The organism is Wenjunlia vitaminophila DSM 41686 (assembly GCF_000380165.1).
In the GTDB taxonomy this organism is placed as follows: domain Bacteria; phylum Actinomycetota; class Actinomycetes; order Streptomycetales; family Streptomycetaceae; genus Wenjunlia; species Wenjunlia vitaminophila.
Genome location: NZ_KB904680.1, coordinates 172,814 through 230,484, shown reverse-complemented (window position 1 = coordinate 230,484; position 57,671 = coordinate 172,814). Strand labels below are relative to the sequence as shown.

The following is a 57,671-nucleotide window of genomic DNA, read 5'->3' as shown; positions in this document are numbered from 1 at the left end:
GCCCCTGCCCGATCGGCGAACCGCGGCCCGCACCGGTGCCCGGGACCAGTGACCCGGACCTCGAGCCCCGCAACAGCGCCTACACGGCGTACGCCAGCGTGGACACCGTGCTGTCCCTCCAGCACCCGCGGACCAACGCGCCCACGGAACACGGCTTCCTCATCCTGACCCAGGTCAAGGAACTGCTGTTCAAGCTGTTGCACACCGAGCTCAACACGGCCCGCGACTACCTCATGGCGGACCGGCTCGACGACGTGTTGTGGACCCTGCGGCGCGCCAACCGGGTCCAGCAGATGCTGCTGTCCTGCTGGGAGTGGTTCAGCGCGCTCGCACCGGGGGAGTTCGCCTCGTTCCGGGACGTCCTCGGACCCGCGTCCGGTTTCCAGTCCTTCAGTTACCGCCGCCTGGAGTTCCTGCTCGGGAACAAGAACCCACAACTGGCGAAGCTCCACCAGAGGACGCCGCAGTACGCGGAGGTCCTCGCGGCGCTCAACGAGCCGAGTCTCTACGACGAGGTGCTCCGCTACATGGCACGGCGCGGCCACGCCGTTCCGCCGACGCTCCTGGAGCGTGACTTCTCGGTGCCGTACGAGCCGGACGCCAAGGTGGCGGAGGCCTGGCGCCTGGTGTACGAGCAGCCCGGTGAGGACCACGGCATGTTCCTGCTTGGTGAGGCGCTGGTGGACACGGCCAGTCTGTTCGCGCGCTGGCGGTACACCCACCTGCTGACGGTGCAACGGGTACTGGGGGACAAGCGGGGCACCGGTGGAACCGACGGCGCGCCCTGGCTCAGCAGGATCGCGGAGCACCGGTTCTTCCCCGAGCTGTGGTCGATGCGTTCGACCATGTGAGCCGCACGACCACGGGGGCGTGAACGTGACGACACCTCCGGCTCGGGGCCCGGGCGCTGCCGCCGCTGCGTGCCCGCCGTGCCACCGGTGTCCGGGAGGGCGCCGCACACGCTCCCCGACAACGGCTGCTCCACCACGCGCGGAACGCCCGGCGGCACGCCGGGCGCACCACGAGGAGTGGCTGACCGACGCCGGGTTCCCCGAGTGGATCGGGGCCCGGGACAACACAGGGACGTCACACGTCCCGATTGGGGGCAACGAAATGAACTCCTACCTTCCTCACGTGGGGGGCTGACATGGTCAACGTGGGCATGGCCTTCTTCCCAGACGTCGACGAGAGGGACGGGCCCGCCGCGGACTACTTCGCGCAGTGCCTGGACTTCGTCGAGCTCGGTGACCACCTCGGTTTCCACCACGTCCGGATCGTCGAGCACTACTTCCGCAGGTACGGCGGGTACTCACCCAACCCGATCGTCTTCCTCGCCGCCGCCGCCCAGCGCAGCCGCCAGTTGAGGCTGGTCACCGGGGCCGTCCTGCCCGCCTTCAACCACCCGCTGAAGCTCGCCGGTGAGATCGGGATGCTCGATGCCATCTCGGGTGGGCGCGCCGAGATCGGGTTCGCCCGGGCCTTCCTCCCGCACGAGTTCCAGCGCTTCGGCGTGGACATGAACGAGAGCCGGGCGCGTTTCGTCGAGGGCACACAGGTCGTCCGGGACCTGCTGGCCGAGGAGGAGGTGACCCACGAGGGGAGGTTCCACAGCTTCCCGGCGACCACGTCCCTCCCCCGTCCCACCCAACGTCCACACCCGCCGTTCTGGATCGCCGCGCTGTCCACGGAGGAGAGCTTCCGGCGGGCCGGCCAGCTCGGTTACGGGATCATGGCCCAGCCGGTGGTCCCGGAGTCGCTCCGCAACAACCTCGAGGTCTACCGCAGGGCGTGGAAGGAGGCGGGGCACCCCGGCAGCGGTCGGGTGATGCTCGCCTTCCACATGCTCTGCATGCCCGACGGGGAGGAGGCGCGGTCCCTGGGCCGCGAACCGATCAACCGTTACCTGCGGCTCCTCGCCGAGGGCGCCAGCGAGTGGACCACCGGCGCCCGGAGTGCCGACTACGTCGGCTACGAGAAGATGATCGAGAAGCTGCGCCAGGACAACTTCGACCGCCTCTACGAGCGTGGCTCCGCCCTCGTCGGCTCACCCGACGAGATCACCAACATGCTGCTCGAGTACCACGCGGCGTGCGGCGGGTTCGAAGTGGCCAGTGTCCAGTTCTACTTCTCGAACATCGCGCCCGAACTCGCGCGGAGCTCCCTGGAACTGTTCGCGGCGCAGGTCATGCCGAGGCTCAAGAACCTCTAGCGCGCACGGTGAAACCACGCCCTGGTGAATGGTGGTCATGTCAACGATCCGAAGCGACTTCATCTCAGACTACGACGGTCTTGCCGGCCAGTGGTGGGACCCCAGGGGACCGCTCGCCCCGCTGGGCTGGATCGCGCGTGCCCGCGCCGGTTTCGTCCCGCCCCCCAGGAGCGAGGACGCCGTCCTGCTCGACGTCGCCTGCGGGGGCGGTCTCTTCGGGCCGCACCTGGACGGCAGGGGATACCGGGTGTTCGGCGTGGACCTGTCGGTGATGGCGCTGCGCGAGGCCCGTCAGCACGGCTTCGACGCGGTGGCCAAGGCCGACATCTCCAGGTTGCCGTTCGCCAGCGGGTCCGTCGACGTGGCCACGGCGGGGCAGTGCCTGGAGCACGTGCCGGACCCCTTCGGCGTCGTCGAGGAACTGTGCCGGGTCCTGCGCCCCGGCGGCACGTTGATCCTCGACACCATCGCCGACACCCGGCGGGCCCGGTTGCTCGCCATCACGCTGGCCGAGAACGTCCCCCTGCCGGGCCGCCCGCCCCGCGGCACCCACGACCACCGCCTCTTCGTCAACCGGGAGCGGCTGGTCAACGTCGCGGGGGCGAACGGCGTGGAGCTCAGGCTGCTCGGCCTGCGACCGCGGTTCCGCGACGGAGTCCGCTACCTGACCCGACGGTGCGAGGAGGTCCAGATGATCCCCACCAAGTCCACGGACGTGCTCTACCTCGCCGTGGGAACCAAGTCATGACCGCCTCGCGGGGACGGGCCCGACGACGGCCGTCCGGCGGTGCGGGAACCGGGCCGTCCCACCCGTGGGACGGCCCGTGTGCCACGGGGCCGGCCGGGTGGGGGGACCGATGGTGAGCACCGCCGCACCGTCCCGGCTCCCGGACAACGTGCGCAACTGGCTGGTCGGCGCCCGGCTCAAGACGCTGCCGGTGACCCTCGCGCCGGTCGCGGTGGGAACCGGCGTCGCCCAGGCGCTGGGCCACGTGAGCTGGTGGCGCGCCACCCTGACCCTGGTGTTCGCGTTGGGCTTCGTCCTGGGCACCAACTTCTTCAACGACTACAGCGACGGCATCCGGGGGACCGACGCCAAGCGGGTGGGACCCGCCCGGTTGGTCGGCTCCGGGCAGGCGTCACCGCAGCAGGTGCTGCGCAGCGGCATCCACCTCTACGTCCTCGGGTGCCTCGCCGGCGTGGTCATGGCCGTGACCGTGTCGTGGTGGCTGCTCGCGCTGACGGTGACCTGCGGGCTCGGGGGGTGGTTCTACACCGGAGGCGCCAAGCCCTACGGTTACAAGACGCTGGGCGAGGTGAGCATCTTCCTGTTCCACGGGGTCATCGCGGTGTGCGCCACGGCCTTCATCCAGCTCGAGCGGGTACCGCTGCTCGCGCTCGCGGCGTCGGTCCCCATGGGGGCGCTCGCCACCGCGCTGCTGGTGACGAACAACCTCCGGGACATACCCACCGACGCCGAGGCGGGGAAGATCACGCTGGCCGTCGTGCTGGGCGAACGGCGGACCCGCCTGCTGTACCTGCTGTGCATCGTCGGCGCCTTCGCCTCAGGGCTCGCCCTGGCCGCGTCCCGGCCCTGGGCGCTGCTCCTGCTTGCCGCCGTCCCGTTCGCCGTCTTCCCGGTACACCGGGTGCTGAGCGGGGCACGGGGTCGTGACCTGATAGCGGCCCTCGAGCACACCTGCGTCCTGCTGCTCGCCTTCGGGACCCTGCAGACGATCGGTCTCGCCCTGTGACCGCTCAGGAGGGGACACCGGTGGCACCCGAACACGAGGTGCTGGTCATCGGCGCCGGGTTCTCCGGGATCGGCACGGCGATCGGGTTGCGCCGCGCCGGCATCGAGAACTTCCTCGTCGTGGACGAACTGGACGACATCGGCGGCACCTGGCACGCCAACAGGTACCCCGGCATCGCCGTGGACATCACCGCCTTCTCGTACTCCTACGCCTTCGAGCCGTACCCGTCGTGGTCGCGTGCCTTCCCGCCCGGCTCGGAACTGAAGGCCTACGCGGACCACTGCGCGGACAAGTACGGCATCCGGGACCGTTTCCGGCTGAGCTCCAGGGTGGTGCGCGCCGAGTACGACGAGGCGGCCCACCTGTGGCGGGTCTTCCTCCAGGACGGCACCGTGCTGACGGCCCGGTTCGTCGTCTGCGCCACCGGCTGGCTCACCCAGCCGAAACAGCCGGACATCGAGGGGCTCGACCGGTTCAAGGGAACCGTGGTCCACACCGCGCGGTGGGACCAGTCGCTGGAGCTCGCCGGTCAACGGGTGGGAGTGGTCGGCACGGGAGCGTCGGCCGTGCAGGTGGTTCCGGAGATCGCTCCGTCGGTGGAGCGGCTGCACGTCTTCCAGCGCACCCCGATCTGGCTGTTCCCCAAACCGGACTTCGTGGTGCCCGCCGCCGTCCGCCGCCTGTTCCGGACCGTTCCGCTGACCCAGCGGGCGATCCGGACGTTCACGGACGGCGTGACGGAGATCAGCTTCGTGATCGCCATGATCCACAACCGTCAGTTCCCCTTCCTGGTGAAGCTCGGCGAAGCGGTGTCCCGGCTCTACCTGCGCAGCCAGGTCAGGGGCGACCGGGAGCTGATCCGCAAGCTCACCCCCGGGTACGCGTTGGGTTGCAAGCGCCCCTCGTTCTCCAAGGGGTACTGGCGGACCTTCACCCGCGACGACGTCGAGCTCGTCACCGAGCCGATCGACCAGGTGACGGAGACCGGCATCCGCACGGCCGACGGCACCGAGCGGGACCTCGACGTGCTGGTGCTGGCCACCGGTTTCCACGTCCTGGAGAACCTGCCGCCGTTCCCGATGCACGGGATCGGCGGCCGTGACATCAAGGAGTTCTGGAGGACCGAGCGGTTCCAGGCCTACGAGGGGAGTTCGGTCAAGGGCTACCCGAACCTGTGGTTCATCGTCGGGCCGTACTCCTTCACCGGCGGGTCCTGGTTCGGGGGCATCGACTACCAGGTCACGCACGCGCTCCGGGTGATCAAGGAGGCTCGGCGGCGGCGTGCCACCCAGGCGGCCGTCCGACCGGAGAAGCACGACAGGTCGTTCCGGAAGATGCTGCGCCGCCAGCGGAACACGATCTTCGCCAACGAGAGGTGCCGGGGGTCGAACAGTTACTACTTCGACGGCCGCGGGGACGCACCGGCGGTCCGCCCGGCCACGACCTACGAGGCCGCCTGGCGGGCCAGGCACTTCGACCTCGACGACTACCGCTATGACTGACCCGGGTCCGACCGACCGGCCCAACGACCGCTCTGGAGTCCGATGTGGTGCGATTCAGTGAGATGCGCGGCAACGACCGTGCCATGTGCGTGTGCTACGGGCTGCTCGCCGTCGCCGGCTTCGTCTTCATGTCGTCGCTGGCCATCGCCTACGTGCTGGAGAACAGCGACCGTGGGCTCGGCATCGTCACGGGCTTCGTCGAGGAGGCGCTGTCGAACCTGGCGGGCAAGTTCATCTACGCGGACCTCACGCTCGTCTGGGCCATGCTGGCGGTGTTCATGGTCGTCGAGGGGCGACGACTCGGCATCCGGCACGTGTGGGCGTACATCGTCGGCGCCCCACTGCTGGCGCTGGCGGTGAGCTTTCCGCTGTTCATGCTCGTCCGTCAGTTCAAGATCGCGGCCACGGCGACGAGCACCGAACCGGCACACATGAGGACCTGCGGAATGGCGAGAGGAACGCAGCGATGACCAAGGACGCCACCGGGCCCGCCCCCGGCGTCGATCAGGCCCTGGCCCTGGCGCTCGGCGCGCTCCGGCGGTGCCAGGACCCGGCGGGCTACTGGAAGGGCGAGTTCGTCACCAGCGTGCTCGGTGAGGCCGCCGAAGTCATGTTCCTGCACCACCTGGGGACACCGGACGACGAGGTGTCGGCCGCGGCGGCGGAGACGATCCTCAGCGAGCAGACGGCCACCGGCGGGTGGGCGGCCTACCACAAGGGCCCCGACGCCCTGTTGCTGTCCGTCTTCTGCTACGTGGCGCTGCGACTCGCCGGCCACGAGCCCGAGGAGCCGGCGATGCGCGCGGCAGCCGCGTCGATCCGGCGCAACGGCGGCATCGAGGCCGTCGACAACCCGACGATGCTCGCGTGGCTGTCCCTGATCGGGCTGTGGCCGTGGCGCGACATCCCGATCATCCCACCGGAGATCGTGCTGCTGCCGAACTGGTTCCCCGTCAACATCTTCCACGTGGGCGCGGCGGCCCGCGGCGTCCTCGTCGGCAACAGCCTGTTCATGGCCGAACGCCCCGTCACCCCCGCCGGATTCGGGATCGGGGAGCTGTACGCCCGGAGCGGAGGGGACCGGCAGCGGCTGCCGAGATCGGCCGGCGCCCGGATCGTGACCGGGCTCAGCCACTGGTACGCCGACCACCCGATCCGCTTCCTGCGCCGCCGTGCGGTCAAGAAGGCGGCGAAGTGGCTGTTCAGCACCCAGGAGCGGGACGGGAGCTGGGGCGGCAACTGGCCGCAGACAGCCAACGTCCTGTTGGGTCTGAAGGCGGTCGGCTGCCCACAGGACCACTCAGTCTTCAGGAGGGGGTTGGCGTCACTCGACGACTACGTCGTCACCAAGGACGGACAACACCGGGTGGAGATGTGGACGTCGGTGGTGATGGACACCGCCCTCGCGGTGTCCGCGGCCGGCATGTCCGGCGACCCCGACACCAGGGCCGCCGCGGAGAAGGCGGTGCGCTGGCTGCTCGACAACCAGGTCACCGAGCTGGGCGACTGGGCGGTGCTCACCAAGGACCCGGTGATCGGCGGGTGGCCGTACGAGTTCACCAACAACGCCAACCCGGACGCGGACGACACCTCCTGGGCGGTGGCGGCGCTGCGTCGGCTCCACCCCCGCGGCGCCGACGCCGAGGTGGACGACGCCTGCGAGCGGGCCTGCCAGTGGATGATCTCCCAGCAGTGCGACGACGGCGGCTGGGCGGCCTTCGAGCCCCTGCGCTGGAAGCTGCCCGGACGCGACGCGCTGGCCCGCATCGGCTTCCTGGAGGCCCCCTCGGCCGACGTCACCGGGCACGTGCTGGAAGCCCTGGGCGCCAACGGCCAGGCGGACACCCCCGCCGCCCGGCGGGGAGTCGAATGGCTGCGCCGCAACCAGCACCAGGACGGGTCGTGGCCCGGTTGGTGGGCCTGCTACCACCTCCACGGCACCAGCGCGGCGGTCACCGGGCTCACCGCGTGCGGGGTGCCGGGCACCGACCCCGCGGTGACCCGGGCGTGCGACTGGATCGTCGCGCACCAGCAGGCCGACGGCGGGTGGGGCGAGGACATCCGCGCCCTGCACGACCCGGAGTGGCACGGCAGGGGAGAGAGCACCCCGTCGCAGACGGGCTGGGCGCTGATCGCCCTGATCGCCGCCGGGCGCGCCGACAGCGAGCCGGTCCGCACCGGCCTCGACTTCCTCGTCCGCACCCAGCGGGCCGACGGCGACTGGGACGAACCGTGGCACACCTGGGTGGTGCACCACGACAGCTTCTACTGGCGGGACAGCATGCTGCGCCTCATCTACCCCATCATGGCCCTGTCCGGCTACACGGCCGCCGTCAGTGGATCGGAGCAGCGATGACCGGGGTCACGGTGGTGGGAGGCGGCCTCGCCGGGATGGCCGCGGCGTGGGAGATCCGCAAGTCCGGCGTTCCGGTCCGGCTCCTCGAAGCCTCTGCCGAGCTCGGTGGGATGTCCGGGTCGAAGGTGATCGAGGGCCGGGTCGAGGACCACGGGGTGCACATCTTCCCCGCCTGGTACCGCAACACGCTCCACCTGGTGGAGGAGCTCGGTATCACCGGGAACCTGCGCGAGTGCGACAACTTCTACCAGTTGATGCCCGGTGAGTTCCCGACCTTCCGCACCTTCCAGACGATCTCCTCGATGGGTGACCTGATCAGGGACATCCGCTCGGGGGTCACCCCGGCCGCCGACCGGATGCTCTTCTACTACGGGATCATCGACCTGCTCGCCCAGCGGTACCACGGGCGTGACGAGTCCCTCGCCAGCTTCCTGCGCAGCCGCTGGTACCTGACCGAAGCGGTGATCGCCGACCTGGAGCACCTGTTCGTCGCGTCCAGCGCCGCGGAGGGCGACCTGGCGTCGGCGGCGAGCTTCCGCGGCAGCGTCGCGGCGTTCTCGCAGCACCCCGGCAAGGTGCGGATGCCCAGGGGCAGCCTCCAGGAGTCGTTCATCGGCCCGTTCCGCAAGCGGCTGGAGGACAGCGGGGTCGAGGTCCGCACCGGGGTGGAGCTGCTCGAGGTCTCCGTGGACGGTGACCGCCTGGACTCCCTCACGGTGCGCGCCGGCGACACCGTGACCGAGCCCGTCACCGGGCACGTCGTCCTGGCCGTCCCCCACGGGTGCCTGTCCCGGCTCGGCCGTCCCGTCACCAGCGCCCTACGACCGCCGTTCGGGGTGGACGAGCTGCGCTCCCGCCCGCTGGGGGCGCTCCACCTGTACCTGCGCCGGCGCCTGCCGGGACTGCCGAACGAGCACGTCCGCCTGGTCGGGTCGCCGCACGCGATCACCCTCCTCGACGTCGGCCAGGTGTGGGACGGGCACACCACCAGCGTCCTCAACTGCGTGGTCGGCCGTGTCTCGCGACTGGCGGAGCTGTCCGAGTCCGAGGCGGTCAAGGTCCTCGTCGACGAGCTGATGAGCTACATGCCGGTGCTCACCTGGGACGACATCGAGCACGTCTGCTACCAACCGCACTTCGCGGTGCCGTTCTACGCCCCGGGTCCTGGCAGTGACCGCTTCCGGCCGAACAGCTCCACGGCACTGACGAACCTGCACGTCGCCGGTGACTTCTGCGCCGGTCCGCCCGGGATGGCGGGCATGGAGGGTGCGGTGCGGTCGGGGTTGGAGGCTGCCGAGTCGGTGCGCCGGGTGCTGCGGCCGGACGCCCCGCGGGTGCCGATCCGCGACACCGACCCGGTCAACCCGTCGGCCGCCCGCGTCGGCAAGGTGGCGCTCGCTCCGGTCGCCGCGGCCCTCAGGCTCCTCGCCGGTCGCCGACGCGCGCCGAGGAAGGGGAGCCGCTGACGGGCCCCACGGACCCCGGTGGCCTCCCGCCCGGCACGGGACCCCGGCGGACCACGGGCGGGCCCCGCCGGGGACCGGCTGGGTGCGCGGGCCGGCCCGGGGTGCGGGGCCCGTCCGGCGGATCTCGCCGGACAGGCCCCGGCCCCGAGAGGGCTCAGCGCTTGAGCGTGAAGGTGAAGTCGGCGGCGAGCTTGCCGTCCAGCCGGACAGCCGACACGAGTTTCCCCTCGGTGAGCAGCCTCTCGACCTCGGACCGTGACAGACCGCAACCTTCGGCGATCAGTCGCACCGGCCGGACAGGAATCCGCGCCGCGAAGCGGACCGAGACGTCGATCACCTCGCGGTCCAGGTGGTCCGATCCGCCGGTGTCGAGGCGCCAGGCGTTGTCCCAGTCGAGAGCAACACGATTACGGCGCCGCACGACCGGGTCCTGGAGCAGCTCGGCTGTCAGGCCAGGGTCGTTGCCGTGCAGCCGGTCCAGCAGCTCGGGTCGTACGGAGCGCACGTTCACCCGCTCCAGGACCGTGAGCTTCGCGGTTTCCCCGCACGCGGTACAGAGCACGAGGAGCCAGGCGTCGATGAGCTTGTGGTTGGCGTTGACGCGGAACTTGCCGCTCGTCCGGAAGCGCGCGGACGCGCAGGCGTGGCAAGGGCGGAGAACGAGGGGCAGGCAGGTGGGCGTGACCACCCAGCTATTGAGCACAGGAGTACACCGGTTCCAGGTGAGAAGTCCGCAGCAAGAAGGAGCGCGGCGCACAGGCGCGACGCGCGACGAATCAGCGCTCGGGAGGTCTCACACGGTGTACAACGGCATGTCCCTGACTGGACGACGTGGTGTGGGAGCACGGTAACGGCGCACCGCGGGGCTGTGCCACTGGTATTCGAGCGCCTCACCGACAGGTGCTGTCCGGCGGATCACGGACGGGGCCGGAGCCGGATCGCGGCCACGGTGGCGGTGCCGTGGGGCCGTGACGTCGTGGTGCCGGTGCGGCGTTCCGACTGTTCGCAACAGCCTTGCGCTGCGCCCGGCGAAGGCCGTTGGGAAGGCTACGGCAGGGTGATCGTGTAGTACGTGTCGGTGGTGCGCTCGCTTGTGAGACCCTTCGCGATCATCCTGATCTGGCCTTCTTCCAGCGGGGTGCCGTAGAACGCGTTCTTGCTGGGGATGGTCACCTCGGCGCTGAACGCGCCCGACTCGTCGGCCCTCACGTCTCGGATGGCGTCTCCGTCGCTCCCGTTCCCAGGGAGCGCGAACGAGATGCGTACGCCCTCGCCGGGACGGAAACCTCCGCCCGCAACGGTTGCTGTGCTTCCCCTCTCGCCACTGTCGGGCTCGATGAAGAAAGCAAGCTCGGCTCGTTTCGTGGGCGAGGCGGCTTCGGAGGGCTTCTCATCCGCCGACTCGGTTGGCTCCGCCGTGGGCGTGCTCATGCTGCTCCCGCCAGCTCCAGGGGGTGGTCCAGCGTCGCCGTCGCCCCCGCCGCTCGCGGCGAAGCTGGCCACTGCCGCAATGACCGCCGTCGCAACGACACCCGCAGCCGTGATCCATGCGACTTTGATCGCGGTGCTGTGCGCCTCCCGGTCGCTTGCCCCCGTCACGCCCTCTCCTCCCACCTCCGCTGGAGAGATGATATTGCCTCAGCTCGTCGGCTCGCTCAAGCGACCCTGCCCGTGGGGTCTCCGGGCGACGCTGATGAGGGCGAGGACCCGGCCCAAACCGGTCGTACGGTCCGCCGGCGCGCGGTGCTAAGGGATTGGCGTCCGGGGGTAACGACGACCCCGCCCGGGAACGGCAGACTCTTGGGCGAGCACGTCGAACCGCCCCCACAGACCAGGTAGGGGAAGCAACGCCATGGGGCTGGGCCGTGGAGGGGAAGGCACGAAGGCCCAGGGGAGGAAGAACATGAACAAGCAGGCACTGCTGCGAACCGGTATCACCCTGTGCGCGGTAGGCATCGCGTCGGTGATGGCGGTGGGGCCGGCCTCGGCCACCGGCAAGGCCTCGGTGTACACCGGGCAGCGGGAGGCCGGCCGGGTGAACTACTGGACCAACACCGACGACTTCCGCGTCTCGGACACCAAGTGTGACGGCAAGAGCGTCTACGCCCAGTACCAGCGGGCCGGAGCCAGTCGGGTCACCCTGAAGAACAACCGGGGCTGTGGCACCTACAAGGACTTCTACCGCAGCTTCACCCGCGGGCAGTCCATCAAGTACCGGGTGTGCGTCGACATCCCCGCGGCCAGGGACATCTGCGGCAACTGGCGGTGGGACACCACCGGCTGATCCGGCCGCCCGGGCCGTGGCCACCCGCCCGGTCCCGGGGCGGCGGCCCAACCCCTGTTCCCGGTGCTGGCGGAGCGGCCAGCACCGGGAACGTCCACGTCCGGGACGACGCCCGTCAGCGGTGGCTACGCGCGCTCCGTCACGGGATGACCCTCAGGAGCCGGTTCGGGGAGCCGGCCCCGGGGTCCTTGACGACGCCCTTGGAGGAGCCGTCGATGAGCGCCTGCTGGACCTGCGCGGGGGTGACACCCTGGTGGGTGCCCAGGTAGATCGCCGCGGCGCCGGCGACGTGGGGGGCCGCCATGGAGGTGCCGGAGATGGTGTTGCTGGCGGTGTCACTGGTGTTCCAGCCGGCGGTGATGCTCACGCCGGGGGCGAACAGGTCCACGACGCTGCCGTAGTTGGAGAAGTACGCCCGGGTGTCGGTCTTGTCGGTGGCGCCGACGGTGATGGCCTCCGTCACGTGGGCGGGCGAGGTGTTCTTGGCGTCAGTGTTGCTGTTCCCCGCGGCGATGGCGTAGGTGACGCCGGACGCGATGGAGTTGCGCACGGCGTCGTCGATGGCGGTGATGGTGCTGGGGGCGCCGAGGGACATGTTGGCGACGGACGGACCGGTGTGGTTCCGGGTGACCCAGTCGATGCCCGCGGCGACCTGCGCGGTGGTGCCGGAGCCCGAGTTGTTCAGGACCCGGACGGCGACGATCTTGGCCTTCTTGGCGACGCCGTACTGGGTTCCCGCGATGGTGGTGGCGACGTGGGTGCCGTGGCCGTTGCCGTCCTGGGCGACGTTGTCCCCGTCCACCGCGTCGTAGCCGTTCGAGGCACGGCCGGCGATGTCCTGGTGGGTGATGCGGACGCCGGTGTCGATGACGTAGGCGGTCACACCCGACCCGGCGGTGTCCGGGTAGTTGTAGGTCTGGTTCAGCGGAAGGGAGGGCTGGTCGANGCGNTCCAGGCCCCAGTTNNCCGGGTTGNNCTGGGTGCCCATCNNCGNNACNNTCTGGTCGGCGTAGACCTTGTCCACGGCCGGGTCGGCGGCGAGCTGCCGGGCCTCGTCGGCGGACATCGTGACCGCGTACCCGTTCAGGGCGTGGGTGTAGACCCGCTCGATGTCGGCGCCGTACTTGGTGACGACGCTCTTGCCCGCGAAGGTGCTCGACCGGTGCTCGGCCTTCTTCAGGGTGACGATGTAGCTGTCCGGGATGGCGTTGGACGCGTCCGCGCCGATGACCACGCCCTCCTTGGGGGCGGCGTTGGCCGGGAGGGTAAGGCCGGTGCCTACGGCGGCGAGGGCGATGGCCGTGGCCACACCGACGGTGATGTTCCTGCGCTTCGTCATGAGGGTGGGCTCCGTCTCGTGGAGGTGCTCTGAGGTGCAGGGACACGTGCACGAGCAGGGAAGCCCAGGGCGAGAAGGACTGACAAGGCAGGGACAACTCGGAAGTACGGGGCGAACAGCGGTGTTGGGCTGCATACCGGACAGCGGTCCGGGGGATGGGTGTGAGTCGGCTGCCACCTCCGTCCGCGCTCGGGGGACGTCGCTGTCGGGGCCCCTGGTGGCCCCGATGCGGAAGTCGAGGGTCCGCTGAGTACACCTCGAGGTTATGTCGCGTTCACGTCAATGACTGGTATGTGACACACCGACTACTTCTCGCCACGTCGCGCTCGGGCCGACAGCCGGGGGCCGGGAGGTGTCCCCGGCCCCGCCCCCGGAGCTGGCTCCTCGCCGGCACCGGGGGCCGGGACCGTCCGCTCCCGAGGAGCCGGGCGTCACCCCGTGGTCATTGCGCGTACCGTCACGGAACGATGTTCAGGAGCCGGTTCGGGGTCCTCCTGCCCGGGTCGGTCACGACGTTCTTGGACGTGCCGTCGATGAGCGCCTGCTGGACCTGCGCGGGCGTGGCGTCAGGGTGGGTGCCCAGGTAGATCGCCGCGGCGCCCGCGGTGTGCGGGGTCGCCATCGAGGTGCCGGAGATGGTGTTGGTGGCGGTGTCGCCCGTGTTCCAGCCGGCGGTGATGCTCACGCCGGGCGCGAACAGGTCAACGACGTTGCCGTAGTTGGAGAAGTAGGCCCTGGTGTCGGAGGAGTCGGTCGCGCCGACGGTGATGGCCTCCGTCACGTGGGCGGGCGAGGTGTTCTTGGCGTCGACGTTGCTGTTCCCCGCGGCGATGGCGTAGGTGACGCCCGACGCGATCGAGTTGCGCACGGCGTCGTCGATCGCGGTGATGGTGCTGGGCGCGCCGAGCGACATGTTGGCCACCGAGGGGCCGGAGTGGTTGGCGGTCACCCAGTCGACGCCGGCGACCACCTGCGCGGTGGTGCCGGAGCCCGAGTTGTTCAGGACGCGGACGGCGACGATGTTGGCCTTCTTGGCGACGCCGTACTGGCCGCCGGCGATGGTGGTGGCGACGTGGGTGCCGTGGCCGTTGCCGTCCTGGGCGACGTTGTCCCCGTCGATCGCGTCATAGCCGTTCGAGGCGCGCCCTTCGAGGTCCTGGTGGGTGATGCGGACGCCGGTGTCGATGACGTAGGCGGTCACACCCGACCCGGCGGTGTCCGGGTAGTTGTAGGTCTGGTTCAGCGGAAGGGAGGGCTGGTCGACGCGATCCAGGCCCCAGTTCGCCGGGTTGGTCTGGGTGCCCATCAGCGACACCTTCTGGTCGGCGTAGACCTTGTCCACGGCCGGGTCGGCGGCGAGCTGCCGGGCCTCGTCGGCGGACATCGTGACCGCGTACCCGTTCAGGGCGTGGGTGTAGACGCGCTGGATGTCGGCACCGTGGTCGGTGACGACGCTCTTGCCCGCGAAGGTGGCCGCTCTGTGTTCGGATTTCTTCAGGGTCACGATGTAGCTGCCCGGGATGGCGCTGGCGGAGTCCGCGCCGATGACCACGCCCTCCTTGGGGGCGGCGTTGGCCGGGAGGGTGAGGCCGGTGCCGACGGCGGCGAGGGCGATGGCCGTGGCCACACCAATGGTGATGTTCCTGCGCTTCGTCATCAGGGTGCTCCATGTGGTGGGAGGTGTGCTCTGAGATGCAGGGACACGTGCACGAGCAGGGAAGCGCAGCCTGTGAGGCCTGACAAGGCTGAGACATCTCAGGGAGTATGGGGCTGGCGGGAATATTGGGTTTCATACCGGACAGTCGGCCGGAGGTGCCGAGGTGAGCCAGCCCATGCTTGCCGCGTGCATGCCCAGTTGGAACCGCGTCGTCACCCCGAGCTGCTCCATCAGTGACTTCAGGCGTCGTTGGAAGGTGCGGTGGCTCACCCCCAGTTGCTTGGCGATCACCTGGTCGGTCAGCCCCGTGGTGAGCAGCGCGAGGAGCCTCGCGTCCTCCTGGTCGAGGCCGTGCGGCTCCACGCTCGCGTGGTCACCGTGGCCGAGAATCGGCTCCGCTCGGCTCCACAGCACCTCGAAGAAGCGCGCCAGGGCCTCCAGGAGCCCGGACGGGTGCACGATCACACTGCTCGCGATCTGGTACGACTCGCTGCGCAGGGGGATGATGCAGAGGCTGTCGTCGGCCATCAGCAGTTTCGTCGGGGTCCCCCGCATCACCCGTGCCTCCTCGCCGTACTTGGAACAGGCGAGGAAGTCCGTTTGCAGGTGGACGGTGCTCAGGCCCTCGGAGTCGTAGATCACCCGGTAGCTCACGCCGCGGCGCATGGTCTCCAACTGCACCGGCATCATCCCCGTCTCCGGGTCCAGCCGGTCAGGGCCGCTGTTCGCGTAGGGCGGGCGGTCAATGCCCCGCACCTGGTGGTGAGCGCTCCTTTGCAGCTCGTCGACCTGCTGCATCACGGCGTTCCTGCCGATGACCACCTCCACGAGGTCCAGAGGGTCGCTGGGGTCGTGGGCGACCCGGAACTTGGTGTTGAGCAACTGCACGTGACGCCGGGCGCGGCTCAACTCCTTCTCCCGGGCGCTCAGAAGAGCCGCGAACGCCGTGTCGGGGGCGACGGGGAAGTAGCGGGCGGGTGCGCCGCGACGGTCGGCGACCCGCTCGACCAGGTTGAGTCTCTCCAGTGAGAGGAGCGCCTTGCGGAGCCGTGGCTCGCTGAACTCGAGTGTCTGGATGAGCTCCGCAACGGTGGCGGCGCCTTCGACGAGGGCCTCGTAAACCTGCTGCTGATCGGCGTCGAGGTCGAGGATCTCCAGCATGGGGCCATGGTGCGATGGTGGCGCGTTCACGTCAATGTCTTGTATGTGACAGTGAACCGGAGTGTCCACCATGAGTCGCTCGCGCCTTGATTCTGGCATGAACGGTGCCGATGGGGCGCAATGCCAGGACTTTTTGGCCAGTCCGGAACGCCCCGATCCATCCCCGGGAGCGGTCGACCCCGGGGCCCCAGCCCGCCGTCCCCACACCACCGGTAGGAGGCACGGCCCTGAGCACGCGTCACCTGAGGATAGCCCCACCCCGACCCAGGGGGATGCCTCCATGGTGTCCGCCCGGGCCGGGCCGCGAGGCTGCTGGCCATGAACGAGAAGAGAAGCCGCGTCCCCGTCCGGCCAGCCCGCCACGTCCGCGGACGGCGCGGACCGCGAGCAGCCGCCGCGGCGCTCCTGGCCACCGCCGCGCTGGCCTCCTCCGCCGCCGCGGTCCAGGCCGAACCGCGCGACGCCCCGGGCGGCGCGGCCCGGCACGCGGACCCCGACGGGCTCGATCGTCGGCAGCTCCAACAGGCCGTGGAGCGAACCCTGCGCGACGCGGGGTTCGTCAGTGTGTCGGTGGAGGTCCGCGACGGGCGCCGACGGGTTCACGCCAGCGCGGGTCAGGCGGAGTTGGGCACCGGCAGAGCCGTGCCGCGGAACGCGACGTTGAGGACGGCGAGCTCGACCAAGGCGTTCGTGGCGACGGTGGTGCTCCAGCTCGTGGGTGAGGGTGAGCTGTCCCTGGACGACACGGTGGAGGAGTGGCTCCCCGGGGTCGTGGCCGGCAACGGCAACGACGGCAGCAGGATCACCGTTCGCCACCTGCTCCAGCACACCAGCGGCATCCACAACCACGACGCCACCGGCGAGGCCGAGACCTCGGCCGAGGCGTTCGAACGGCACCGGTTCGACCACGTCGATCCGGAGCAGATCGTCGCGGGCGCCGTCGCCCACCAGCCCGACTTCCCGCCCGCGGACCCCGACGACCCGGAGCCGCGGTGGAGCTACTCCAACCCCAACTACGTCCTCGCGGGCCTGATCATCCAGCGGGTCACCGGTAACACCTGGGAGGAGGAGGTCGAGTCCCGGATCATCGAGCCGCTGGGTCTGACCGGGACCTACGCCCCGGGGGACGAACCCACTCTCCCCGAGCCGCACGCCCACACGTACCAGCGGTTCCCCGGCTCCCTCTCCTGGACCGACACCACCACGCGAAACATGAGCTGGGCCGGTGCGGCCGGCGCGCTGGTCACCACCCAGCACGACCTGGACCGCTTCTTCACGGCCCTGGTCAGTGGTCGGCTGCTGGACCGCGAGCAACTGGCCGAGATGCGCAGGGTCGTGCCGGTCCCCGAGGACTTCCAGGTCGCGTTCCCCGGCCTGCGGTACGGCCTCGGCCTGATGGAGGAACCGCTCACCTGCGGCGGCGTCCGCTGGGGACACGGCGGAGACCTGGCCGGAGGCACGGTCCGGGTCGGCGTGACCGACGACGGCCGGCGCTCGGTGGTCCTCAGCGCCTCCGGCAAGACCGGCGAGGACGAGCAACTGCTGGCCGCCGAGGCGGCCATGCGCCGGCTGGTGGACACCGCCCTGTGCGAGGGGCTGCGGTGAGACGACTGCTCGCCGGGGCGGTGGCGCTGCTGAGTACCAGCGTGGTGGTCACGACCGCTCCCACCGCCCTCGCCTCCCCGTCGTCGTTGCAGCGCGACACGACGGCCGTCCACACCGCGGGAGCGGTCGGTGTCGCCGCGGTCCTGACCACCCCGGAGGGCAGCACCAGCGCCCACAGCGGAACAGCCGACCTGCGCACCGGCGCTCCGGTCTCCCCACAGGCGCACTTCCGGGCGGGGAGCACGACCAAGGCGTTCGTGGCGACGGTGGTGCTCCAGCTCGTGGGTGAGGGTGAGCTGTCCCTGGACGACACGGTGGAGGAGTGGCTCCCCGGGGTCGTGACCGGCAACGGCAACGACGGCAGCGGGGTCACCGTCCGCGACCTGCTCCAGCACACCAGCGGCATCCCCAGCTACACCCGGGTGCCCGAGGCCTTCCCCGCGGGATACTCCTCGACCGGCTACCACCGGAGCCGACTGCGTCACCACGACGCCGAGACGCTCGTCGCCGCGGCCATGACCCTGCCACCCGACTTCCGACCCGGCACCGCCTGGCGGTACTCCAACACCAACTACGTCCTGGCCGGGATGCTCATCGAGTCCGTCACCGGCCGCCCCTGGCGAACGGAGGTCAAGGACCGCGTCATCACGCCCCTGGGCCTCACCGGCACCTCGTTGCCGGGCGACGACCCCTTCCTGCCCGCTCCCTCCGTCCGCGGCTACCACACCTACGCGGGCGACGCCCGACCCACGGACACCACGGTCTTCAACGCCACCGCTGCCGGCGCCTCGGGCGAGCTCGTCACCACGCCGCGGGACGTCAACCGCTTCCTCACCGCCCTGGTCACCGGTGACCTGTTGGGTCCGGCCGAGTGGGAGGAAATGCGACGCACCCACCCCATCCCGGACGAACCCGGCCGCGGCTACGGGCTAGGCCTGGAGTCCACCACCCTGACCTGCGGCGGCACCTACTGGCACCACGGCGGCAACGCGCTGGGCTACGCGAGCGAGAACGCGGTCACCCCGGACGGGGCCCGCTCCGTGACCGTCTCGGTGAACAGCTACGACGATGCGGACCCCGACCGTCAGGACCGGGTGGACGCGGCCGTGCGCACCCTGATCGACCGTGCGCTCTGCGCGGGCGGGGCACAGCGGGACTGAGCGGCCAACGACCCACGGTCGATCCGCGGCGGCGACCGCGACGACCTGGCGGTCCGGCCCCCGGGGGTTTCCCCCGGGGGCCTCGTCGTGCGTGCGGGCCGGAAGTGATGTGACGTCGGGCGGCTCCCGGGGCGTCATGAAGGGTGCAGCCCCGTGTCATTTCGGTGGTGCGACACGACGAGGAAGGTCGATGGCAAAAGACGACGAGGACTTCATGGAGTTCGCCACGGCGCGCGGGGGGCCCCTGTTCAGGACGGCCTGGTTGCTGTGCGGGGACTGGCACCTGGCCGAGGACCTGGTGCAGACGGCGCTCGGCAAGCTGTACCGCTCGTGGCGGCGGGCCAGGCGGGCGGACAACCTGGATGCCTACGCACGCACGGTGCTGGTGCGCACCCACATCTCGTACGGGCGGCGGCGCAGCAACGGGGAACGGCCCTACGCGGCCCTGCCCGACCAGGTGGCGGAACAGGGGGACCAGGCCCTTCGGGTGGCCCTCCTGCAGGGCCTCGCCGAGCTGCCGGTCAAGGACCGCACGGTCCTCGTGCTCCGGTACTGGGAGGACCTCAGTGTCGAGGAGACCGCCCAGCAGATGGGGGTGTCGGCGGGTGCCGTCCGGACCCGTTCCCAGCGTGCCCTGCACAAGCTGCGCACGGTGCTCGGCGACGAGGCGCGGGCACTGGCCATGCCGTAGTCCGCCCCACGGAGCAAGAACGTTTCTTCATCGGCCACTCGTGGCCACACACGCGATTCTGGAGACCACACATGAGTGCAACGAACCCCGAGCAGCAGTCCGCTGCCGGTGCGCCGGAGGCCGAGCTCGTGGCCGTCCTGCGCGCCAGTGCGCAGGCCCTCCAGCCGCCGGTCGGTGACCTGGCGGCGAAGGGCCTGGCGCGCGGGCGGCGGATGCGGCACACCCGAAGGGCGGGCCTGGTGGGACTGACCGCCGCGGCGGTCGCCGGACTGGTCGTCGGAGCCGTGGCCGTGACGGGGGACACCGGATCGGAGCGGCCCGCCGCGGTCGGTGCCCCGCCGTCGCCCACCGCGCAGCAGGACCCGCCCACCCAGAGGGAGCTGACCAGCAGGGACCTGGAGCGTGTGGTCTCCGAGCTGCTGCCCCAGGGAGTGAGCGTCAACTGGGACAAGCCCACCCACGACGACAACGGCGCCAGCGCCCAGGGGGTGCTGACCGACGCCGAGGGCTCCGGACAGATCTACGTCATACTCGAGGACAGGGGCTCGGAGGTTTCCGACGCCACCTGCCCCGACATGACCGGCACCGCCGCCACCTGCGTGAACAGCGTGCTGGCCGATGGATCGACGCTCCGGCTCGAGAAGAACTGGGAGTACCCCGCCACCGCGTCCACCGCGGACGGCAAGGCCGGTGCCGAGGGTTCGGGTGCCCAGATCCACTCCGCCCACGTGTTCAGCGCCGACGGCACCAGCCTCTACCTCAGCTCCAGCGACACCAGCGCGGAGAAGGTCGACGACGCGACGCGTCCCGCCCCGGTGCTGTCCCTCGCCCAGGTCAAGGCCATCGTGAGCGACCCGGCCTGGCAGTCGCTCCCCGCGCCCGGTGCCCCCGACGGTGCCTGGGGCGCCCGTCCTGACGGTGCCTCGCAGGGCACCACCAGGAACTGACCCGACACGCCCGGACGCGCCCGCCCCCCGGTCAGCCCCGGCAACGGGTGACCGAGGGGCGGGCCGTGCGTACCGGCGTCGCGGTCCGGTCCCGGAGGCGTCAGGCGGGCAGGCGCCAGACCTGGTTGCTGTCGCCGTGACAGGACCAGATCTGTAGCCGCGCACCGTCAGCCGAGCTCCGGTCCGTCACGTCGAGGCACTTGCCCGACTGCGGGTTGCGCAGGGTGCCGTCGGCGTAGGCGACCCAGTTCTGCGCGCCCGTTCCGTTGCAGTCCCAGAGCTGGACCTTGGTCCCGTCGGCGGTCCCGCTCGACGTCACGTCCATGCACTTGCCGAACGCGCGCAGGGTCTGCCCGGACGTGGTCCACCGCTGCGCCGCGGTGCCGTTGCAGCCCCAGAGCTGGACGGCGGTCCCGTTGGCCGTGTTGGAGGAGGCGACGTCCACGCACTTGTTCGCCAGTCCCAGGATCGGACCGGTGCCCGGGCTGCTGCCGACCAGGTACTGGCTGTTCGCCACGTTCCAGTGGGTCGTCAGGTAACTGCCCGTCGGCGGGTTGGTGTTGAAGTAGTCGTCGCTGTGGCAGTCGACCTGGTTCTCCGGGGCGCCGGAGCACAGTTTCTGCAGGGCGCCGGGCGGGTTCGGGATGCCGCCGTCGTTGTAGCACATGATGTCCTCGTCGTCCCAGCAGTGCCCGTAGGCGGTGGCGTGCGGGGCGCTGCTGCGGACCGCGCCGAGGGTGTGCAGGACCTCGTGCGCGCTGGCCTGCCAGGTCCAGCAACCGGTGCCCATCGCGGCGTAGTGCGGCCCCCCGTTGTACGGGTTGTCCGCCCCGGGCCGGTCGTCGCCGCCGTTGCCGTAGGCGAGGCCACAGCCGCTGTTCTCGTAGTAGAAGAGGTACTTGCGGTCCGTCCTGTTGTAGCCGCGGGCCTTGATGGCGTTGGTGATGGAGTCCACGGTGGCCATGGACGACTGAGGTATGACAACGTTGTCTACGGTCGCGCGGCAGCCGCTGTCCGTCGCGAACCGCACATGTCGGGTGCTCCCGGTGCGCGCCGCCCCCTCCGCGACCGCGGCGTCGATCTGGTCCGCGAACGACTGGAACGTGCCCTTGAACTGCCCGTACCGGTCGGCCTGTCCGTCCCCCCGCACATAGAGGACCTGTACGCGCCTGCCGCTGGTGCCGTCGCCGTCGCAGACGGTCGCCGCCGCGGCGAAGGAGTTGGCCTCGGGGGCACGGCGGTCCGCCGCGGCGTACCCGAGGGCCTTGTTGCCGAGCACCCGTTCCAGGCCGTGGTCGTCAGCGAGTGGACTGCTGGGGGTCGTGGTCGTGCTCGCCGCGACGGCCGCGCCGTCCCGGGTGGTCGAGGGGGCGTCGGAGGCGTCGGCCACGGTCACCTGGAAGAGGGCCGCGACGGCGAGGGTGACACCGGTGGCGGCCAGCCGCCGGAGGGCTCTGCGGGGTCTTCTGGATCCGGAACTGGTCACAGGACCGCCTTTCGTGGGCAGCGGCCGTCCGCCCCCGGCAGGGCCGGAGGCGGGCGCCGATGGCGGAATGCTTGTCATGGTCCGGACCAATGAGCAGGGTAAGTCCGGGCTCCGCGGGTGTCACTCCCTCTCGCTCGACTCTCCGTGGACCCGCCCCCGACGGGCCTTGCGAGTGCTCGTCCCCCCGGACGCCCCGGCCGCGTCGCACAGGTACCCCAACGAACGCCCCGGGTCCCTCGTCGCCTCCAGGAGCAGGTCGGTGAAGGCCATGCCCCATGCCTCGACCGTCGTGCGCGCGAACAGGTCCGTGGAGTACTCGAAGTCGACGGCGATGGTGTCGTCGCCCGGCGTCAGGACGACGTACAGCTCGTTCCGCGCCACGCCCGACGTGGGGAGTCCCCGCACCGAGGCCGACACCGACCGCAGCCGCAACGCGGGCGGGGGAGTGGTGACCACGGTGAACAGCACGGTCGGGAACAGCGAGTCCGCGGACCCGGGGGAGACCAGCTCCACCACCTCGGTCAGCGGCAGTTCCTGGTGGTCCAGGACGGTGAAGAGGGTGGAGCCGAGCTGCGCCACCAGCTCGGCGAAGGTCCCCGCCCCGTCGAGCCGGGCGCGCAGGAGCACGGCGTCGCCCAACAGCCCGACCACGTCCGACCGCTCAGGCCGCAGCCGGTTGGCGCTCGACGCGGCCAGCACCACGTCGGGGGGCCCGCCGCACACCCCCGCCAGCCAGGTGGCGAACGCCGCGGCCAGCACGGTGTACGGGGTGGCGCCGAGGCGGTTGGCGGTGTCCACGACCCGGCGCGGCGCGTCACCGTCGAGGACCCAGGTGCACAGGTCACCCCGGCCGGACAGCGCCTCGGGGCGCGGCCCGTCGCAGGGCAGTGACGGGCGCAGCGGCACCCCGCGGAGTTCGGTGCGCCAGAACCGTTCGAGCTCCGCCCGGCGTTCACCGCTCATCCGGTGCTCGGCGCGGGCGCAGTCGGTGAACTGCACGGCGGGCCGGGGCAGCGGGTCGCCGTCGCCGCGGTCCTGGGCGTTGTAGAGCGCTTCGAGCTCACCCCACAGGACGCCCAGGGACCAGCCGTCACAGACCGCGTGGTGGAGGACGGTCACCAGCACCCAGCGGTCCGGTCCCAGCCGTGCCAGCCGGAAGCGGAACAGTGGTGCGTGGTCCATCCGGAACGCGTGGGACGCCTGGTCCCGGCACCACCGTTCGACGAACTCGTCGTCCCCGGCGCGTGCGGACAGGTCGGTGACCGGCAGGTCCACCGGCACCTCGGCCAGCACCTCGACCACGTACTGCTCCCCGCGCCGCGCGCACCTGCTGCGCAGCGCGTGGTGGCGCCCCACCAGCAGTTCCAGGGCGCGGGTGAGCCTCCGCGGGTCGAGGTCGCCGTGGAGGTCCACGCGGTGGGCGACGTTGTAGACGGCCGGGTCCGCGACCTGGTGGTGCCGGCGCCACAACCTGCGCAACGCCGAGGTCGTCGGAACGGTGTCCACCACCGGGGCCGTGGGCGCGGGCCGCTCGTAGCGGGCGGCGACGCCCCGGATCGTCGGACCGCGGAAGAAGTCGGCCATGGGCAGGGCCAGGTCCAGCTCCCCGGCCATCCGGTTCAGCAGCCGGATCGCGCTCAGGGAGTGGCCGCCCAGCTCGAAGAAGGACCGGTTCACCGGTATCCGGCGCAGCCCCAGTTCCCCGCACCACAGCTCATGCAGGGACTTCTCCAACGGTGTGACGGGGCCCGCGTCGGTGTCCGGTGCCGGTGACCCGTCGTCGGGTGCGGGCAGCCGTTCCCGGTCCAGCTTGCCGGAGGCGTTCACCGGCAGCCGTTCCAGGCTCACCCAGCGACGCGGCACCAGGGGGTCCGGGACCTCCGCCGCCAGCGCGGTGCGCAGGTCGCCGAGGTCGTCCAGGGGCGCGGCGGGGACCACGTAGGCGACGAGCTCCGCCTCGCCGTGCCGGTCGCGGCGGGCGACCACGGCGGCGTCGCGCACCCCGGGCAGCGCGGCCAACACCGCCTGCACCTCGGCGGGTTCGACCCGGTGTCCCCGCACCTTGACCTGGTCGTCGGCCCGCCCGCAGTACTGGAGCGTTCCGTCCGTCCGCCAGCGCCCGAGGTCCCCGGTGCGGTACACCACAGACCCCGAACCGTCGTCGAGGAACGCGGCGGCGGTCTCCCGGGGCCGGGCGTGGTAGCCGTGCGCCACCGGGACGCCGCCGATGTGGATCTCCCCCACGGCGCCCACCGGCACCGCACGCCCCGCGGCGTCGCGCAGCGTGATCCGCGCCCCGGGCACGGGGGTGCCGATCGGTGGCCACTCCTCGCCGCCCGGATCGACGCGGTGGGAGGTGACGATGACGGAGGCCTCCGTGGGCCCGTACTGGTTGAACAGGGCACAGCGCGGGTGGGCGGCGAGGAAACGACGGAACGCCCCGGTGAGCTGCAACGCCTCGCCCGCCGAGAACAGCTCGCGCAGGGACGGCATCCGGGGGTCCGTCTCCACCAGGTACTTCAGCGGTGTGCGGGGCATGAACACCCGCTCCACCCCGTGCCGCAGCACCGCCTCCACGACGGCGGCGGGGTCGTGCCGGACCCCGTCGTCGATGAGGACGAGCGCCGCCCCCGAGGCGAGCGTCGTGAAGATCTCCTGGACGCTGACGTCGAACGCGGGCGACGTCCACTGGAGGGTGCGCAGCGCCGGATGCCGTTCCAGGTGCCCACGGACCAGGTTGACCGGACCCCGGTGGGGCACCACCACGCCCTTGGGGTGTCCGGTGGAACCCGAGGTGTAGATGCAGTACGCGGGGTCGTCCGGCCCGGCACCGCCCCCCGGGGGGACCGCGGCGGCGGTGTCGTCCGCGTCCGCCACCCCGTCCACCAGGCACCCGGGCCGGCCGGCCAGCCCCGGGTGCCGGGCGAGCACCGCATGGCTGGTCAGCAGCAGGACCGGCGCGCCGTCGTCGAGGAGCGCGCCGAGCCGCGGCGTGGGCACCGACGGGTCCAGCGGCAGGTAGGCGGCCCCGCTCTTGAGCACCCCGAGCAGGGCGGTGACCAGGTCGGGGCCCCGGTCGAGCAGCACCGCGACCCGTTCGCCCGGCACCGCGCCGCGGGCCCGCAGCCGCCGCGCGAGATGGTCGGCGGCGACGTCCAACTCCCGGTAGCCGACCCGCCCGCCGTCGCTGACCAGGGCGGCGGCGTCCGGCGTCCGGCGTGCCTGCTCCTCGAACAGGCCGTGCAGGGTGCCCCCGGCCGGGGACGGCAGGTCCTGGCCGCCCAGGCGCGCCAGGGCCGAACGGTCGGCGTCGGTGACCGCGGTCAGCGCGGGCAGCGCGGCGGTGGGAGCGTCGAGGGCACGCCGCAGCACCTGCTCCACGTAGTCCACGAACCGGCGCACGGTGCCCTCGTCGAACAGGTCCGTGTCGTACTCGACCATGAACCGCACCCCGTCCGCGTGGTGCGTCAGGTAGACGCTCAGGTCGAACGGGGCGCGGGCGCTCGGCACGTCGAGGAGCGTGGCCGTCAGCCGCGGCGGGTCGAACTCCACCTCGCCTTCGTTCTCGTACTCCACCAGCACCTGGAAGAGCGGGTTGCGGCCGGGGACGCGCGTTGGGTTGACCGCGGCGACCAACTCGTCGAAGGGGACGGCCCGGTGCTCGAACGCCGCCGTGCTGGCCTCCCGGACGCGGTGCAGCAGCGTGGGGAAGTCCGGGTCGCCGGTGAGGTCCAGGCGCAGTGCCACGGTGTCGAGGAAGAGGCCGACCCGGTGCTCGGCACCCGCTGGTCTCGCGGCGACCGCGGTGCCGACGACCACGTCCTGCTGGCCGCTGAACCGGCCGAGGACCGCGCAGACGGCGCCGGTCAGGGCCATGAACGGGGTGGCGCGGTGGGCGGCGGCGAACGCCCGCAGCCTGCCGACGAGTTCGGCGTCGAGGGCGTGGGTGTGACTGGCGCCCGCGCCGGACCTGACCGCGGGGCGCGGCCGGTCGGTGGGGAGGGACAGCTCGGGGGCGCCGTCCAGCGCGCGCCGCCAGAACGCGAGGGACTCCGCGAGCGAGGCGGGGTCGGGTTCCTCGACCGGGGGCGGGTCGCCCAGCGACGGCAACGCGGGTTCGCCGTGCGGCCAGGCACGGTAGTGGGCGGCGAGGTCGCGCGCAAGCACCGCCGTGGAGGAGGAGTCGAAGACGATGTGGTGGACCAGCAGGAAGAGCAGGTGCCGGTTGGCCGACAGGCGCAGCAGGCGCGCCGAGACCAGCGGGCCGGTGCCCAGGTCGAAGATCCGCCGCCCCTCGGTCTCCAGGGCGCCGCGCAGCGCCTCCTCCTGCGACGCCCCGGTGTGGTCCTCGAGCGGGCACGCGAACGGTACGTCGTCCAGGACCTCCTGGTAGGGGACGCCGTCGAACTCCCGGAACACCGTGCGCAGCGACACGTGCCGGTCGACCACCCGCCGCAGCGCCCACCGCAGCGCCGCCACGTCGAGCGGCCCGTCCAGCCGGATGGCCTTCGGCTCGTGGTACGCGCTGGTGCCCGGGTGCAGCCGCTCCAGGAACCAGATGCGGCGCTGGGCCGGCGACAGCGGTGTCCGCCTCGGCTCCGGGACGGCCGGTGGGTCCGCGGCGCGCCCCGGCGCCTCGGACGGTTCCCGGGCCTCGGACGGTTCCCGGGCCGGGGACCGCTCGCGGGCCCCGGGGTGTTCCCGCTCCCCGGATTCCTGGCCGCGACGGACCCGGTCCAGCACCGGCAGGGCCGCGAGCACCTTCTCCGCCGGGACGCCGAAGTCCACGAAGCAGGCGACCTCGTCCGCGCCGGCCTCCACCAACCGGCGTACCGTCGCGGCGGCGTGGTCCGGGTCGCCGATGAGCGCGCGGGAGGCGCAGTAGCGCGCGTAGGCCCGCCCCAGCACGAACTCCACGTCCTCCTCGGGGGCGCCGTCCAGGTCCACCTCCAGGCCCAGGCTGTTGGTGACCTGGTCGAAGAGGGACAGCGAGGAGCGCAGGTAGGACACGAACGGCCGGTACGCCTCGGCCCGGGCCCGTTCCGCGTCGTCGTCGAGGTAGGTGTGCACGAGCACCACCACCCGGCCCGCCGCGGGGTCCAGGCCGTGCTCGGCACGGGTGCGCCGGTACAGCGCGACGTTCCGCGTGAGCTGCTCGACCGTCTGCGTCATCAGGTTGGTGACCACACCCAGGTCGTTGGCGGCGGCCCGGCGGTAGCTGTCCGGGTTGCCCACCACGGCTGCGAACATCGGCGGCTGCCGCTGCACGGGGCGCGGGTGCAGGTGGACCTCGACGGGCTGGCCGTCACCACCGTTCAGGGTGAGCGGCTGCCCCGACCAGAGCCGGCGCACGGTCGCCAACTGCTCGTACATCACCTCGTGGTGCCGGCCGAAGTGTTCGGGGGCCAACGCGAAGTCCGTGGCGTGCCAGCCGCTGGCGAAGCACAGGCCGGCCCGGCCGCCGGAGAGGTTGTCCACGACCGACCACTCCTCGGCGACCCGGACCGGGTGGTGCAGCGGCAGCACGACGGAGCCGGCGTGCAGCCGGATGCGGCTGGTCGTGGCCGCCAGGGCGGCGGCGAGCACCGACGGGTTGGGGAAGAGCGCGCCGAACGAGTTGAAGTGCCGCTCGGGGAACCACAGGGCGTGGAACCCGTGCCGGTCGGCGAACTCCGCGGCCCTCATGATGAGTGCGTACCTGTCGTGGCCCGCCTCCTGCGGGTAGTCACCGAAGAAGTACAGGCTGAGGTCGCAGCCGGCCGCAGGGGCCGCCACCGGGTCGAGCGGGGGAGCGGGCTCCGGGTGCGCCGGGGCCGCGGGCCGGGGCACCGGGACGGGAACCGCCGGGCGGGGGACGTCCGGCGCGGTGGCCCCGGGTGGGGCGGCCCGTGACGAGAGCAGGTCGAGCTGGCGGGAGATGACCCCGCTCACCTGCTCCACGAGTTGCTCCACCACTCCCAGTTGACGCCCGAACAGCTCGTGCAGCCCCGTGCCGCCATCGGCCGCCGGCTCGGCCGCCGGGGCCGCGGGGTGGGCGTCCCGGGATTCCGGTCCGTGCTGCGGTTCGCCGCCGCGCTCCACCGTCCCGCGCCCGGCCCGCACCGGCTCCCCCGCGGGGTCGGGGGCGGGCCCGTTCGGGTCACCGCCGCGCACCGCGAGGCGGGCGGCCAGCCTGCGCGGGGTGTCGGCGGTGGAGAACAGCTCCCGGACGGGGACGCGCACCCCGAACCGCCGCTCCAGCTCCGCGGTCATGCCCATCAGAGCGAGGGAGTCCGCGCCCAGCTCGAAGAACGAGCTGTCGGGACGGGTGTCCGCCACCGCGGTCCCGAGCTTGTCCGCGGTCAGTTCCAGGACCGTGTCCAGCAGGTGCTGCGGCACCGTATCCAGCGGTTCCCGGGGCGCCGTCTCCCGCTGCGCGTCCCGCTCCCCTTCCCGCCGTGGTCCTGGCGCGCGCTCCGACGGGGTGGCGGCCCTCGGGAGGGGGCCCGCGACCGGCTCGACGCGCCGCCGCCGCAGGGGGTACCCCGGCAGCGGGACCCTGCCGCCGCCCCGGACGATGGCACGCCACTCCAGCTCGGCGCCGCCGCGGTACAGCGATCCCAGTCCCTCCAGCAGCCCCCCCACCTGGTCGGCCCCCCGCGGCCCGCTGCCCTGCCCGCCCAGCCACCGACTCCCGGGGGCGCAGTGGCGGCCGATCCCGGCGAGGGTGTCCCCGGCTCCGACCTCCAGGAAGTCCGCGCAGCCCCGCCCCACCGCCGCGGCCACGGCCAGGTCGAAGCGGACGGGCCGCCGCGCCTGGCGGCAGAGGTGGTCCACGTCAACGGTCCAGCCCTCCGGGCGCAGCTCGCCGTCCGCGGCGGTCACCACGGGGACCTCCAACGGCCGGTACCGCACCCCTTCGGCGTACGCGCGGAAGGGGCCGAGCGCCGGTTCCATCGCCGCCGAGTGGAACGCCCGGTCCACCGGCAGCGCCCGCCACCGCAGCCCCTCCCGGTCCAGGAGGCGCGCCGCCTCCCGCAGTGCCTCCGGCGGACCGGAAAGGACCTGGGCGCGGGGCCCGTTGACCGCGGCCACGACCACGCCGGCGGCCCTGGCGACGCCCTCGGCCCGGTCCCGGTCGGCGCGCACGGCGAGCATGCCGCCCGGTGGGCAGTCGGAGTGCATCGCACGCCCCCGCCAGGCGGTGAGCCGCAGGCCGTCCTCCAGCGTCAGCGCCCCGGCCGCGCACAGCGCCGCGTACTCGCCGACGCTGTGCCCGAGGAGCAGCGCGGGGCGCACCCCCGCGGAGCGCAGGACCGCGGCCAGCGCCGACTGGTGTGCGAACAGGGCGGGCTGGGCGGTTTCCGTGGGCCAGGTGTCCGTTCCGGTGTCCGGGGACTCCTCCAGCAGGAGGGGGAGCAGGGTGCCGCCGAACTCGTCGGCGTAGACCTGCTCGCACCGCTCGAGGACCTTCCGGGCGGCGGGGAACGCGGCGTGGATGCCGCTGGCCATGCCGCGGCGGGCACTGCCCTGCCCGGGGAAGGCGAACGCCAGCGGGCCCAGCGGGCCGCGGACGGCGTGCTGCTCCAGGGCCCGGGCCAGCTCCCCGGCCGTCCGGCCGACCACCGCCGCCCGCACCGCGCGGTGCGGCCTGCCGAGCGCCATCGTGGCCGCCACGTCCGCCGCCGGGAGCTCGGGCCGCTGGCGCAGGTGGGCACGGAGCCGGTCCGTCCACTCGGCCAGCGCCTGCGCGTCGTTGGCCGACACCGGGACCAGCACGGGCGGCCCGGACACCGCCGCGGAGGGCCGGGACGGCGCCGGGGCCTCCTGGAGCACCACGTGGGCGTTGGTGCCGCCGACGCCGAGGGCGCTGACCCCGGCCCGCAGCGGCACGCCGTCCGGGGTCCGCCACGGCCGCAGCTCGCGGGCGAGCACCAGGGGCCCGCCGTCCAGGCGGAGTTCGGGACTGGGCCGGACCAGGTGCGGGGTCGGCACCAGGGTGCGGTGCCGGAGCATCAGCACCGTTTTGATCAGTCCGGCCATCCCGGCGCAGCTGTCGAGGTGCCCGATGTTCGGCTTCACCGAGCCGACCGTGCAGAACCCGGTGCGCCGCGTGCCCTCGCCGAGGGCCCGGCCCAGCGCCTCGAGCTCCACCGGGTCGCCCAGGCGGGTGCCGGTGCCGTGCGCCTCCACGTACGAGATGGTCTCCGCGGGCACCCCCGCCCTGCGGATCGCCTCGCGCACCACCTCGACCTGCCCGGTGACGCCGGGCGCGCTGAACCCGACCTTGCCCGCGCCGTCGTTGTTGACCGCGGAACCCAGGAGCACCGCGTGCACCGTGTCCCCGTCGGCCAGCGCCCGGTCCAGGCGTTTGAGCAGGACGGCGGCCACCCCGTTGCCGCCCACGGTCCCGTCGGCCTCCGCGTCGAACGCCCGGCAGCGCCCGGTGGGGGACAGCACGGACCCCGGCTGACTGCGGTACCCGGTCTCCTGCGGGACGTGCACGGCCGCGGCACCCGCGAGTGCCAGGTCCGCGTCACCGCTCAGCAGGGCCTGGGCCGCGAGGTGCACGGCGACCAGCGAGGTGGAGCAGGCCGTCTGCACGCCGACGGCCGGGCCGGTGAGTCCGAGCCGGTAGGCCACGCGGGACGCCAGGAAGTCCGGCTGCTGCCCGATGGCCGCCTGCATGCCCTCGGCGGGGTCGGCCGCGCCGCCGTGGGTGCCGGCCGGGTGGGGGTGCTGGTGGTCGTAGAGGTTCATGCCGCAGCCGGCGAACACCCCGACCCTGGTTCCGGGTTCGCTGGCCGCGTACCCGCCGTCCTCGAGGGCCTCGTGGCAGCACTCGAGGAACAACCGGTGCGCGGGGTGGGTGAGTGCGGCTTCCCTGGGGCTGATGCCGAAGAACTCCGCGTCGAACTCCTCGACGCCGTCGAGGACGCCGGCGACGGGCACCAGGTCGGGTGCGGTGCGCTGCCGCGGTGTCAGGCCCGCCGCCGCGAGGTCCCGCTCGTCGAGGACCCGGACGCTGTCCACGCCGTCCCGCAGGTTGGCCCAGAACCGCTCCACCGAGTTGGCGCCGGGGAAACGCAACGACAACCCGACGACCGCGATCCGCCGGTCGGCCCGGTCGGGGCTCCCGGCCGGCTCCGTGGCCCCGTGCCCCTGGGCCGTCCCGGGGACGCCGGCCAGGTGCGCGGCGAGGGCGGCGGCCGTGGGGTGCTCGAAGAGCGCGGTCTGCGGGACCGGCGTCGCGAACCGCCGCTCGAGGCGGGCCCGCAGCCGCACCAGGAGGGGGGAGGTGAGGCCGAGTTCGTAGAACGGCACGTGGGCGCCCACCGGGCGGCCGAGCACGGCCGCCACCTCGTCCCGCACCCCCTGCGCCACGTCGGTGGGGTCCGTGGTGTCCGGCGCGGCGGGACCGCTCCCCGGGCCGCCGCCGAGCAGGCGCTCGCGGAGTTCGGCGCGGCGCACCTTCCCCGCGGGGGTCCTCGGGAACTCGCCCGGGGGGACGGGCAGCACGTGGGCGGCGGTGAGGCGGAGCCGGGTGAACAGCGCGGCCCGCACCTCCCGGGCGATCCTGGCGTCCTCCTCCGGGCCGCGGCTCACGAAGAACACGGCCAGTTCCTCGGTGCCGCTGTCGGGCCGGGGAACGCCGCAGGCGGCCACCTCTCCCGCGCGGGTCCCGGCGACGGCGGTCGCGGCCTCCTCGACCTCGTGGCAGTAGACGTTGTGCCCGTTGAGGACGATCACGTCCTTGCGCCTGCCGGTGATCACCACCTGGTCGCCGTCGAGGAAGGCCAGGTCGCCGGTGTCCAGCCAGTGGTGACCCGTGGGGTACGCCGCCGCGTCCGCGTCGGGGTCGTTGACGTAGCCGGGCGTCAGGCGGGTGGGGGAGTGCACCTGGAGCCGGCCGACCCGGCCGCCGGGCACCGGCTCCCCCGCGTCGTCCACCACGCGCAGGACGACGCCGTGTGCGGGAGATCCCGCCGCGACGAAGGTGACGCACGCGCTCTCCGGTGTGTTCGCGTCGGCGCGCAGCAGGTCCCCGCCCAGGCTGTCCTTCAGGAGGCGGTGGACGGTGCCGGGCCGGTCCAGCCGTCCGTAGGTGATGGCGGTGACCGTCTCCGCCATCCCCCACGCCGGGACGATGTGCCCCTCACGGACGCCGGACCCGGCCGTTGCCCGCAGGAAGCGGCGCAGCACCGGGAGGGCGATCTGCTCGCCCCCGCACAGCAGGGACTTCAGGCCGCTGAGGTCCCAGTGCGCGTCGGGCTCCTCGGCGACCGCGTCCGCGACGAGCTGGTAGGCGAAGGTCGGCGCCCAACTGTGTTGCGCGCGGTGCCGCTCGAGGAGGTCGAGCCAGCGCCGCGGCTCGGCCAGGACCCGTTCGGTCGGCGCGTGGACGTTGGTGCATCCCGTGAAGACCGCCAGCAGGTGGTACAGCAGGAAGGCGCCGCTGTGATCGACGGGGAGCCAGTTCACCATGGTGTCGCCCGGGCGCACGTCCAGGATGCGCCGGGTGCTCGCGGCGAAGTCCGCGAGGCCGGCGTGGGTGATCCGGGCGGCCTTGGGGACACCGGTGCTGCCGGAGGAGAGCATGAGCAGCGCGGTGTCGGACCCGTCGGGCTCGGTGTGGTCCTGCGCGGGCGAGTCGGCCACGCAGTCCCGTGCGAGCGCGTACCGCACCCGTGGGCCGGCTCCGGCCAGGGCCGCCGCGTCGGCGGCGTCACCCAGGACCAGCGGCCGGTCGAGCAACGCGCAGGTGTGCAGCAGGCGTTCCAGCGCCGGGGAGCCGGGAACCGGGTGCTCCGCGATGGCCACCGGGCGGACGCCGCCGAGGACGCAGGCCCAGAAGGCGGGGAAGAACTCGTCGAGACCGAGCCCGCACAGCACCACCGTGTCACCCGCGCGCACCTCGCGCTGCCGGAGCCCCGTGAGCAGCCGTCGGGCACGCTCCAGCAGCTCGGGGTACCGCTGTTGGGTCACGGAACCGTCCGGGGCGACGGTGGTGACGGCGGCGTCGGGGGCCGAGCCCGCGGCCCGCAGCAGCGCCCGCACCGCGTTGGGCGGGTCGTCCTCGGTGCGGTCCGGCTCAGGCCCCCGGCACAGTGCCTGCCCCTGGACGCGTTCCATGTGACTCCTCTCCCTCGTCTGCGCTCGTGGACGAACGGGGCGGCGCCGTGCCCCCGCTGACGGTGGTCAGGGCCAGCAGGACCAGCGCCCCGCACACCGCGACTCCGTGGAAGGCACCCACCACGACCAGGGCGGGCAGTGCCTCCAGGGCCGCCGCCGCGCTCACCGTTCCCACGGTGAACCCGGAGGTCTCCGCCGTGGCGGACAGCCCGAACAGGCGGCTGCGCTGCCGGTCGGGGGTGGCCTGGAGGCGCGAGGTGTAGACGATCTCCGTGCAGCCGTCCGCGAACCCGGCGGACACCGACGCCAGCACCAGCGCCACGGCCGGCAGCCCGGTGAACGCCAGGACGAAGGAGATCGACATCGCGCAGGTGCCGACCGCGAACGCCCGCGCTCCCCACGCCGACGAGTCCGTCCGGCGCCTGAGGACCTGTTGGGCGAGGAACGTGCCCACCGCCCACGCCGCCCAGAACTGGGTCATGAACACCGCGGGGTCGGTGGAACCGTTGGAGTCCGCGACCACGGGCAGGGCGACGTTGTGCGAGGAGGAGGCGAGGGCGTCCAGGGCCCTCAGCGCGATCATCCCCGCCAGGAGGGCGGGAACGCCCAGTGCTGCGAGCCCCGGGCGCCCGCCCGCGGCCGGGCGGGACGACGCCCCCGCGCCCTGCTCCGCCGACGGGCCGGGGACCTCGCCCCCGGCGGCCCCCCGGTCGTCGGTGCGCGGGCGCAGCACCAGCAGCGCCGCGGCGGACACCGCGAAGCTCGCCGCGTTCACGGCGAACGCGGTGGCGTAGCCCCCGAAGCCGATGACGGGCGCGGCCGAGGCGAAGCCGAGCACCGTGGCCCAGGACCGGGCCGCGACCAGCAGCCCGTTCGCCCGGGCACGGGCCTCCTGGCCGACCATGACCGGGACCGCGCTGCGCAGGGAGACGTTGAAGAGCGTGTTCCCCGCGCCCATGACCACCACCGCGCAGCCCAACAGCCACGGGGGCGTGTGCGACGCGGTCATGGCCAGCACGGCCATCGCGGTGACCTGTGCGACGTCCGTGCAGACCATCACGGTCCTGCGGGTGGCCCTGGCCAACAGGCCCCCGGCCACGAGACCCGCGAGGAACCCGGAGAAGAGGCGTAACGCCATCACCGCGCCGACCCCGAACGCGGTGCCGGCGACCTCGTAGGAGAACAGGCTCAGCGCGATCAGGTTGAGGTAGTTGCCGTAGCTGGACACGGCGTGCGCGGCCACGAGGGCGCGGAACCGCCGGTCCACACCCCCCACCGCGGTCCCCTCTCCGCACGCGAGCTCGATCGACGGCTGCGAGTTCGGTGATGGTACCCGCGGTGGGGGCCGGCGACCTGTAGCCGGAGAAGCGTTTCCCTCGAGGGCGCTGGCTACGATGTGTCGCCCGGTGGCGGACGGGGACGAACGGGATGACGGGTGGGAGGAGACGGCGTGGGGGACGCGGGTCGCCCGCGGCGGCGCGGGCAGGGCGAGTTGGAGGCCGAGGTACTGGCGGTGCTGAGGGGGGCACCGGGAGCGGTGGGTGCCGCGTGGGTGCGGGAGAGGCTGGCGGGTTCCCCCGCCTACACCACGGTGGTCACGATCCTGACCCGACTGCTGGCCAAGGGCGCGGTGACGCGCCGGAAGGCGGGGCGGTCGTTCGTGTGGACGGCGGCGGACGGGGCGGGTGTCGCGGCGTTGCGGATGCGCCGGGTGTTGGACGGGGAGAGCGACCGGGGCGCGGTGCTGGCGCGGTTCGTGACGGCGTTGCGACCGGACGACGAGCAGGTGCTGCGGGACTTGCTGGAGCGGGCGAAGGAGCCGGGGGACTGACACGACCATGGGCGTCTTGGTCTTCCTACCGCTGGTGTTGCCGTTGACGACGTGGCCCGTGGCGCGGCGTGCGGAGCAGCGGCTGCACCCGCGGATCGCGACGTGGCTGCTCTCGGTGTCCGCGGGGGTGTTGGCCGTGTGCAGCACGGTGTGTCTGGCCCTGGTGATGGTGGTGGGAACGGCGCAGTTGCCCGGCAACCCGCTGCCGGACGGCTGGTCGGACCCGGAGGTGCGGCAGGCGGTCCCCTGTGACCAGGTCGCCGGGAGGGCGGCGATACCGGCGCTCGTCGCCGTGTTGGTGGCGTGCGGTCGTGTGGTGTGGCAGCACCGCAGGGTCCGGCGCAGGGCCGAGCAGGCCCTGGTGGGGCTGCCGGGGACCGGGTCGGTGGCGGTGCTCCGGGATGACGTGCCGTACGCCTATGCCCTGCCGGGGCGGCGGGGCCGGGTGGTGGTGTCAAGGGGGATGCTGTCGCGCCTGGAACGGGCGGAGCGGCGTGCCCTGTTCGCGCACGAGCGGGCACACCTGGCGTCGAGCCACCACCGGTTCCTCCTGGTGGTGGGTGTGGCGGCCCGGGCGAACCCGTTCCTGGTGCCGGTGCGGACCGCGGTGGCGTACAGCGTCGAGCGGTGGGCGGACGAGGAGGCGGCGGCCGTGGTCGGCAGCCGGCGGGTGGTGGCGCGGGCGATCGGCAGGGCGGCGCTGGTGTCGCGGGGCGCCCCGGCCGGGACGCTGGCCGCGTTCTCCGCGCCTGGACCGGTGCCGCGCCGGGTGGCGGCGCTGCTGGCTCCGGCCCCTGCCGCGGGCGGCTGGTCGTCGGTCCTCACCGCGGTGGGACCGGCCACCTGGACCGCCGCGGTGGGCACGGCTGTCTCGGCACTGGCTTCGGTCAACTCCGCGGTCACGTTGTTCCTGGTGCTGAAGGCGGCCACCCCGCTGTGATCCCGCCCGGAACACCGGCGTCGCCCGGGGCCACGCGTGCTCGCGGGGGCGACGCCGGTCGCGGTCCTACAGGTCGAACTCGTGGGGAGGCAGGTCCAGGGCGTAGCAGGCTTCGCGGACCACGGCCTGCTCGCTGGCGTCGAAGGTGCCGTCGGCGCCGCCGATGACGATGCCGATCTGGATGACGGCGCGCGCCTCCGCCGGCTTCTTCTTGGCCTTGGCGATCTCCTGGAGCACGCTGACCTTGCCGACCTGGAAGTCGGCGGTCAACGTGGCCAGGTTCGCGTCGAAGCGCCGTTGCAGGTCGTCGGCCGGGAAGTTGCGCAGCACGTCGTTGCCGATGATGAGCTGGGTGACCCGCTGGCGTTCTGACGGCTCGACGACGCCGTCGGCAGCGGCGACCAGCGCGCACATCGCCATGCTGGCGTCCCGGAAGGCACCGCTCTTCAGGTCGTTCTTCTTCGCCTCCAGTTGGGTCTGGAAGGACTGGACGGATTCCTTGACGCGGCTCCACAAGGCCATGAACGCTCCCGGTCTCGGCGGGGACGGGCTGTGTGCGGGTGCCCGGCCCCACACCTCACTTCTACAACAGTGTAGAAGTTAGCAGGTGTTCGGCTCTTCTTCCGGCGGGACCCGCGTCGCGTGCCCGTGCCCGGCCGTGGCGGGGGAGCGACGCGCTGTTCACCGCGGGGTCCCGCCCGGTGGGCTGGCCCTCGCCCTGGTCGGCCCGGTGCACTCGGGGTCGGTCGCGGTGCTCCTCGGGGTCGTCACCGGGCTGTTCCTGCTCGGCTGGGGCATCGGGATCACCTGGCCCCACCTGCTGACCCGCGTCCTGCGCCTGGTGCCGGAGGAGGAGCAGAGCCTCGCAGGATCGTCGGTCACCACCATCCGGCTCACCGCCACGGCGTTCGGCTCGGCCGTGGCCGGGATGCTCGCCAACACGGTCGGGTTCTCCGACGGGTCCGGGGTCGGCGGCACCCAGTCCGCCGCCCGCTGGCTGTTCGCCGTCTTCACCCCGGCCCCGCTGGCCGCGCTGGTCACCTCCCGGCACGCCCGTCGCTGACCTCCCGGGTGCCCACACCGGAACGGCGGTGGGCCGCGACCCGTTCCCGGGTCGCGCACCGCCGCGAGCAGTAGCGGCGCGCCGGGCCGCCGCCCCGGGTGACGAAGACGTCGGAGCACCGGGGCGACGCGCACAGGGCCCCGGGAGGGCGTTGGCCCTCCCACAGCAGCACGGTCAGCGCCATGCAGGACGAGGCGAGGAACCACTCGCTCCAGGGGGCGTCGTCGTCACTGTCCAGGTGCGGGTGCCACGGGGTGCCGCCGCCGTGCGAGGTGAGGCGGAGCGGACCGGTGTGCTCCAGCAGGAGACGGTTCAGGGCCTCCGCGGCGCGGTCCACGTGGTCCGCGGCGAACACCTCCCGCAGCAGCACGGCGGCAGCGCGCATCGCCGCCACGTCGTCCGGGGAGAGCTCGACGGGCGCGCGCTCGCCGTACGCGGTCAGCACCTCGGCCACCGCGTCGGGTCGGGGTGGGTCGGGCGTCAGCACGTTGACCAGGGCCGCGGCGCGCCTGGCGTTGGTCAGTACGGAGTGGCGGGTGGACCAGTCGTCGTCGGGGGAGTGCATGGAACGAATGTAACGCTTGTTGCTGAATTTTGGGTTACCTGCGTAACGTGAATTCGGTGAAAGAGCGTTACTCGTTGGGCTCCTACCTCGCCGGCGCCGCGGTGGCCAGGACCGGGGACGAGATGTCCGGCCCCGCGCTGCTGCTGGCCGGGCTCGCGATCACCGGATCGCCCACGTCGGCCGCGCTGTTGCTGGCGGGCATCACGGTCTCGGCGGCGGTCGGCGGCCCGGTGTTCGGCGCCCTGCTCGACCGGGCCGTGCGGCCCGGCCCGCTGCTGGCCGGGGCGCTCACCGCCTACGGCACGGGGCTCGCCCTGCTCCTGGTGGGCCTCGGGCGCCTCCCGATCGCCGTGACGGTCGCGGTGGCGGTGGTGGCGGGACTGCTGGGACCCGCCCTGTCCGGCGGCTGGACCGCACAACTGCCCCGGGTCGTCCCGCCGGAGGCGCTGCCGCGGGCGAACGGGCTGGACGCGATGACGTTCAACCTGGCGAGCCTGGTGGGCCCGGCGCTCGCCGGGGTCGTCGCCGCGCTCTGCGGGGCGTCCCTCGGCGTGGTCACGGCCATCGTGCTGATCGGCCTCGCGCTACCCGTGGCCTGGAGGCTGCCCGCCGCCCGGGCGCGGGAGCCGGGCCCGGCGTCGGTCGGCGCCGACCTGGCCGCCGGGTTCCGGTGCGTGTGGCGCACCCGGCCGCTGGCCCGAGCCACCGTCAGCTCCGTGGTCTCCTGCGCGGGGCAGGGCGTGTTGGTGGCCTGCGCGCCGCTGCTGGGCGAACGCGCCCTGGGGGGAGCCGACCACGGGGCGGTGCTCCTGTCCGGGATCGCCGCCTCCGCGCTGCTCACCAACGCGGCGTTGGCCCGGTGCCCGCGCCCGCCCGCTGCGGACACGGCCGTCTGGGGCGGCGCGGCGCTCCAGGCCGGTGCCCTCCTGCTGGCCGCGACCGGGGTTCCGGTGCTGCTCGTGGTGGGCGTCCTCGTCGCCGGAGCCGGTGAGGGCCCCCAGCTCACCGCCCTGTTCGCGGTGCGGCACCGGGAGGCCCCGGAGCACCTGCGCAGCCAGGTGTTCACCACCGGCGCCAGCCTCAAGATCACCGGGTTCGCCGTCGGCGCGGCCGTTGCCGGGCCGCTCGCCGCCCGGTCGCTGACCGCCGGGCTGCTGACCGCGGCCGGTCTCGAGGCCCTGGCCGTCCTGGCGTTCGCCGCCATCACCCTCGTCGGGGGCCGGAGTCGGTGACCCACCGGCTCCCGGCCCCGTCAGGCGTGGGAGGGGGTGGGGGTGGTGGGTGCCGGGCGGTGCGCGGCGAGGGCGCGGTCGAGGTCGGCCATCAGGTCCTCGTGGTCCTCCAGGCCGATGGACAGCCGCAGCAGGCTGGCGGCCGGGCGGGCCTCGGGGGGGACCGGGCGGTGGGTCAGCGCGGCGGGGTGCTGGATGAGCGAGTCGACACCGCCGAGCGAGACCGCGTGGGTGAACAGACGGACCGCCGAGGTGACCCGCACGGCCTGCTCGTAACCGCCGCGCAGGTCGATGGAGAGCATCGCCCCGGTGCCTCGCATCTGCCGCCCCAGCAGGTCCTGCGGGTCGTCGGCGAGGCCGGGGTAGTACACCCGGGCCACGGCGGGGTGGGTGGCCAGCCACGCCGCCACGCGCTGGGCGTTCGCCTGCTGGGTGCGCACCCTGACCGGGAGGGTGGCGAGCCCGCGGTGCAGGAGGTAGGCCCCCAACGGGTGGAGCAGCGCACCGGTGACGGCCCGGACCCGGCGCAGCGCCGCCGCCTCCTGTTGGCCGCAGGCGATCACGCCGGCGATCACGTCGCCGTGGCCGCCGAGGTACTTGGTGGCGCTGTGCAGGACCATCGACGCGCCGAGGTCCAGGGGGTTCTGGAGGACCGGGGTGGCGAAGGTGTTGTCAACGAGGACGGGGACACCGCCCGCCGCCTCGACGACGGCGCGCACGTCCACCAGGTCGAGCGTGGGGTTGGCGGGCGTCTCGAGCACGACCATCGCCGTGTCGGGTCTGACCGCGGCGGCGACCTCGGCCGGCGAGCAGAACGTCACCTCGGCACCCAGCAGCCCGGACTCCAACAGGTGGTCGGTGCCGCCGTACAGGGGGCGCACGGCCAGCACGTGGCGGTGCCCGGTCTCCTTGAGCGCCGCCAGGACCGCCGCGGTCAGCGCGGCCATGCCCGAGGAGAACGCCACGGCCGCCTCGGCGTGTTCCATCACGGCGAGCGCCGACTCGAACCGGGCCACGGTCGGGTTCCACAGACGCGCGTAGACGGCGCCCCCGTCGGGGGTGGGCGCCCCGCCGGTGGCCATGGCCTCGTAGGACAGGCCCCCGGCCTCGATGTCCGGCAACGGGTAGGTCGAGGACAGGTCGATGGGCGGGGCGTGGACGCCGAGTTCCGTCAGGTCCTCACGGCCGGCGTGCACGGCGAGGGTGTCAAGTTGGAGAGGCGACGAAGTCATGCCCAGACTGTCAGCGAATCCGCAACCGTTCACAAGACTCATTGCGGCTATCCCCTGAGTGCATCAGTATCGGTGTGGATTCCACGAAGGGAAGGCGTGTGGTGGGTCAGCAGCCGAAGAAAACACAACCCGTCTCGGGAACCCTCGACGGCACGGACCTCGCCATCCTCGCCGCGCTGATGGAGGACGGCCGGATGACCAACGCCGCCCTGGCCGCGCGGGTGGGCGTCGCGGAGTCCACGTGCGCCTACCGGGTGCGCGCCCTGCGCGAGTCCGGCGCCATCGCGAGCATCAACGCGCGGATCGACCCACGGGCCCTCGGCCGTCCCCTGCACGCCATCATCAAGGTCCGCCTGGGCAGCCACAGCCGCGAACTGGTCCGCAACCTCTACGACGCCCTGGTGGACACCCCGGGCGTGCTCACCGTCTTCCACATCGGCGGCGGCGACGACTTCCTCGTGCACGCGGCCGTCGCCAGCCCCGAGAAACTGCGGGACCTGATCCTCGAGCACGTGACCGTGCACCCGGTGGTGCGGCAGACCGAGACGCAGTTGGTGTTCGAGGTGCGTGAGGGACGCGGCGTGCTGGGCGGGTGAGGAGGGGCCCGGCCGCCTCCGGGGCGCGTGCCCCGGGAGGACCCCCGGGCGGGGCGATCCCGCCAACGACCCCCGGTGCCCGCCCGGGGCGTGGAATCCTGGGCGCACCGCGGGCGGTGCGGTCGTCGGGGGACCTCGACCACGGCCGGAGGAACCAGCGTCACACCGGTGACGTCCCCGGTGGGGAAGCGTCCCGCGAGGTGGCCCTCGCCCACCGTCGAAACCCGAGGCGAACCAGGGGGAACGGATTGTCGCAGGCACGAACGCACACGCCGCTGTGGGCGAAGGACGAGCTCGCCGAGCAGCTCAGGGGCCTCGCCGACGAGCCGCTGCTCGAGCTGCGGGCCGAGGAACTGCGCGCCCTCGCGGACGACCTGGAGGCGGACACCCGGCTGTCCGCCTGGGCCGAGATCGAGCTGGTCGAGACGTTCGCCCGCCCGGAGAGCCTGACCGCCGCCCCACCCCACCGCGGCGCCCGCCCCGGGGGCCCCGGCGCGTTACTCGACCGGCTGCGCTCGGCGCTGCGCGACCAACCGGCGCGCGACCGGGTCCTCGAGGCCACGCTCGGCGTCCTGGTGTTCATCCCGCTGCTGGTGACCTGGTTCGGACTCCGTGAAGCCGTCCGCGCCTACGGGGAGCTGAGCCGGGAGAACCCCAAGGAGGCGACACGGCCCTTCCTGCAACTGTGGCAGACCGGTTTCGGCGGGCACCTGTCGTCCATCGGCCGGTTCGAGAACATGGCACTGACCACCGTCCTGCTGATCACCCTGCTGGTGCTGCTCTCCCTGGTGCACGCGCGGGTACGGGCCCACGTCGAACGAGCCGAAGCAGACCGGCACCAGCAACGCGAACACCTCCTGGGCAGGCTGGCGTCCGTCCTCACCCGGACACAGGTGACGCTGGCCCCCCACCGCAACGCCTCACCGCAGCAGTTCGCCGGGGAACTGAGCAAGGCGGCCAGCCGCCTGGAGGCGCTGGCGGCGAGGGCCGAAGGCAGCCACAAGGTCCTGGGCGTCACCGCGTCCACCGTGGAGCGGGCCACCACCGCGCTGGAGAACGCGGCCAGGGCGCTCACCGCCGAGGTACCCAAGATCCAGACCGGTGCGGACCGGATCGAGGCCGCGGTGCGCGCGGGACAGGCAGCCGCGACCCGGGCCGGTACGGACAGCGCCGCGGCGGCGCGGGGGATCGCCGACGAGGTCAAGGCGGCCGGCGCCACGGTCGAGGGGGCGTTGAAGGCCCTGGCCACCGCCCAGCAGACGTTGGCGGCGAAGTCGGAGTCGGTGGCACAGGCGACAGAACGGGCCGCCCAGGCCCTGGTGGCCAGCGCCGGACGCACCGACGCGGCCGTGGACGGGATGCGCGAGGCCACGGAACGCTGGGACGCCGCCGCGGCCCACTGGGAGGACGCCGCGGCCCGGCTCGACACCGGCATCCGCGCACTGACCGGCACCCACACCACCGTGCCCGGGCCCCGGCACCCCTCCGACGCGGCCCGCAACCACGGCGCCCACGGCGTCCCCGTGCAGGTCCCGCCGTCCGAGTGGGTCAGCGACGCCACCCCACGGGACGGGGCGGCCGGATGAGCCGACCGCTGCCCGGCCCCCGCCGGCGCCCCGGACGCCTCGGCGTCGTCGCGCTGGCCGGCTGGCTCTTCGCCGACCTGCTGCTGGTGCTGGCCCTGGTGTCGATGGCGGACCGGCCCGACCCGCTGGCCGACCGCCCCGTCGCGGCCAGGAAGCCCACACCCTCGGCGTCGCCGTCCAGGCCCCCCGCGGGGCCGCGTTCCGTGGACCGCAAGTGGCGTCGGATCAGGGTGGGCGGCACCAGCGAGACCTCCCTGGTCCGACAGATCCGCTCCGCCACCCGGCCGTGGTCCGGACGTTCCGCGGCGCTGGTGCAGACCTTCGGCGGCGGCTCCAACGGGACCGGCTACGCGCACCGCGTCAACTCCCTGCTGCACCGGGCCAGGCCCGACATGTTCCCCAGGGCGACGGTGACCGACGACTTCATCGACCTCAGCGCCCGTCCGTCCACCGCGGTGATCCGCGTGTACTTCTACACCCTGCCGGCCGCACCGGGCGGCGCGAGGAAGGGGTGAGGCGTGGCGGACTGGCAGCCCGGGCAGCGGGCGACCGACCCCCGGGCCCGACCTCCCCTGCCGGCGCTGCCCCAGTTCCCGGGCCTGCGCGGATACGCGGCGCTTGACCGCGCACTGCGGGAGCTCGGGTTCCGGCACGCCGCGGACCTCCTGCGCGCCACGCCGGCATCCCCGGGCGGGGCCCCGGCCGCCCCACCGTCCCCCGGCCAGGCGGACGAGGGCTTCCGCGTCCTGGACGGTCTGTGGTTCCCCGGCCGGGGAACCCTCTGGCGGCGGGTGGACCTGGAGTACGTCCAACGGGTCCGTGACCGCTGGGGCGCCTCGGCCGACCCGCGCGGCGAGACCGCCGCCGACCTCGCGGACACCCTGGAGACGCTGCTGCGCGACGATCCGATGGGGCTGCGCCGCCTGGTGCTGTGGCAGCTCGGCTGCCGCCTGCTGGACGGCCCCGGCGGCCCCACCGGGACGTCGGCCACGGCGCTGGGCGTGCACAGCACGGAGGCCGGCCCCCTGGCGGCGGCCGTGGCCGCGGACTTCCCCGCCGCCGGCCCCGCCCGCACGGCCGCAGAGACGATCAACGAGATCTGGCCGGGCCCCCGGCTGCGCGAGGCCCTGCGGGTCGCCGTTGACCTGCCCGCCGCGCCCGCGGACCACCGGCTCGCCGGCCTCCTCGCCGACCTGCGTGCCAGCGGTGCCGAGGCGGACCGCCTGATGGGCGACGCCCTGCGGCGGGAACGCGACGCCGACCCGCGCGCCGCGGCCGCGACCTGGCTCAGGGCCGCCCGGCAGGCGCCCGACGACCCGCGGGCCCGCGCCGGCCTGCTCCGCGCCGCCGTCCGGGTCGCCGACGGGCCGCACCGCACCCCGGCACCCGCGGTGGTCGTCGAGGACGACGGGCGGGCGGTGCGCCTGACCTGGGCCGACCGGGAAGCCGCCCCGCAGCGGCGGCCCCGTGTGGGGTACCAGGTGGTGCGCATCCCCGGGGAGGCAACCGACGAGGCGGTCGAGGTGCCGCTGGGCGACACCGCGACCGCCGTCCTCGACAGCGACGTTCCGGTGGGGCAGCCGCTGCGGTACGCCGTGCTCCCGGTGCGCCGGGGCCGGATCGCGGGGACGCCCCGCGTCACCGCCCCCGTCGTGCTGACCCCGGAGGTCGCCGACGCCCGCGCGGAGTCCGTGCCCGAAGGGGTGCGCCTGCGCTGGCGGGCCGACCCCTCGGCCGCCGACATCAGGGCGGTGCGCCGGAACGGCGACCCCGAGCACCCCGGCGAACCGGTGCCCTGCCACCGCGACGGGCTCACCGACCGGCCCCTGCCACCCGGGACGTACCACTACGAGGTCTCCTGTGGGTACCCGGGGCCGGACGGCGAGCTGGTGTGGTCGGCCGGCCGGCGGGTCACCGCGGCGGCGCACCTGTGGCCGTCGCCGGTCGAGGGGCTGACCGTGCGGCACGGCGACGCGGCGGGGCCGGTGCGGGTCGAGTGCCGACCGCCGGCCCGCGGCCAGGGACGGGTGGTGCCCTGGACGAGTTGGCCGGTGCGGCCGGGCGAGGACGTCTCGGAGCTGGTCGGGCGGCTGCCCCGGACCGGCGGGGCCTCGGCGGAGCTGGCGCCCCCACCGGGCACCCGGGTGCGGGCGACCGCGGTGAGCGTGCTGGGCGACCGCGCGGTGTCCGGGCCGAGCGTCGTCATCGAGCACCCCGGCACGGTGCGGAACCTCACCGTGCACCGCCCGGGACGGACCCACCCGGCCGTCCGGGACCGCGCCCTGGTCACGTTCGACTGGCCGGACCCGGCCGTGCTGGTGCTCGTCGAATGGGAACCGGTGGGCGGCGGACCGGAGCGCATGCGGGTGCCGCGCAGCCGCTACCGCACGGAGCGACGGGTGGAGATACCGGTGTCCGATGGCGAGTGGCGGGTCACGGTCACGCCGCTGCCCCGCCCCGACGCGGTGGTGGTGGCGACGGGGGCGGCGCACGCGGTGCTGCCCGCCGCGCCGTCCCGACCGTGGTGGCCCTGGTGGCGGCGCTGGCGGGCGCTGTGGCGCACCTGACGTCACATCAGGGGCGCGCCGTCAGTCGCGGACCACGGCCTCCGTGCCGCCGCCGAACTCCAGCAGCAGCCCCGCCCGCAGGCCGACCGTCCTCCCGGGCAGCACGTCCTGGACCTTGCCGTCGTCGCGCCGCACCGTCCAGGCGCTGGCCGTGCGGTTGGTGAGCCCGAACCGGCCGGGCTGCCGGGGGTGCTCGGTCACCTCGCCCACCACGGCGGTGAAGTCGTGCCGGTCGGGGTCGTGGGCGAGGTGGTGCGCGTACACCCGCGCGTGGGGTTCGAGCCGGATACCGCGGTGGGTGCGCAGCGTCCCCGTTCCGGTGGTCACCGTCAGGAGCGGGGGCAGCACCAGCGTGCGGCCGCACTTCCAGCACTGCGGAGCCGGCCCGTCCGGTTCGGTCATGTTCTGCCGGCCGCAGGAGCGGCAGACGGTGACGGCGTCCAGGACCCGGCTCAGCGCGTCCCGCCACTGCGACTCACGCACCCGCGAGCCGGGGTTCCGCAGCCCCCGGGTGAAGGTCGCGACGAAGAGGTCCTGGAGGATCTTCGGCAGCGCCCTCCAGGTCGCGATGACCGTCGGCTGCTCACCGGGCACCGGCCGGTTGCGGGCGTCGGCCGGGTCGTAGACGAACACCGGGTCGGTGCCGTACAGCTTGCGCTTGGCGGGCTCGTCCATGCACCGGATGCCCAGGGCCAGGGCGCCGTCCAGCGGGTGGTGGTTCATCAACAGCAGGAACAGCAGCACCGCCAGTGAGTGCAGGTCGGTCTGGATGCCCGGCTGCACCCCCTGTTCCTGCCGCACCAGCTCAGGTGCCATGAAGTCCATCGTGCCCGCCACCCCGGCGTCCTCGCCCTCCACCACCGCGTTGTCGTTGTCGCAGATCAACACGTCACCGGTGGCCGGGTCGAAGAAGACGTTGCCCCAGTTGATGTCGCGGTAGGCGATGCCCCTGGAGTGCAGCGTCCGGTACGCCTCGACGGTGTGCAAGGCGGCGGTGACCAACGTGCGCACGGTGGTGGCCGACACCGACGGATCGCGTCGGAACAGCTCGGGCAGGCCGTGGAAGCGATCGGGACGCACGTCCATCAGGTAGCCGAACCCCGGCACCCGGGAGTCGGGGGACGTCACGATGGAACGCGGCCACAGGAAGCGGTCGTCGGCCCACCCCCGGTCGATCAGGCCGTCGAGGATGCGCCGCTGCCGGGTGTCCGCCAGTTGCGGGTAGTACCACTTCGCGGCCCGGTCGCCGTTGCGGGTGCGCACCCGGTAGACCTCTCCCTGACCACCCGAGCCGAACAGCTCGGCGACCGTGACCTTCTCCCCCTCCTCCGTCACCAAGGTCTGCCCGGCCGCGAGCATGCCGTTCACCATGCTGTCTCTCCTGGATTGGGTGGATCGCGTGTCATCGTTGCGGTGCGGGTGGGGGGCGCTGTCCACCAGCGCCCCGACCAGCGTGGTGTCGTCACCGGAGTGGGCCGCCGCCCTGGCCAGCCAGTTGCCGAGCTGGGCACGCACCACCGGCAGCCCCTGCTCCACGGCGCGGTTCCGCACGCCGGTGACGAAGTCCAGGAACCCCTGGTGGTCGGTGAAGCTCTTGGACAGTCCGTCGGTGGACAGCAGGACGTCGCAGGGGGCGTCGTCCCCGGTGAGCGGTTGCCAGTGGAGCCGCGTCGCGCGCCACGCCTCGGGACGGCACAGCGACTCCGTCTCGTCCCCCATCTCGGGCCCGGTGAACAGCGGCGTACCCGGGGTGCCGCCCTCGGGGACCAGGACGACGTCACCGTCCCCGAGCTGCCAACACACCACGAGACCCGGGGTGAGGACCGCGCCGACGAGGGTGCTGCCGTAGGCGGTGAGGTCGGGGGAGTCGCCGTCCGTGCGCCGCCGGGGCGGCTCGCCGTGCGCCGGCGAGTTGCAGTCGTGCAGGAGGGCCCGCTGCCGCCAACGGTGGGTGAACTGCCGGGGGAGGGCACGGGCCTCGGCGCGCAGCCAGGGCAGGCGCGTCGCGTCGTCGCCGTGCTGGACCGCCGCGGAGGCGAAGGCCTCGGCGCAGGCGGTGAACTCCTCGACGGCCCAACGGGCACCGAGGTCGCTGCGGAAGTGCGGGGCGGAACCGTGCCCGTCGGCCACGGCCAGCACGACGGCGCGGCCCCCGGCCACGGCGAGCGCCGCACCGTGGTCCTGGCTGTACCTCTTCCCGATCCCCTTGACGGCGCCGCTGAGCAGGTGCCACGTCCCTGCCGGTGTGGTGCGGGTGGTCACCAGATGTCTTCGCCGGGGTTGTGCTTGTCCAGCGGCAGCGTCGGCAGCACGGGACCGGGCCTGGCGTCCTCCACCTTCGGCGCGGAGGCCTCCTTCACCACCGCCGTGGACATCCACCGGATGGCGGCGGCGAGCTGCCGCGGGTTCTTCGCCAACAACGGCTCGAGCTCGGGATTGGCGAGGAACTCCTTCAGCATGCGCTTGTCCGCGTCGTCCCCGATGGCGACCGCCACCCGCACCGCGCGCTTGCCCCACGGGGTGTCGTCGATGGCGCGCAGGCCGGAGCGCCAGTCGTCGGTGGGCTGGCCGTCGGAGACCAGCGCGAGCACCGGCGGAAGGGCGCGCAGCGGCATCGGCGGGGTCTGCAGCGCGGACGCCGCCAGGCGGAACGCGGCCCCCATGTCGGTGGCGCCGTAGGTGTGGACGTCCTCCCAGGTGAACCGGTCCACCGGGGTCGCCTCCCCGATGTGCCAGTTCGCGCCGCTGGCGAAGGTGACGGCCCGGACGAGCAACGAGGCGGCGGGGTTGGACAGCGCCGCCTGCTGCATCTCGGGTATGGCCTCCCGGATGGCGAAGTTCAACTCGCCGATCTTGCCGTTGACACTCATGGAGCCCGAACAGTCGAGCAGCCAGATGAAGTGTGCCGGACGGTTGGCCATCTCCCCGCCGGGAACGTCAAAGGTGTCGTTCACGCTGGTCCTCTCCCCCGTGACGGTTTCCCCCGCACCCGGGACTCCACAGTGGTCGCACCGGTTGAAACCGAGTGTGCATGCAGCGTAACTGAGTTGGCGTCAGCAATGAGGACCGAACGCGCAGGTTCCCCGCCCGTCCGGAACCTGCCCGGCGACACCGGCCCCGGGACGCCCGGTGTCCCTCGAAGGACCTCCGGCTCAGGTGTCCCGGAGCCACTGCTGCCAGGCCTGCTGCCACTTCTCGTCCGTCCGGGGCAGATGGGCGGGCACCTCCCGCAGCTCCTGGTCGCCCATCCGCCCGAGGGCCGCGCCGAGGACGTCGCGGCGGAGCTCCAGGGTCACCTGCTGCCACGTGTCGGTGGCCCCGTCCATCCGCAGCGACCAGGCGTAGAACAGGCGGGCGACATCACGCGGGCACTGTGCCAACGCGCCGGTCGTGGCCCCCTGGAGGTAGTGGGACAGCACCGCCGACCGGTACTCCCGCAGCAGCGCGCGGTCGGCGGTGGCCAGGAAACGGACCACGCGGAGCTGGCTCACCTCCGACGGCTCCGCCCTGGCGAGGCCGACGGCGAGCCGCGCGGCCACACCCCGCCACAGCGGCTCGGAGAGCGGCTCGGCCAGAGCCCGCAGCACTCCGACCCGCTCCACGGCCGCGGCCAGCGGGACCGTGCCGGACATCGTGTCGGCGCAGAGCACCAGCAGTTGCGCCGTGGCCCGCTCCCGGGACCCCAGCAGCGCACCGTGCAGGACGGCCCGGGCGAAACCGACGAGTTCCGGGGAGACCTGCTCGGGGGCGACCAGCCACGGCAGGAGGCGGTTCGCCAGCTTCGCCTCGACGATCAGGCGGGGCGTACCGACCCGGACCACCGCGGGCACGTCGGCGTTCGCCGGACGGCCGTTGTCCCACACGAGGCGCCACATCGCCACCAGGGTGTCGGCGTCCGGCACCGTGCCGCCGGGCAGCGTCTCGCTGAGCTTCTCCCACAACTCGCCACCGCCAAGACCGTGCGGCGGTCCGCCGTACCCGGCCGCGGCCCAGGTCAGCCGGAGGACGAGCGGCGCGTCATCGGCGTCGCGCAACAGCCAGTGCCCCTGCGGCGAAGCGGCCAGCGCCCGCAGGTTGCCCAGTCTCCAGCCCGTCGCCTCCGCGCCCAGCCGGCCCAGCACCCTGCCGGTCAGCTCGGGATGGGCGACGTGCTCGAGCACAGCCGCGGCCTCGGCGGAGGCCCCCTCCTCGGGAGACGACAACAGGGCCCGCACCAGCCCCTCGACGGCGTCCTCGACGACCCGGCCGGTGCCGGACCCCAGGGTGAACGCCAGGCGGAGGGGACCGGCCCAGTCGCTGACCGGACCACGGAGCCGGCGCCGCAGGTCCTCCTCGAGCCGCAGGCCGAAGTCCTCCCGCAGCGCCCGCCGCGCCCCGGCGCCGAGCGGGAGCTCCCCGGTCACGTCGGGTTCCGGAGGGACCGTGCCGTCCAGGACGGCCCCCAGCCAGGCCCTGGCGACGGCCAGCGCCAGCGGCTCGACCACGTCGGGGGCACGGCCGCGGCCCAGCCTCCGGCAGACCCGCACCAGGTGGTCGTCGTCGCCCGGCACCAGTCCCGGCTGACCCGCCGACGCCGCGAGGACGGGCACCATGGCCCGCACCGTGTCGTCGGTCAACGGAGCGGGGTCGGTCTCCAGCAGCGCACCGGTGCGCAGCGCGGCGGCCACCAACGGGGCCAACGCGAACGGGTCCGCCGACGGCCGGGTGCCGGCGTGCGAGCGGGGCTGGACACCGGCCAGCCACAGCCAGGCCGTCAACTCGGACCACGGGTCGGTGCGCGCCGGGCTCCCGGGACCGCCGAGGCCGTCGTGCACCCGGTACAGGTGCTCGAGCACCACCGGGTCGGACCGGTCGAAGTCCGCCTCCGGTCCGATCCCCACGACCTGCTGGGGGGCGCGGGCCGGGCTCGTGGTCCGGATGACGAAGGTCAGCGCCCGGGCGTGCTCGTCCGGCAACGAGGCGCAGGCCAGCGCGATCCACAGCGCCACGGTCTCCGGGTCGCGCTCCGCGACGACGACCTGCCGCCCCGCGGGGTCCTCGAACAGCCGACGCACGTCGGCGAGGAACGGGGCGACGCGCGCGGAGCGCTCACCGACGAAGCGCACCAGCAGCTCCTGGGTGAAACGGGCACCCGGAAGCAGGGCGTCCCCGGCTCCCCCCGATCCGGCGGCGGCCTCCCACGAGGGCGAGTGCCAGGTGTCGATGGGCCACAGGCGCTCGAGCTCCGCGGAGCCGGGGGCGAGGTGCACCGCCTCGACCCGGCAGGCCCCCTCGGAGCCGGGCGCGCCACCCGCGCGGACGTTGCACAGCAGCCCACTGCCGTCGGGGAACCTGCTGAAACTGAGCGTCCCGACCGGGAGGTCCGCACCCACCCGCGGTTCCCGGTGGGTGAGGAGCACCAGGCGTTCCACCCGTTCCGACAACTCGTCGGGCGCCGCGGTCCCCTCCGCCCCTTCCAGCACGGGAAGCAGGCGGGTGACCCCGGTGGCCGGCTCCTGGCCCAGTACGTAGCTGAGACGACGGATGAGCATGCCACATTGTCACCAATCACGTTCCGCGCCGCAGGCCATCCGCGAACCCCGCCCCCGCGGGCCGTCGGCCCCGCCCCCGGGTGTGCCGCCGCGCCGTGGGCGGGGCTGCTCCTCGGTGACCGCCAGTGGTCGGTCGGCTGTGGGCGCCGTGTGCGTCCGCGCGGGGGCGGTGGAGGCGCTCGCCGGGACCACGGCGGCGCGGCGCGCGGCGTGGACGGCCCGCCCGCTGCGGACCCCTGGGCGGTCCCCGCGCCGCGGAGGCAGTTCCAGGGAGATGTGTGAGGACAGCGCGCGGAGGAAGTCGGGCGCGTCGAAGACCTCGCCGGCGGAGGCGACGCCCACCGCCCTGGTCCGTCCGGTGGTGACGCGGTGGACCGCTTCCACCGCGAGCGGCGCGGTGACGGCGTAGATGTCCTGGCCGCGGGCCACGGCGCGCCGTTCGATGCCGCCGGAGCGCACGACGACGTCAACGAGGAAGGTCTGCGCGGACCGACCGCGCTCGTCGACGGTGCCCGGAGCCGGTGTGTCCGGGGCCGCCACGTCCCTGGCGGCCTCGGTCGTCATGTAGGTGCGGACTTCGGGGACGGACAGGTGGCTGGGGATGGTGACCACATCGGCCATCGTGTACTCCCCGATGACCGGCCGGGTGCCCAGCGGCTCGGGGAAGGGCCACAGGAGGGTCGTCGCCTCGTCCCGGCGGTGGTCCAGCCGGCCGTTCCTGTACACGACCCGGGCGCCGCCTCGCCGCTGTCGGGAGACCACGCCGGACGCCCGGGTCCCGCCCGTGGGCCGCCAACCGCTCAACCCGTAGGCGACGTGGGCCTCGTCGGCCGCCGTCCAGTCTCCCATCGCCGCCGTGGCCAACAGGTCGCCGAGGCCGCCGAAGAAGGCCATCGCGGGGACGATCACGACTCCCGCGGCGCGGGCGCGGTCCTGGTAGTGCGTGAACGTGTCCACGTTGGCCTCGACCTCGGCCGCCACGTCGACGTACGCGATCCCGGCCCGCAGAGCCGCCTCGATCACCGGGGCGGCGGTCACGGCGAAGGGCCCTGCGCAGTTGATCACCGCCGCCGCCCCGGCCAGGGCACGGTCGAGCGAGGCGGGATCACCGACCGACGCCGGCCGGGCCTCCAGCCCGGGGTGGGACTCCGCCAACGCCCGCAGCCTGTCGGCGTCGCGGCCGGAGAGAACCGGGACGAACCCGCGCTCCCGCAGCTCCGCCACCACGAACCGCCCGGTGTGCCCGTACGCGCCGAACACCGCCACCGTCTGCCCCGATCCCATTGCGCTCTCCTGTGCTCGAGTGATCCACTCCGACCATCGTGGTGGGGGAGGGCGCCCTCCACGAGTGTCCGTAACGACGCGCCTCATACAATTCCGGACATGGGTACTGTCGCGGTGGCCGTCGTCGACGGAATGATGCAGTTCGAGTTGTCCCTGGCGTACGAGGTCTTCGGTACCGCCCCGGACGGAGTGACGGTTCCCTGGTACGACGTCACCGCCTGCGGACCGGCCGCCGTGCGGGTTGGCCGTTTCCGGCTGGAACCCGACGCCGGGCTCGACCGGCTCCAGCACGCCGACACCGTGATCGTCCCGAGTTGGGCCGACATCGACCGGGACCCACCCGCCGACCTGGTCGACGCGGTGCGTGCGGCCCACGAGGCAGGCGCGCGCGTGGTCTCCCTCTGCACGGGCGCCTTCGTGCTGGCCGCAGCCGGCCTCCTGGACGGGAGAGGCGCCACCACGCACTGGGCGCACACCGAGGCCCTGGCCACCCGCTACCCCCGGGTGGAGGTCCACCCCGACGTGCTCTACGTGGACAACGGCAGCGTGCTCACCTCCGCCGGCAAGGCCGCCGCGATGGACCTGTGCCTGCACCTCATCCGCCTCGACCACGGCTCGTCGGTCGCCAACGCCGCCGCCCGCCGCCTGGTCGTACCGCCCCACCGGGCCGGCGGCCAGGCCCAGTTCGTTCCCACGCCGGTGCCCGCCCAGGACGACCACCCGCTCGCCGCCCTGCTCCCCTGGGTCGTCGAACGCCTCGACCAGCCGCTGACCGTGGAGGACCTGGCCCGTCAGGCACGGATGAGCTCGCGCCACCTGGGCCGCCACTTCAGGGCGGCCACCGGCACCACCCCCCTGCAGTGGCTGCTGACGCAGCGGATCCGCCACGCCCAGGAACTGCTGGAGAAGACCGACGACAGCGTCGAGACCATCGCGGCGGCCACCGGCATGGGCACCGCCACGACGCTGCGTCGGCACTTCAACCGCACGGTCGGCGTGCCCCCCGACACCTACCGCCGCACCTTCCGCGCACGGACCCGGAGGGCGGACACCGGCACCGGACCCGGCGCCTGACCACCGCGGAGCACGAGCCCACCCGCGCACCCCCTCCCGCCCCCGGTACTGGCCCCCGTCGTCCCGCTCACGGCTCCGCGCGCTTCTCCGGCGGGCCCCTCGGGGACTCCCCGCGGGTGGCGGTACCAACGGTTCCGCCACGTGCGGGAACGGTTGACATGCCCGACAAGGCCGGCTTTCAATGAGCCGGCGATCACGGCACGGCAGGGGGCCACGGGCAGATGAGCACACAGGGCCCGCCACCTGCTGGCCGGGTGGTCTCCCACACGTTGGTCGGCCGGGGCGCGGAGTTGGCCCGGCTGGTGGCCACGGTCGGTCACGCCCCGGCGCTGGCCGTGGTCGAGGGCGAGCCGGGGATCGGCAAGTCCCGTCTGGTGGCGGAGCTGGCCGGGCACCCGGAGTTGGCCGGGCGGCGGGTGCTCACCGGAGCCTGCGCCCGCATCCGGGAGCCGTTCCCGCTGGGCCCGGTGGTGGACGCGCTGCGCGACACCGGCCACGCGTTCGCGGAAGGGGCGGCGTTGAGCCCGGTGGCGGGGGCGCTGCGGGGGCTGCTCCCGGAGCTGGGCGACGTGCTGCCGCCGGCCCCGGAACCGTTGGACGACCGAGCGGCGGAGCGGCACCGGCTGTTCCGCGGGCTGCGGGAGGTCCTGGCCGCGCTCGGCCCGGTGGTGCTGGTGATGGAGGACCTGCACTGGGCGGACGAGCAGACCGTGGAGTTCCTCGGCTACCTGCTGTCCCGAGCCCCGGTCGGGCTGTCCGTCGTGCTGACCTACCGCGGGGACGAGACCAGCCCCGACGTGCAGGCGCTCGCCACCCGGCTGCCGGACGCGGTGACCAGGGACCACCTCGCCCTGGAGCCGTTGGACGCGGCGAAGACCCGGGACCTGGTGGGCGTGATCCTGGGGACGGACGCGGTGTCCGAGGCGTTCGCCGAGCACGTGCGGGAACGCAGCGCCGGGCTGCCGCTGGCCGTCCAGGAACTGCTGGCCCTGCTGAGGGTGCGCGGGGAGTTGATCCCGTGGGAGGGCGGCTGGGTGCGTCGGGCGCTGGAGCAGCTCGAGGTCCCCGCCGGCGTGCGGTACCCGGTGCGGGAACGCGCGGCCCGGCTGTCGGAGCCGGCGCGGGCGCTGCTCGAGGCCGCGGCGGTGCTCCAGACCACGGCCCGGCCGGGGCTGCTCGCCGACGTCTGCGGACTCACCGAGGCGGAGGCGGCGGACGGGCTGGACGAGGCGTTGGAGTCCGGTCTGCTGCTGGAGCGGGACCAGGGGGTCGCGTTCCGGCACGTGCTCGCCGCCCAGGCGATCCACGACCAGATCGGCGCGAGCCGGCGGGCGCACCTGCACGCCCGGGCCGCCGACGCGCTGCGTGAGGTCACCCCGGTGCCGCTGGGGCGGATGGCGCACCACCTGCGGGAGGCCGGCCGCACCGCGCAGTGGGTGGACGCCGCGGAGCGGGCCGCGGACCAGGCCAGGGCGCTGGGCGACCACGCGGAGGCCGCACGGCTCCTCCAGGACGTGCTGCGCCACGCCCCGCTGTCCGCCGGGCACCGCGAGCGGCTGACGGTCCGGCTGGGCTGGGACGCGTCCCGGATGCTGCACCTGCCCGACGTGGCGGACCTGTTGACGGCGGTGCTCGAGGACGACCCGACCCCCGCGGTCCGCGGTGAGCTGCTGTTCCTGCTGGCGATGCACCAGGACCTGAAGGGGCCGATGTCGGACCGGGCGGACCGGTACCGGCTCCTCGCGGAGGCCGTGGAGCACCTGGAGCAGCAGCCGCAGTTGGCGGCCTGGGCGATGGTCGCGCTGGGCTGGTACGGCCGTCCCGGGCTCCCGTGGGCCGAGCAGGACCGGTGGCTCCAGCGGGCGTTGCGCACCTACCCGGAGGGCGGGGACCGCACGTTGCGGATGTTCCTGCTCGGCAAGGTGGCGATGGCGTACGTGTGGCGGGGCGACCCCCGGTGGGTGGAACTCACCGACCGGATCACCGCGGAGACCGACGGCCGCCCCCGGCAGCGCAGTGAGATCAGCGCGTACTACTCGGTGGGGCTCGCCGCCCACCAGGTGGGGCGGGGCGAGGCGGGTGACCGGTTCCTCGAGGCCGCGCTGGACGGTGCCGTCGCGCTGGACGCCGGGGGGTTCCCCGAGATCTGCGCCCGCGCGTACGCCGCCGCGGCCCGGTTCCGCACCGGCTCCTGGGACGGCCTGGCGGAGGAGTTCGCGTTCCTGCACGGGGAGATGATCCAGCGCCCGGCGGACCGGGGCGCCGTGGACGCGGCCTGGGCCTGCCTGATGCTGGCGACGGGGGAGCTGGACCACGCCGGGGACCTCTTCCGCGACGTGGTGCGCCGGATCCGGGAAGGCGGTCTGGTCTCGCTCATGCCGATGGTGGTCACCGCCCTGCTGCGGCTCGCGGTGGCGCGGCGGGCGAGCGCCGCGGTGCTCGACGAGTGCGCCGCCGACATCGCCGACTGGGAGGACCAGGAGCTGTGGGCGGTGGGGGTCTGCGCCCTGCCCGCGCTGGTCGAGGCGCTGCTCCAGGCCGGCCACCGGAGCGCCGCGCAGGCGACCGTGGCCAGGTACGAGCGTCACCTCGTCGGCCTCGACCTCCCGCTGATCGCCCCCACCCTGGACCACGCCCGTGGTCTGCTGGCCGCCGGTCAGGACGGCGGGGCCGCCGCCCGGCACCTGACCGCCGCGGCCGAGGGGTTCCGGGCGCTGGGGCTCGGGTACGAGGCGGCGCAGGCCACGGAGCACACGGCGCGGTGCCTGTTCGCCGCGGGGGACGCCGGCGCCGGGGCGGCACTGCTCGGGGCCATCGACGGGTACACGCGGCTGGGGGCGCGGTGGGACGTCGACCGGGCGGCCCGGCTGGCCCGCCGCAACGGGCTGCGGCCGACGGTGGCCAGGCGCCCCGGGCCGGAGGAGGAGCGGGCCGGCGACGCGGCGACGGGCCCCGAGGCCGCGTTGACCCCCCGGCAGCGGGAGGTGGCCGAGCTCGCCGCCGCGGGCCTGACCAACCGTGAGATCGCCCGCCGTCTCTTCCTTTCGACCCGCACCGTCGACAAGCACCTCAGCGCCATACTGCACCGCCTTGACCTGCGCTCACGCGTGGAACTGAGCGTGTATATGCGTAGCTTCGGGCCGTCCGGGGGCGAGCGGTAAGCAATTCTGCTTACCCCTCTCCCCATACCCGGGGGTGCCTCCCGAGCGGAGGGTTGCGGTCATGTCCGACACCGCACCGCCACCAGGCGATCGTCACACCGCCCCACCACGGGGCACGGGATCGGAGCCCCCGCCGGAGGACGAGAACGCCCCACCGCCGGCAGCCGGCCCCACCCCGGGGCCCGGCGGGGCGTCAACCGACCCGGCGTCCGGCGACGCGGAGCCGCAGCCACCCGCTCCCTCCCCTCCACCCGAGGGCTTCGAGCTGCTCTGACGCGCCACGCCCCGGGCCCCTCGCCCCCGGCGGCCCGCCCCGGCGGGCCCGGGCGCGCCGCTCCCCCTCTCCCCTTCCACCGACTTCCACCGACTTCCACCGACTGGAGGAACTCGTGTCGAGATTCCGCGTGATCGCGGCATTGACCCGAACACGTCCCCGGCTGCGCCCGCCCCGGGTCGGCGTGATCGGCGTCGTCGTCACCCTCACCGCGGGCGCCGGCCTGGCCGGCGCCGCCGCGGTCTCCCCGACGGCCGACCCCCCGGCCACCGCCGCGGCGGCCCACACGCCCGCGGCCCCGGTCGTCCCGGGCGCTGCCCCCGCCGGCCAGCCGGCCACCGCCGAGGACGCCGAGCCGCCGGTGGTCACGTCCACCACCGTCACGCTGCTGACCGGTGACCGGTTCCTGGTGAGCGTGGCGGCCGACGGCAGCCAGAGCGCCACCCCGGCGCCGCGGGCCGGGCGCGAGGACCGGGCCGGGGGCACGTTCACCCACTTCACGTTCGCCGGGGACACCTACGTGGTGCCGGCGGAGGCGGTGCCGTACCTGGGGTCCACGCTGGACGCCCGGTTGTTCAACGTCGGCTATCTGGTGCGGGCGGAGCTGGACGACCGGCACACCAGCGGCCTGCCGGTCACCGTCGAGGCGAGCCGGGCCACCGCCGAGGCGCTGCCCGGCACCCGTGTCACCACCACCACCGGCGCGGACCGGGTGAGAGCCACGGTGACCAAGAAGGACGCCGCGGGCCTGGGCCGGCTGTTGGCCAGCCGCTGGCGTACCGCCGCGACCCACGACGCCACGGTCGGTGCCCTGCCCGGGGTGGACCGGATCGGCCTGGCCGTCCCGTCCGGCGCCCCGAAGCTGCCCGCCGACCCGATGGCGGCCACCACCGCCGCGTCGGAGACGTCGGCCAAGGGCCTGCGGTACCGCACCCTGACCGTGAACGGCATCGACCGGGACGGCAACCCCGGGGTGATGGTCGGCTTCGTGCAGAACGTCGACGACGGGCGGCTGGCCAACGTCGGCCTGGCCTTCCCCGGCAGCGAGGGCACCAAGTCGTTCGTCGTGCCCGAGGGCACGTACTCCCTGATGGCCAGCGTGTTCACCGGGCCGGCCGACGACCTGTCGAGCCGGGCGGCGCTGGTGGTCGAGCCGGAGGTGAAGGTCACCAGGGACACCACGGTGACGCTGGACGCCCGGCGGGCCGTGCCGTACCGGGTGGGCCTGGACAACGGCGCCGACCGGGACATGGTCCGCAGCGAGTTCATCGGGTTCCTGCGCACCGGCGTCAGGGGCGACGTCTCCGGCGTCACCCCCGAGTGGCTGTCGGCCCTGCTCGGCCGGTTCAACATGGGGCTGAGCTCCGAGCCGTACAACGGCAACCGTGGCCTGTTCGCGACGCCGACCAGCCCGGTGACCAAGGGGGAGTTCGACTTCGTCGGGACCACGGCCCTGAGCGAGGGGCTGGAGGACCCGATCGGCGACGCCCCGACGTACCAGTTGGTCTTCCCGGAGGAGGGCGGGATTCCCGCCTCGTTGACGTACACCGTCAAGGTGGCGGACCTCACCACGGTCAGGTCGGAGCTGTACAACACACCGGTCGACGGGACGGAGCCCGGCGCGCCGCAGCACCGGCTCAACCTGGTGCAACTGCCGTGGACGTTGGACACCTGGGGGCTCGGCCTCAACCCGGCGGCGGGCCCGCGCACCGACTACCTGTACTCCACCCGGCCGGAGCAGGTGGTCTGGCAGACCCAGGTGCTTCCGAACGCGGGCGAGGCCATCCTCAGCCCGCGCCGCAAGGTCCGCCCCGGGCAGGTCATCGAGGAGGTGTGGAACAAGGGCCCGGACGTGCCGAGCGCCACGGCCCCCTACGCGCAGCTTCCCAGCTACGGCCTGAGCATGTCGCCGACGCCGAGTCTCAGCGACCCGCTGCTCCAGGCCTGCCTGGCCTGCCGCCAGGGTGACCTGGGCATGGTCTACGCCAACCTCGTCGGGGACTCCG

Annotated in this window: 38 protein-coding genes and 1 pseudogene (2 of these 39 running past the window's edge); 24 read left to right on the top strand and 15 right to left on the bottom strand. The window is 73.5% G+C overall.

Translation table 11 applies throughout. The features are described from left to right. The 8 genes from A3IG_RS0117765 to A3IG_RS0117730 form a co-directional block, all read left to right on the top strand. Positions 1-851, top strand: partial view of a tryptophan 2,3-dioxygenase gene (locus tag A3IG_RS0117765; protein WP_018384934.1) — the 3' portion only. Its footprint begins 37 nt before the window's first position; 851 of the gene's 888 nt are visible here — the last part of the coding sequence; its start codon lies beyond the left edge, outside the window; it ends in the stop codon at positions 849-851. A 311-nt stretch (positions 852-1,162) separates the two neighbouring features. Further along, entirely contained in the window at positions 1,163-2,209 is a 1,047-nt protein-coding gene (locus A3IG_RS0117760; RefSeq protein WP_236719205.1) for an LLM class flavin-dependent oxidoreductase, read from the top strand. A 37-nt stretch (positions 2,210-2,246) separates the two neighbouring features. Beyond that, positions 2,247-2,957 carry a methyltransferase domain-containing protein gene (locus A3IG_RS0117755; protein ID WP_026220375.1) on the top strand — a complete coding sequence of 237 codons (711 nt, stop codon included), beginning with the start codon at positions 2,247-2,249 and terminating at the stop codon, positions 2,955-2,957. Positions 2,958-3,066: 109 nt separating this feature from the next. Next, positions 3,067-3,963 carry a 1,4-dihydroxy-2-naphthoate polyprenyltransferase gene (locus A3IG_RS0117750; protein ID WP_018384931.1) on the top strand — a complete coding sequence of 299 codons (897 nt, stop codon included), beginning with the start codon at positions 3,067-3,069 and terminating at the stop codon, positions 3,961-3,963. A 20-nt stretch (positions 3,964-3,983) separates the two neighbouring features. Continuing rightward, positions 3,984-5,465 carry a flavin-containing monooxygenase gene (locus tag A3IG_RS0117745; protein WP_018384930.1) on the top strand — a complete coding sequence of 494 codons (1,482 nt, stop codon included), beginning with the start codon at positions 3,984-3,986 and terminating at the stop codon, positions 5,463-5,465. Positions 5,466-5,509: 44 nt separating this feature from the next. Next, positions 5,510-5,935, top strand: coding sequence for a DUF2834 domain-containing protein (locus A3IG_RS0117740; RefSeq protein ID WP_018384929.1), 426 nt, complete (start codon positions 5,510-5,512; stop codon positions 5,933-5,935). Further along, entirely contained in the window at positions 5,932-7,821 is a 1,890-nt protein-coding gene (shc, locus tag A3IG_RS0117735; protein ID WP_018384928.1) for a squalene--hopene cyclase, read from the top strand. Before A3IG_RS0117740 ends, shc begins: the two co-directional genes overlap by 4 nt. Next, on the top strand, positions 7,818-9,287 hold the full coding sequence (locus A3IG_RS0117730; protein WP_018384927.1) for an FAD-dependent oxidoreductase: 1,470 nt from the start codon (positions 7,818-7,820) through the stop codon (positions 9,285-9,287). The genes shc and A3IG_RS0117730 overlap by 4 nt, the downstream gene beginning before the upstream one ends. A gap of 154 nt (positions 9,288-9,441) precedes the next feature. Here the strand turns inward: A3IG_RS0117730 and A3IG_RS0117725 are convergent, their stop codons facing one another. Further along, the gene (locus A3IG_RS0117725) at positions 9,442-9,990 is read right to left on the bottom strand and encodes a DUF1062 domain-containing protein (RefSeq protein WP_026220374.1); all 549 of its coding nucleotides are present in this window, start codon (positions 9,988-9,990) and stop codon (positions 9,442-9,444) included. Between the two features lie 344 nt (positions 9,991-10,334). After that, a complete protein-coding gene (locus A3IG_RS30200; protein WP_018384925.1) occupies positions 10,335-10,886 on the bottom strand; it encodes a hypothetical protein in 552 nt (183 codons plus the stop codon). A 304-nt stretch (positions 10,887-11,190) separates the two neighbouring features. Between A3IG_RS30200 and A3IG_RS30195 the strand changes: the two genes are divergently transcribed. Continuing rightward, the gene (locus tag A3IG_RS30195; protein ID WP_018384924.1) at positions 11,191-11,571 is read left to right on the top strand and encodes a hypothetical protein; all 381 of its coding nucleotides are present in this window, start codon (positions 11,191-11,193) and stop codon (positions 11,569-11,571) included. Positions 11,572-11,710: 139 nt separating this feature from the next. Here the strand turns inward: A3IG_RS30195 and A3IG_RS0117710 are convergent, their stop codons facing one another. The 3 genes from A3IG_RS0117710 to A3IG_RS0117700 form a co-directional block, all read right to left on the bottom strand. Further along, positions 11,711-12,910 carry a S8 family peptidase gene (locus A3IG_RS0117710; RefSeq protein ID WP_018384923.1) on the bottom strand — a complete coding sequence of 400 codons (1,200 nt, stop codon included), beginning with the start codon at positions 12,908-12,910 and terminating at the stop codon, positions 11,711-11,713. A 457-nt stretch (positions 12,911-13,367) separates the two neighbouring features. Then, on the bottom strand, positions 13,368-14,567 hold the full coding sequence (locus tag A3IG_RS0117705) for a S8 family peptidase (protein ID WP_018384922.1): 1,200 nt from the start codon (positions 14,565-14,567) through the stop codon (positions 13,368-13,370). Positions 14,568-14,699: 132 nt separating this feature from the next. Continuing rightward, on the bottom strand, positions 14,700-15,728 hold the full coding sequence (locus A3IG_RS0117700; RefSeq protein WP_018384921.1) for a helix-turn-helix domain-containing protein: 1,029 nt from the start codon (positions 15,726-15,728) through the stop codon (positions 14,700-14,702). Between the two features lie 318 nt (positions 15,729-16,046). Here A3IG_RS0117700 and A3IG_RS30190 point away from each other — a divergent pair, with 318 nt between their 5' ends. From A3IG_RS30190 to A3IG_RS0117680, 4 genes are all read left to right on the top strand, one after another. Continuing rightward, positions 16,047-17,333, top strand: coding sequence for a serine hydrolase domain-containing protein (locus tag A3IG_RS30190; protein ID WP_018384920.1), 1,287 nt, complete (start codon positions 16,047-16,049; stop codon positions 17,331-17,333). Beyond that, the gene (locus tag A3IG_RS0117690) at positions 17,330-18,493 is read left to right on the top strand and encodes a serine hydrolase domain-containing protein (RefSeq protein ID WP_018384919.1); all 1,164 of its coding nucleotides are present in this window, start codon (positions 17,330-17,332) and stop codon (positions 18,491-18,493) included. Before A3IG_RS30190 ends, A3IG_RS0117690 begins: the two co-directional genes overlap by 4 nt. A gap of 190 nt (positions 18,494-18,683) precedes the next feature. Beyond that, the gene (locus tag A3IG_RS0117685) at positions 18,684-19,184 is read left to right on the top strand and encodes a SigE family RNA polymerase sigma factor (protein ID WP_018384918.1); all 501 of its coding nucleotides are present in this window, start codon (positions 18,684-18,686) and stop codon (positions 19,182-19,184) included. 71 nt (positions 19,185-19,255) lie between these two features. Further along, positions 19,256-20,131 carry a hypothetical protein gene (locus tag A3IG_RS0117680; protein ID WP_018384917.1) on the top strand — a complete coding sequence of 292 codons (876 nt, stop codon included), beginning with the start codon at positions 19,256-19,258 and terminating at the stop codon, positions 20,129-20,131. Between the two features lie 100 nt (positions 20,132-20,231). Here the strand turns inward: A3IG_RS0117680 and A3IG_RS35275 are convergent, their stop codons facing one another. The 3 genes from A3IG_RS35275 to A3IG_RS0117665 form a co-directional block, all read right to left on the bottom strand. Then, positions 20,232-21,617 (bottom strand): ricin-type beta-trefoil lectin domain protein, encoded by a 1,386-nt coding sequence (locus A3IG_RS35275; protein ID WP_051087540.1) that lies wholly within the window; start codon positions 21,615-21,617, stop codon positions 20,232-20,234. A 120-nt stretch (positions 21,618-21,737) separates the two neighbouring features. After that, on the bottom strand, positions 21,738-32,729 hold the full coding sequence (locus A3IG_RS30180) for a hybrid non-ribosomal peptide synthetase/type I polyketide synthase (protein ID WP_018384916.1): 10,992 nt from the start codon (positions 32,727-32,729) through the stop codon (positions 21,738-21,740). Continuing rightward, a complete protein-coding gene (locus A3IG_RS0117665) occupies positions 32,689-34,005 on the bottom strand; it encodes an MFS transporter (protein WP_018384915.1) in 1,317 nt (438 codons plus the stop codon). The genes A3IG_RS30180 and A3IG_RS0117665 overlap by 41 nt, the downstream gene beginning before the upstream one ends. A 174-nt stretch (positions 34,006-34,179) precedes the next feature. On the opposite strand from A3IG_RS0117665, the gene A3IG_RS0117660 reads away from it, so the two are divergent. Further along, positions 34,180-34,560: a BlaI/MecI/CopY family transcriptional regulator gene (locus tag A3IG_RS0117660; protein ID WP_018384914.1), complete on the top strand. Its 381-nt coding sequence runs from the start codon at positions 34,180-34,182 to the stop codon at positions 34,558-34,560. A gap of 7 nt (positions 34,561-34,567) precedes the next feature. Then, a complete protein-coding gene (locus A3IG_RS0117655) occupies positions 34,568-35,500 on the top strand; it encodes a M56 family metallopeptidase (protein WP_018384913.1) in 933 nt (310 codons plus the stop codon). Between the two features lie 66 nt (positions 35,501-35,566). On the opposite strand, the gene A3IG_RS0117650 is transcribed toward A3IG_RS0117655, so the two are convergent. Next, positions 35,567-36,022, bottom strand: a complete 456-nt coding sequence (locus A3IG_RS0117650; RefSeq protein ID WP_018384912.1) for a tellurite resistance TerB family protein — start codon at positions 36,020-36,022, stop codon at positions 35,567-35,569. A 136-nt stretch (positions 36,023-36,158) separates the two neighbouring features. Here A3IG_RS0117650 and A3IG_RS0117645 point away from each other — a divergent pair, with 136 nt between their 5' ends. After that, entirely contained in the window at positions 36,159-36,563 is a 405-nt protein-coding gene (locus A3IG_RS0117645; protein ID WP_018384911.1) for an MFS transporter, read from the top strand. On the opposite strand, the gene A3IG_RS0117640 is transcribed toward A3IG_RS0117645, so the two are convergent. Further along, complete coding sequence (locus tag A3IG_RS0117640; RefSeq protein ID WP_018384910.1) at positions 36,538-37,128, bottom strand: CGNR zinc finger domain-containing protein; 591 nt, start codon at positions 37,126-37,128, stop codon at positions 36,538-36,540. The genes A3IG_RS0117645 and A3IG_RS0117640 overlap by 26 nt on opposite strands. 56 nt (positions 37,129-37,184) lie before the next feature. On the opposite strand from A3IG_RS0117640, the gene A3IG_RS0117635 reads away from it, so the two are divergent. Continuing rightward, positions 37,185-38,360: an MFS transporter gene (locus A3IG_RS0117635; protein ID WP_040911763.1), complete on the top strand. Its 1,176-nt coding sequence runs from the start codon at positions 37,185-37,187 to the stop codon at positions 38,358-38,360. A gap of 20 nt (positions 38,361-38,380) precedes the next feature. On the opposite strand, the gene A3IG_RS30175 is transcribed toward A3IG_RS0117635, so the two are convergent. Further along, entirely contained in the window at positions 38,381-39,592 is a 1,212-nt protein-coding gene (locus tag A3IG_RS30175) for a trans-sulfuration enzyme family protein (protein WP_040911830.1), read from the bottom strand. A gap of 101 nt (positions 39,593-39,693) precedes the next feature. Between A3IG_RS30175 and A3IG_RS0117625 the strand changes: the two genes are divergently transcribed. The 4 genes from A3IG_RS0117625 to A3IG_RS0117610 all read left to right on the top strand — a co-directional run bounded on the left by A3IG_RS0117625 (position 39,694) and on the right by A3IG_RS0117610 (position 44,341). Beyond that, on the top strand, positions 39,694-40,188 hold the full coding sequence (locus A3IG_RS0117625; protein WP_040911827.1) for an Lrp/AsnC family transcriptional regulator: 495 nt from the start codon (positions 39,694-39,696) through the stop codon (positions 40,186-40,188). 248 nt (positions 40,189-40,436) lie between these two features. Continuing rightward, positions 40,437-41,774 carry a hypothetical protein gene (locus A3IG_RS0117620; protein ID WP_018384906.1) on the top strand — a complete coding sequence of 446 codons (1,338 nt, stop codon included), beginning with the start codon at positions 40,437-40,439 and terminating at the stop codon, positions 41,772-41,774. Further along, positions 41,771-42,289, top strand: a complete 519-nt coding sequence (locus tag A3IG_RS0117615) for a hypothetical protein (RefSeq protein WP_018384905.1) — start codon at positions 41,771-41,773, stop codon at positions 42,287-42,289. Before A3IG_RS0117620 ends, A3IG_RS0117615 begins: the two co-directional genes overlap by 4 nt. A gap of 3 nt (positions 42,290-42,292) precedes the next feature. Continuing rightward, positions 42,293-44,341 carry a hypothetical protein gene (locus A3IG_RS0117610; RefSeq protein WP_026220372.1) on the top strand — a complete coding sequence of 683 codons (2,049 nt, stop codon included), beginning with the start codon at positions 42,293-42,295 and terminating at the stop codon, positions 44,339-44,341. 21 nt (positions 44,342-44,362) lie between these two features. Here A3IG_RS0117610 and A3IG_RS35890 read toward each other — a convergent pair whose 3' ends face one another. The 4 genes and pseudogenes from A3IG_RS35890 to A3IG_RS30170 all read right to left on the bottom strand — a co-directional run. Beyond that, entirely contained in the window at positions 44,363-46,603 is a 2,241-nt protein-coding gene (locus A3IG_RS35890) for a protein phosphatase 2C domain-containing protein (RefSeq protein ID WP_018384904.1), read from the bottom strand. After that, positions 46,600-47,262, bottom strand: coding sequence for a vWA domain-containing protein (locus A3IG_RS0117600; RefSeq protein ID WP_040911825.1), 663 nt, complete (start codon positions 47,260-47,262; stop codon positions 46,600-46,602). The genes A3IG_RS35890 and A3IG_RS0117600 overlap by 4 nt, the downstream gene beginning before the upstream one ends. Positions 47,263-47,493: 231 nt before the next feature. After that, a complete protein-coding gene (locus A3IG_RS0117595; RefSeq protein ID WP_018384902.1) occupies positions 47,494-49,872 on the bottom strand; it encodes a GTPase-associated protein 1-related protein in 2,379 nt (792 codons plus the stop codon). A gap of 261 nt (positions 49,873-50,133) precedes the next feature. After that, positions 50,134-51,156: pseudogene (locus A3IG_RS30170) on the bottom strand (saccharopine dehydrogenase family protein); the annotation flags it as partial. Positions 51,157-51,255: 99 nt separating this feature from the next. Here A3IG_RS30170 and A3IG_RS0117585 point away from each other — a divergent pair. The 3 genes from A3IG_RS0117585 to A3IG_RS0117575 form a co-directional block, all read left to right on the top strand. Then, positions 51,256-52,230 (top strand): helix-turn-helix domain-containing protein, encoded by a 975-nt coding sequence (locus A3IG_RS0117585; protein WP_018384900.1) that lies wholly within the window; start codon positions 51,256-51,258, stop codon positions 52,228-52,230. Positions 52,231-52,451: 221 nt separating this feature from the next. Continuing rightward, positions 52,452-55,391, top strand: coding sequence for a helix-turn-helix transcriptional regulator (locus A3IG_RS0117580; RefSeq protein WP_026220370.1), 2,940 nt, complete (start codon positions 52,452-52,454; stop codon positions 55,389-55,391). 389 nt (positions 55,392-55,780) lie between these two features. Further along, positions 55,781-57,671: the 5' portion of a hypothetical protein gene (locus A3IG_RS0117575; RefSeq protein ID WP_158676915.1), read on the top strand. Its footprint extends 629 nt past the window's final position; 1,891 of the gene's 2,520 nt are visible here — the first part of the coding sequence; it begins with the start codon at positions 55,781-55,783; its stop codon lies off the right edge, out of view.

What these genes read in the sequence shown, in the direction of transcription:
- A3IG_RS0117600 (WP_040911825.1), bottom strand. Translation starts at nt 47,262, where the DNA reads ATGGCCAACCGTCCGGCACACTTCATCTGGCTGCTCGACTGTTCGGGC.
- A3IG_RS30190 (WP_018384920.1), top strand. Translation starts at nt 16,047, where the DNA reads ATGAACGAGAAGAGAAGCCGCGTCCCCGTCCGGCCAGCCCGCCACGTC.
- A3IG_RS0117760 (WP_236719205.1), top strand. Translation starts at nt 1,163, where the DNA reads ATGGCCTTCTTCCCAGACGTCGACGAGAGGGACGGGCCCGCCGCGGAC.
- A3IG_RS0117585 (WP_018384900.1), top strand. Translation starts at nt 51,256, where the DNA reads ATGGGTACTGTCGCGGTGGCCGTCGTCGACGGAATGATGCAGTTCGAG.
- A3IG_RS0117705 (WP_018384922.1), bottom strand. Translation starts at nt 14,567, where the DNA reads ATGACGAAGCGCAGGAACATCACCATTGGTGTGGCCACGGCCATCGCC.
- A3IG_RS30175 (WP_040911830.1), bottom strand. Translation starts at nt 39,592, where the DNA reads ATGACTTCGTCGCCTCTCCAACTTGACACCCTCGCCGTGCACGCCGGC.
- A3IG_RS0117615 (WP_018384905.1), top strand. Translation starts at nt 41,771, where the DNA reads ATGAGCCGACCGCTGCCCGGCCCCCGCCGGCGCCCCGGACGCCTCGGC.
- A3IG_RS0117640 (WP_018384910.1), bottom strand. Translation starts at nt 37,128, where the DNA reads ATGCACTCCCCCGACGACGACTGGTCCACCCGCCACTCCGTACTGACC.
- A3IG_RS0117580 (WP_026220370.1), top strand. Translation starts at nt 52,452, where the DNA reads ATGAGCACACAGGGCCCGCCACCTGCTGGCCGGGTGGTCTCCCACACG.
- A3IG_RS0117700 (WP_018384921.1), bottom strand. Translation starts at nt 15,728, where the DNA reads ATGCTGGAGATCCTCGACCTCGACGCCGATCAGCAGCAGGTTTACGAG.
- A3IG_RS30180 (WP_018384916.1), bottom strand. Translation starts at nt 32,729, where the DNA reads ATGGAACGCGTCCAGGGGCAGGCACTGTGCCGGGGGCCTGAGCCGGAC.
- A3IG_RS0117685 (WP_018384918.1), top strand. Translation starts at nt 18,684, where the DNA reads ATGGCAAAAGACGACGAGGACTTCATGGAGTTCGCCACGGCGCGCGGG.
- A3IG_RS0117755 (WP_026220375.1), top strand. Translation starts at nt 2,247, where the DNA reads ATGTCAACGATCCGAAGCGACTTCATCTCAGACTACGACGGTCTTGCC.
- A3IG_RS0117750 (WP_018384931.1), top strand. Translation starts at nt 3,067, where the DNA reads ATGGTGAGCACCGCCGCACCGTCCCGGCTCCCGGACAACGTGCGCAAC.
- shc (WP_018384928.1), top strand. Translation starts at nt 5,932, where the DNA reads ATGACCAAGGACGCCACCGGGCCCGCCCCCGGCGTCGATCAGGCCCTG.
- A3IG_RS0117595 (WP_018384902.1), bottom strand. Translation starts at nt 49,872, where the DNA reads ATGCTCATCCGTCGTCTCAGCTACGTACTGGGCCAGGAGCCGGCCACC.
- A3IG_RS0117650 (WP_018384912.1), bottom strand. Translation starts at nt 36,022, where the DNA reads ATGGCCTTGTGGAGCCGCGTCAAGGAATCCGTCCAGTCCTTCCAGACC.
- A3IG_RS0117730 (WP_018384927.1), top strand. Translation starts at nt 7,818, where the DNA reads ATGACCGGGGTCACGGTGGTGGGAGGCGGCCTCGCCGGGATGGCCGCG.
- A3IG_RS0117680 (WP_018384917.1), top strand. Translation starts at nt 19,256, where the DNA reads ATGAGTGCAACGAACCCCGAGCAGCAGTCCGCTGCCGGTGCGCCGGAG.
- A3IG_RS0117655 (WP_018384913.1), top strand. Translation starts at nt 34,568, where the DNA reads ATGGGCGTCTTGGTCTTCCTACCGCTGGTGTTGCCGTTGACGACGTGG.
- A3IG_RS30195 (WP_018384924.1), top strand. Translation starts at nt 11,191, where the DNA reads ATGAACAAGCAGGCACTGCTGCGAACCGGTATCACCCTGTGCGCGGTA.